This window comes from Nonomuraea sp. NPDC049624, assembly GCF_040675255.1.
Lineage (GTDB): Bacteria > Actinomycetota > Actinomycetes > Streptosporangiales > Streptosporangiaceae > Nonomuraea.
Genome location: NZ_JBFAOR010000001.1, coordinates 990,944 through 1,047,284 on the forward strand (window position 1 = coordinate 990,944; position 56,341 = coordinate 1,047,284).

Consider the following 56,341-nt stretch of genomic DNA (forward strand, 5'->3'; position numbering starts at 1 on the left):
CTCGGCGCCATCGCCTACCGCTTCGACGGCACCAACCTGGTGCTGGTCATCGGCGGCGGGCTCGCGATGGCCGTCGGGATCCTGGCCCTGCGCCACATGGACGACAGGCAGGGCGTCTCGCTGTCGGCCGACCTGCTCGCGGCGGTGCGCGGCGAGCGTTACCCCGCCGAGCCGGCCGAGCACGTGCCGGGGCTGTTCCTGGCGTTCGAGGGCGGCGAGGGCTCGGGCAAGACCACCCAGTCGCGGCTGATCGCCATCTGGCTGCGCGACCAGGGCTACGACGTGGTCCAGACCCGGGAGCCGGGCTCCACCAAGATCGGCATGCGGTTGCGGGCGATCCTGCTCGACGCGGCCGAGCGAGGTCTGTCGGCCCGTTCGGAGGCCCTGCTCTACGCGGCCGACCGGGCCGAGCACGTCGAGAAGGTGATCCGGCCGGCGCTCTACCGGGGCTCGCTGGTGATCAGCGACCGCTACGTCGACTCGTCCCTGGCCTACCAGGGCGCCGGCCGGGCGCTCGATCCCGAGGACGTCTCCAGGATCAACGCCTGGGCGACGGGCGGCCTCGTACCGCATCTGACCGTGCTCATCGACACGCCGCCCGAGGTGGGGCTGACCCGGCTGGGCGGGGCGGCCGACCGCATCGAGTCCGAGCCGCTGGAGTTCCACCAGCGGGTGCGCAAGGAGTTCCGCGCGCTGGCCGCCGCCGATCCCGGCCGCTACCTCGTGGTCGACGGCACGATGCCGCCCGAGGTGCTGACCCGCCAGATCCAGGACCGCATCCGCGAGATCCTGCCCGACCCGGTGCCCCGCGAATCCGAAGACGCCACGGGCACGATGCCCGCCATCCGCGACTAGCCTTACGCCGTGACAGTTTTCGATGACCTCGTCGGGCAGGCCCAGGCGATCTCCGTGCTGTCGCGGGCCGCTGCGGCGGCCGGCGAGGCCGTCAAGGGCGGTCGCGGCGCCGGCATGACGCACGCCTGGCTGTTCACCGGCCCGCCCGGCTCGGGCCGGGAGGAGGCCGCGCGCGCCTTCGCCGCCGCGCTGCTGTGCCCCGACGCCGGTTGCGGCCACTGCGACCAGTGCCACCAGGTGCTCATCGGCTCCCACCCCGACCTGGAGTCCGTACGTCCTGAGGGCCTGTCCTACAGCGTCAAGCAGACCCGCGAGCTCATCCTGCGGGCCGCGGGCGCCCCCACCCAGGGCCGCTGGCGAGTCATCCTGTTCGAAGACGCCGACCGCGCCACGGAGTCGGCGGCCAACGCCCTGCTCAAGGCCATCGAGGAGCCCCCGCCGCGCACGGTCTGGCTGCTGTGCGCGCCCGCTCCCGACGACCTCATGATCACCATCAGGTCGCGCTGCCGCCAGGTCACACTGACCACGCCGTCCACCGAGGCCGTCGCGCACGTGCTGGCCACGCGCGACAGCGTGCCGTGGGAGACCGCCGCGTTCGCCGCCCGGGCCGCGCAGGGGCACATCAGCAGGGCGCGGTCGCTGGCCCTCGACGAGGGCGCCCGTCACCGGCGGGAGGCCGTGCTCGGCATCCCGCGCTCGCTGACCGGGGTGGGCGAGTGCGTGTCCGCCGCCGAACGCCTGGTCAAGACGGCCGAGGAAGAAGCCGCGGCGGCCACGGCGGCGCTCAACGAGAACGAGACGGCCGAGCTGCGCAAGATCTACGGCGAGGGCTCCACGGGCAAGGGGCTCAACCGGGGGCTGGTGCGCGGCGGCGCGGGCGCACTCAAGGAGCTGGAGGACCGGCAGAAGTCCCGGGCCACCCGGATCAAACGCGATTCGCTCGACGCCGCGCTGCTGGAGCTGGTGTCGTTCTACCGCGACGTGCTGGCCATGCAGTTCGGGGCGGGGGTGGAGCTGGCCAACGACGACATCCGGTTCGATCTCGACCAGCTCGCCAGGTCGTCCACGCCGGAGGAGACGCTGCGGCGGATCGACGCGATCATGCGGTGCCGGGAGCGGCTGGGGGCCAACGTCAATCCGCAGATCGCGGTGGAGGCGATGATGTTGTCGCTGCGCGGGGCGGCCTGAGCTGATCCCGGCCGCCGCCTGTGGTGGCTGCGTGGGCTGCTTGAGGCTTCGCCTGCGGTGGCTTGCCTTGGGGGCCGGCTGCGATGGCCTGCGGTTTCCGCCTTCTCGCTGCCGAAGGGCCAGGACTGCCGGACGGGCGGTTGATTCAAGATCGGGCCCGGTGCCCCTCACGCTCACCGGGCGGACACACGTAGTGTGGCAACGGTAGGCCGTAACAACCCCCGAGGCCGTCAGGGAGGCGAGCTCTAGCCCATGGGAATGATCATGGCCGTGAGCTTCACGCGCTACGGGAGGCTCTACTACCTCGATCCGGGCGGGCACACCTTCAAGGTCGGCGACAAGGTGCTGGTGCCGACCGACTCGGGCCCCGAGGTGGCGGAGTGTGTGTGGGCGCCGCAGTACACGAGCGAGGACATCGACGGTCTGCCCGTGTGCGAGGGTCCGGCGGGCGAGGAACACCTCTCGCGTGACGAGTCCAACAAACGCCGCAGGGCCGAGGCCCGCAGCGTGTCCAAGAAGCTGATCAAACGGCACACGCTGCCGATGAAGGTCGTCGGCATCGACTATCTCGACCAGGACAACGTCTACACCGTCTACTTCTCGGCCCCCCACCGGGTCGACTTCCGGGCCTTGGTCCGCGACCTGGCCCGTAACCTGCGGGCCAGGGTCGAGCTGCGGCAGATCGGCCCCAGGGACGAGGCGCGGCTGCAGGGTGGCATCGGTCCCTGCGGCCGTGACCTGTGCTGTGCCACGTTCCTGAAGGATTTCGAGCCCGTGTCCGTGCGCATGGCCAAAGACCAGGACCTGCCGGTCAACCCGTTGCGCATCGCGGGGGCGTGTGGGCGGCTCATGTGCTGCCTGAAGTACGAGCACCCGTTGTACGTCGAGAGCCGGTACAGAATGCCTCGCGCGGGGAGCCGGGTCAGCACGCCGCAGGGCGACGGGGTCGTCACCGGGCACAACGTCCCCGCCGACACGGTGACGGTGCGCCTGGACGACGGTGGCAGGCGCTGCGCGTGCCCTTCGGCGTCGGTGTGTTCCCCCCGCATCCAACACGACACGATGTACGGCAGCCGGGAGGAATCGCCCGACCACACGCCTTCCGGCGGCGAGGACGTCTAGACAACGTTCTGGCCCGGGGGCGCACATGGCCGGTCGGTAACCGGCTGACGGCCTCCCGGAAGGCGACGGGAGGCCGTGGGGGCTACGTTCGGGGGCTGCGGCCAGCGCCCAACCAGCCACACCGGAATTCCAGGCCCACCTGAGGCGTCAGGCGCTGGGTTCCGGAGGTCGTCTGAAGTGGCGAAGCAAGGCGTTAGCCCCGCCCGCGCCCCCTGCCTCGCGTCCCCCCGTCCCGGTGCGGGGTGGTGCGCGAGGCGGTTCGGCAGGAGTGGGTGGTGGTGGACAAGCCGGTCGGGCAGTAGATGCCGGGCTGGAGCGGCTGGTCGTCGTACGTTGGGTGCGTCACTTCCATGTAGGACGCGGATCGGGCCGCCGGCTCCATGGGGCGAACGTGCGGAGGGCTGGTGTCCGTGCGCCTGGGGTGAGGGCCGGACTCGTCGTCTTCTGCGGTCTCGTCGGTCACCGTGGTCGTCGGAGGTGAGATCTAGATCTCTGGAGAGTCATGAACAAGCCGGTGCAGTCGAGCGACGGCGGGCCCGCCGTGCAGGTGATGCTCTCACCTGCCAACGTCTGGCGTGCCGGGCTCGCCATGGCGGCCGTCGTCGCGGTGGCGTTCTTCGTCCGGTTCGTGATCACGGACGCGGGTGCGCTGGTCGCCATGCTGGTGATGGCGTGGTTCCTCTCTCTGGCCATGGAGCCCGCCGTGCGGCGCATGTCGCGGCACATGCGCCGGGGAAGGGCGACGCTGCTGGTGATGACGCTGTTCATCCTGGCTTTCGTGATCTTCATGATCCTGTTCGGCAGCATGTTCGTGCAGCAGGTCGCGGTGCTGCTGAAGGCTCTGCCCGACGTCGTCGCGGCCGTCGTGGAGTGGGTCAACGCCCGGCTCGGCACCCGCTATGAGATCTCCGACATCCTCAAGTCCATCAAGCTCACCCCGCAGCAGGCGGCCGAGTACGCGCAGGGCGCGCTCGGCGGGGTGCTGGGTCTACTGGGCACGGTGACCGGAACGCTGTTCAACCTGTTCACCCTGGCGCTGCTGACGTTCTATTTCTCGGCCGACGGTCCGAGGCTGCGCCGGTGGCTCGCGCAGTTGCTGCCCGGCCGGTTCCAGCAGGTCTTCCTCAGCGTCTGGGACGTCTCCACCATCAAGACCGGTGGATACGTCTCGTCCCGGCTCATCCTGGCCGCCATCAACGGCACGGCGTCGGCCCTGGTGTTCCTGCTGCTGGACATGCCGTCCTGGCTGGCCCTCGGCGCCTGGACGGGGCTGGTCGCCCAGCTCGTGCCCACCATCGGCACCTACATCTCCATCGCTCTGCCGGTGGTGGTGGGACTGGTCTCGTCACGTCCCTGGGTCGGCCTGGCGGCGCTGGCGTGGGGTGTCCTGTACCAGCAGGTGGAGAACCTGACGCTGGAGCCGAAGATCAGCTCACGGGCGGTGGACATCCATCCCGGGGTGTCCTTCGCAGCCGTGATCGCGGGGGCGTCGCTGTTCGGCGCGATGGGCGCGCTGCTGGCCATCCCCATCGTGGCCATGCTGCTGTCGCTGATCGACACGTTCGCCACCCGTCAGGAGCTGCGAGAGGCCATGGCCGCCGAATCCCCGCCGCCGAAGGGCGGAGGCGGGGGAGCGTCTTCGAAGGGGGACGGCCCCGGCTCGCCGCCGCCGAAGTGACGTGGACCCGCGCGGACGGACGATCGTCCCGGCAGCGTGGCGGACGGGGGCGTCGGAGCAGGCCTGGAAGTCGGAGCAGGCCTGGAAGGGGTGCCGGGCGGAGGCCGATGCGGCCCTCCGGCACGGTGGCACGTGGGCGGCGGTACGGACAGTGGCTGCCGGTCAGCCGCGGGGATAGCCGGGGATCTGGCGACGCTGGCTCGCGGTGCCGATCCAGTGGAAGAGGTCCAGCAGGACCGAGACGGCGATCCAGAACCAGTCCGCTCCTCTCAGCCCGACGCCGGGGACGTACAGGATCACGTACATCAACGTGGTGAACGGCAGGAAGATCAGCCCGAGGAGAGGCCAGATCCACGTGTGGAAAGCGGCGCTCACCAGAGCGGGCCGCGCCACCCAGATGATGAAAACGGCAAGTCGCGGAAAGAGGCCCGCGAAGATCGCGAACAGACATCCCATGGCGGCCCACGTCCCTCCATCACGCCTGGCCGGAAGGTCGGCGAAGTGGATGGTCCCCGCAGCCGGGACTGCTCATCCTCGACGTTGTGCATGGAGAGTCCCTGATTTGATTTGCCCGCCGAGTGCTTTCTCGGCGCACTGAGGGCTGTTTTCGAAAAAATGCACAGATCTGCCGAGGGAAATCTTTGCCTTATCGCGGTGGCCGCCCGATCGGGAACAGGGGATCAGAAGCATGGACGGCGGCTTGGCAGGACGATGCCGCCATATGTGCCGCTGTGTGCCGTGATGCGGCCGTTGCGGGTCTCCACTGGGAGTCCCGGGTCGATGCGGGCCCGTCCGGCCGGAAAGCGGCACAACCGCGCGAGATGATGGAGGGGATCGGCGCCCGGTGAACAGAATGCCGCACACCGCCACGGATCCGCGGCGCGCACGGCTGCGCCTCGCCGACGGCGCGGCGGCCATGCGCCCAGCCGCGCCGCGTGAGCGCAGCGCGCCCGCCCCGCCGCGTGAGGGCGCGATGCAGCCCGTCCTGTCGCGTGAGGGCGCGATGCAGCCCGTCCTGTCGCGTGAGGCCGCGATGCACCCGTCTCGTCGCGTGAGCGCGGCGCGTGCGCTTTGTCGTGAATGTGAGGGTTGAGGGCCCTTTGTTCGAGGATGGTGCGGTCGCCACCAAGAGAGGTCGTCATGGGGAAGGTGCCCGATCCGGCCGACGGTCATCGGCCGCCGGCCGATGGCGCCCACAGGGACTACACCGGTGCGGTCTACGGATCACTGCTCGCCGCCTCCGTGGTGGCCGGCGCCGCGTCGCTCGGCAGGTTCCCGCGGCTGGAAATGATCATTCTGCTGCTGGGGACCAGCACGGTGTTCTGGGCCGCTCATGTGCACGCCCGCCTGTTCGGCGCCCGTGCGGTCTTCCAGAGCATGAGCGTGGCCGACATCCGCCGGGCCTGCGCCGAGGAGTGGCCGATCGTCACGGCGGCCGTTCCGCCGGCCGTCGCCGTGGCCGTCGGGCCGCTGCTGGGCCTCGAACCGCAGGGCACCGCCTGGCTGGCCCTCGGTGTCGCGGTGGCCGGGCAGGTCGGCTGGTCGGCTGCGGCGGCCGTGGGGATCGGCGCCTCCTCCCGGATGGTGCTGGTCACGAGCTTGATCAATCTGCTGCTCGGGCTGGTGATCGTGGTGCTGAAGGCCGCGTTCCACCATTGACGGGACGCCCGCCGGGACGGCCGCCGGAACGCCCGCTGCGGCCGCGCAGGCGGCTGGTCATCCGCGGCGGCCGCGGAGGCGGCCGGTCATTCACGGCGGCGGCGGCTTGGCCGAAGGGGACGAACATCATGCCGGTTTCACATCGAGGTGGTCATGCGCAGGTGGATGATGTGCCGCGGCGATCCCGTCCTTGAGCGGGCCGGCGCCGGTCCGTACGGCGAAGGCGCCGACCCCGTGGCCACCGATGGAGCTCGACGAGCGCGACGGCGGGGCGGACCATGACCGGACCCGCAGCCCCGGGGAGCCCGGCCGCCTTCTCGAAGAGCCCGCTGGCCCCGCTGGCCCTCGCCCAGTTCATCTGCAGCTTCGCCGGCTCGAACATGAACGTGATGATCAATGACATCGGCCGGGACCTGAACACCACGGTGCGGGGCGTGCAGAGCACGATCACGCTCTTCCTGTTGATCATGGCCGTGCTGATGATCCCGTGCAGCAAGCTGACCGACCGCTGGGGCCGCAAGAAATGTTTCCTCGCGGGCCTCACCCTGTACGGGATCGGCGCTCTGACCAGCGCGTTCTCGCCCAGCCTCGGGGTGCTGATCCTCGGCAACTCGGTTCTCGAAGGGGTGGGGACCGCGCTGCTGATCCCGCCGGTCTACATTCTCGCGACGATGGCCTTCGACGATCTGCGGTCGCGGGCCCGCGCCTTCGGCCTGATCAGCGGGCTGGGGGGTGTCGGCGCGGCCGCGGGCCCGCTGATCGGCGGTTTCATCGCGACGGCGATCACCTGGCGCGCGGCGTTCGTCTTCCAGGCGGTGGTGGTCGCGGTGATCGTCTTCCTCAGCCGCCGGATCGCCGATCCGGTGCCGCCGGATCCGGCCCGGCCCTTCGACACCGCCGGCGCGGTCCTGTCGGCCGTCGGCATGTTCTGCGTGGTGTTCGGGATTCTCCAGGCCGGCAAGAACGCCGTGCTGATGACGACGTTCCTCGTCGTCGGAGTGGGATTCCTGGTCTGGTTCTTCCTGCACATCCGGTCCAGGGAGCGTGCGGGGAAGGAGCCGTTGCTCACGACGCGTCTGTTCCGGAACCGTACGTCCGATCTCGGCCTCGTCACGCAGAACATGCAGTGGCTGGTCCTCATGGGGACGTCGTTCGTCGTCGCGGTCTTCCTGCAGAAGGTCCGCGGGTACAACGCCATCCAGACGGGCGTTGTCTTCACCGCGGCGACCGCCGGGATCCTGGTGAGCTCCCTGGCGGCGGAGCGGCTCGCCAGGAAGCACTCCCAGAAGAGCCTGATCTCGGCGGGTTTCGCCATGACCGTGGCCGGGATCGCCGTCCTGCTGGCCCTGGTCGAAGCGTCGTCGCGAGTCGTCGCCTTCGTGCCGGGGCTGCTGCTGATCGGGCTGGGCGTGGGCGTGATGCTCACGCCGTCGGTCAACGTCGTGCAGTCCAGCTTTCCCGAGGAACAGCAGGGCGAGATCTCCGGATTGTCGCGCAGCGTGTCCAATCTCGGCTCGTCGTTCGGGACGGCGATCGCCGGCACGATCCTCGTCGCCGGGCTGGCCGAGGGGAACCGGTCCTATGCCCTCGCCATGATCGCGCTGGCCGTCTTCGCCCTGGTGGGCCTGGGCGCGGCGATCCGGCTCCCCGCCGACCCCGGGTGACCCCGGCGCGGGGTCTACCGCCCGTACGGTTCGGCGCGGTCGAGTTGTTCGTCCAGGGCGACGGCCGCGGCGATGAGCGCCAGATGGGTGAACGCCTGCGGGAAGTTGCCGAGCTGCGCGCCTGACGGGCCGATCTCCTCGGCGAACAGGCCGACGTGGTTGGCGTAGGTGAGCATCTTGTCGAAGGCGTAACGGGCCTGCTGCAGCCGTCCGGCGCGGGCCAGGGCCTCGACATAGAGGAAGGTGCACAGGTTGAACGTCCCCTCCGACCCGCGCAGGCCGTCGGGGGACGCGGCGGGGTCGTAGCGGTAGACGAGGCTGTCGCTGACCAGCTCCTCGTCGATGGCGTCCAGGGTGCTCAGCCAGGCCGGGTCGCGGGGGGAGATGAAGCCGACCCGGGGCATGAGCAGCAGCGAGGCGTCCAGCACGTTCGTGCTGTAGTGCTGGACGAAGGCCTGCCGGTCAGGGCTCCAGCCGCGGTCCAGGATCTGGTTGAAGACGGCGTCCCGGACACTCATCCAGCGCACGAGGTCGGCCGGACGCGAGTGGGTGGTGGCCATCCGGATGCCGCGATCGAAGGCGACCCAGGTCATCAGCCGGCTGTAGGTGAACTCCTGACGTCCGCCGCGAGTCTCCCAGATGCCTTCGTCGGGACGGTCCCAGGTGTCGGCCAGCCAGTCGAGCACCTTGGCGAAGGACCGCCAGCCGCGGATGCCGCCGATCTCCTGGGACTGGGCCAGGGCGTCGGCTACTTCACCGTAGATGTCGAGCTGGAGCTGGTCGGAGGCGGCGTTTCCGGCCCGTACCGGCCGGGACTGCCGGTATCCCTCCAGATGGTCGAGCACTTCCTCGGTTAGATGGGGATCCCCGTCGATCCGGTACATGATCTGCAGCGGCTCACCGGAGGCGCGGCCGACGACGAGCCGTTCACGCAGCCACGTACGGAACGCCTGTGCCTCCTCGACGAAGCCGAGGCCGATCAGGGCCCGGACGGACAGGGAGGCGTCGCGGACCCACGTGTAGCGGTAGTCCCAGTTGCGTTCGCCGCCGATCTGCTCCGGCAGCCCCATCGTGGCGGCGGCGATCGGGGCGCCCGTGGGCGCGTACGTGAGGAGCTTGAGAGTGATCGCCGAACGGTTCACCATGTCACGCCAGCGCCCCCGGTACCGGGACGCCCGCAGCCAGCCGTGCCAGAAGGCGCGGCAGGCCTCGAAGCTGTCACGTATCCCTTCGGCGGTCACGGGCGGCACGGCCTGGTCATCGCCGCTGCAACTGGTCAGGACGATCGCGGCGGTCTGGCCCGTCTGGAGGGTGAAGCCCGCGACGATGTCCTCACCGTCCGGGCGCAGGGCGACAGGGCCGACGGCCTGCACGTGGAGGCTCGTGCCGGGGCCCTGGAAGACCGCTGATCCGGCGTCGCCGAGGGCGAGGGTGTGCGGCGCCCGTCCGTAGTCGAAGCGGGGACGGCAGGTGAAGACGAAGGGCAGACTCCCGCGAACCACCCGGACGAACCGCACCAGGCGGTGCCGGCCGGAAGGCGTGGTGGAGGTGTCCGGTTCCATGAAGTCGGCGACCTCGCCGACGCCGCCGGAAGCCATGAAGCGGGTGACGAGGACGGCGGTGTCCGGCAGGTAGAGCTGCCGGACGGCCGCCTCGTCGCTTCCCTCCATGTCGGCGGCCAGCCGGCAGTGGCCCCCGCGCCCGCTGTCGAGGATGGACGCGAAGAGGCTCGGGGAGTCGAACCGGGGCGTGCACCACCAGTCGATGGTGCCGTCGCTGGAGACGAGCGCGGCGGTCTGCAGGTCTCCGATCATGCCGTGGTCCGCGATCTGCGGGTAGCCGTTCATCGATGCCTCCGTTGTTCGCCGGACATACCGGACGACTGCCTCCGGACGTGTCGACTGAGCGACCGTCACCGGGGGGAACGGAGCAGTCTTTTCAGGCTAACTCCTGGTATCGCAGGAAGTCATCCGGGGTGACGACCGTGCGCCTCGGCCCCGGGGTGGTTTGCTGGCGTGGTGAGTGACTACCGCTTGGGAGGAGCCTTCGGCCTGCTGCTGCCCATGCCGGGCGCGTCGCGACGGTGGGGCGCGCAGTGCCGCCGGATCCGGTCGTGGCGCGTCCCGCGGTGGCTGCGCCGCGTCGTGGCCGGGGTCGTGGTGCCGGCGGTGCTTCTCGCCGGTGGGTGTGGCCGTCCGGACGAGCGGGCGGGGCGGGGGCTCGGCTGGTCCGACTGCGGGGACGGCTTCCAGTGCGGGACGTTGCGGGTGCCGCTCGACCACGACCGTCCCGACGGTGAGCGGCTTGAGCTGGCGGTCGTCCGGCTGCCCGCGACGGGCGACCGGATCGGCTCGCTGGTGGTGAACCCGGGTGGGCCGGGGGCGTCCGGGGTCGAGTACGCCAGGGCCGCCCGGCTGGTGGTGGGCGAGAAGGTGCGGGAGCGGTTCGACGTCGTCGGGTTCGACCCGCGCGGGGTCGGCCGGTCGGCGCCGGTCGAGTGCCTCGACCATGCGGCTCTCGACGCCTTCGTCGCCATGGACACCACCCCCGACACCCTTGAGGAGCGGGCTGCGCTGGAGGCCGCTGCGCGGCGGTTCGCGGACGGCTGCCGGAAGCACTCCGGCCGGCTCATGCCCCACCTGGGCACCGTGGACGCGGCCCGCGACCTGGACCTGCTGCGCCAGGCCCTGGGCGACCGGAAACTGACCTATCTCGGCAAGTCGTACGGGACCTTTCTCGGGGCCGTCTATGCCGACCTGTTCCCCGGCAAGGTGCGCGCGCTCGCGCTGGACGGCGCCCTCGACCCGGCCGGTTCGCGGGTGCTGGTGAACACCGAGCAGGCCGTGGGGTTCGAGGAGGCGCTGCGCGCGTACGTCGAGGACTGCCTGGGCGACCGCGACTGCCCGTTCGCCGGCCGGACGGTCGAAGAGGCGATGGACCAGGTCGGGGCCCTGATCCGCCGCGCGGACACCCGGCCACTGGACGGCGGCGGCGGCCGGCGCGTCACCGAGGCGCTGGCCACCCTCGGCACGCTGACGCCGCTCTACGACCGATCCTCCTGGCCGGAGCTCACCGAGACGCTACGCCGGGCGCTGAACGGCGACGGCTCACTCCTGCTGCGCAACGCCGACCAGCTCGCGGGCAGGCAGGACGACGGCACCTACTCCAACCAGCTCGCGGCCAACCTGGCGGTGAACTGCGTCGACGGCCCGTATCCGGCGACGGCTGCGGCCTTCGCGGAGGATGCGGCGCAGGCGTCCAGGAGGGCGCCGCGGTTCGGGCCGTACATCGTGTGGTCGTCCCTGCCGTGTGCGTTCTGGCCGGCCCGGCCCACCTTCTCGCCGCACCGCCTGACCGCCGCCGGGGCTCCTCCGATCCTGGTCGTCGGCACGAGAGGGGACCCGGCGACGCCGTACGGGTGGGCTCGGGCGCTGGCGTCTGAGCTGCGGTCCGGCGTGCTGCTGAGCTACGACGGCGACGGGCACACCGCGTACGGGAACGGCTCCCCATGTGTGGACGACGCCGTGGACCGGTATCTCGTGGAGGGGGCGCCGCCGAAGGGTGGCGCGATCTGTCCGGGCATCCGGTGATCGGGAGGAGCAAGAACCCTTCGATCTCCTGTAGACTCTTGCAAGCCGTACAGGCACGCCGCCTTAGCTCAGTCGGCCAGAGCACTTCACTCGTAATGAAGGGGTCTGGGGTTCGAATCCCCAAGGCGGCTCCAGTTCAGAAGCCCTCCGCGATCTCGTGGAGGGCTTCTGCGTGTGTGACTGGGCGACCAAGGATCCCATCGCAGGACGGTGTCGCGATGTGGGACAGTGAGCGCGTGGAGCTGGTTGATCAGAAGAGGGCGGGGTTCGGTGCCCTGACCGTGCCGCAGCGTGTGATCGTGGTCGCAGTGTCAGGGGTGGGCCTTGTGGGCGGGACGGCGCTGTTGCTGGCGGATCCCCCGAGCGATGTTGCCGTGTTCTTCCTGATCTCTGCTTATGTCATCTCGGCGGTGGCGGTTCTGCAGAGTATTCCCTGGGTTCGGGCGCGGCTTGGGAGCGGGACTCAGCTCTGCCTGGGGTTCGTCTTGGCCTTCAACTCTCTGTCCGGTGAATACACGACGCCTGTGTTTCAGGGCGTAGGACTGATCGTGGGGATCGGCCTGTTGACTCACGTCCTTGTGCTTGCGGTGATCAGGGATCGGAGAGTGAGGAAGGGGCGTCAGCGCACCACGGCACAGGTTCACTGATCACGGAGGTGCGGCGCCCAGCCCGGGTCTACGTCCGCTCGGCGAAGACGTGGGTCAGAGCGGCGACGCGTCGGTAAGGGTCTGTGGCGCCGGCTTGTTCCTCGCAGTTCAGGAGCGCGGTCAGAGCCTGGGCGTCGGGGAGTTCCGCGTCGGCCGGTGCGGTGTCGGTGAACACGCGTACGCCGTACCAGGCGCGCACCTTCAGCCGCCGGTCGGTGAGCGCGGCGGTCAAGGCATCCAAGCGGTCGGCGCGAGCCGTGACACCGATGCGGTTGTCGTACGTCAGTTCCTGGAAGGCTCGCTGCGCTGTGGCCCAGTCGCCGAGCAGGCCGGGCCGCATCGCCAGGGCGTCGCCGTTGCGGACCAGCAGGGACAGCAGGCCCCCGGTGGTCAGCAGTCGCGACAGATCGTCCAGCAGCGGCCCGGGGGCGGGGAAGTACATGAGAACGCCGTGGCACAGCACGACGTCGAAGCTCTCGGACCGGAACAAGGTCGCGATGTCCCGTACGTCGCCTTGGAGTAGCCGCACGCGCCCCCGGACGTCCTCCGGCTCGTCCGTCAGGGCGCGCTGGAGATCGGCAAGGAGGGTCGCCGAGGAGTCCAGCCCTGTCACATCGTGTCCGCGTCGTGCCAGCCGCAGCAGTTGGGTTCCCTGGCCGCAGCCCACGTCCAGAACCCGCTGCGGCACCGCATCGGGCAGGTGAGCCGCCAACTGCCGGGCTACCAGCTCCTGGCGGACGACCTGCTGGAGTGTCCCCAGACGAGCCCGCCACTCTTGCTCACCTGCCGCGAAGCCAGAAGTCATCGCGCCTCTCTCCGCATGCCGTCAGACCAGCAGAGAGCCTACGCGTTCGTTCTTCCGCCCACTGTGACGTCCCCGAGGCGGCTGCCGAGTGCGGAAAGGCCGGTCAGATGCGGGAGCGGCGCTCCTGAGGCGCGGGTTCGGGGGTGGTGAGTTCGGTGAGCAGGGCGTTGAGCACGTGCATGGCGCGCCATGCCTTGGTCATGCCGAACTGCGCGCTGAACCGCACGACGGCACGGGCCTCCTCCGGTGTGGCGCCGGCGCCGAGGGCGCGGGTCAGGTGGGCGCGGAAGCTCTCCTCCAGGGTCTGGTAGAGCACGTCGACGGTCATCGTGATGAACGCCCGCTCCCGGGGCGACACCCGCTGCATGCCGGCGCGCATGCGGGACTGCAGGTCCATGTAGGTGCTGAACGGCCGGTCCAGGGCGGCCACGGCCTGGCGCATCGCCTCCGGGAGCGGGCTGCCCGTGCCGTCGGCGTTCACCTCGTGACCCTGGCCGGTGGGGGTGGGCAGGGCGTGCGTCCGTTCCAGTTCGGTCAGGCGGGCGAGGGCGGTCAGTGCGGCGGGGTATCCGCTGTCGTAGGCGACGAAGCACAGCATCTCGCGCAGGTCGTCGGCCGACAGGCCGCAGTCGGCGGCCATCGTCACGTGTTGTTCGAAGGGCAGGCCGAGAGTCTGCTGGCAGACGTCGGCGGTGAGGCACAGCAGGACCTTCTCGCGCCGGGTGAGCTCAGGGACCTCGTCCCAGAGCAGGCGGTCGGTGGCGGCGCTCATCTCGGCGAACACCGGGTCCAGCGCCTTCACCTGGATTTCCATGGATCTCCTCCATATGTGAACGACTGTAGCGCTACGACTGTAGTGCAACGAGCGTCCGCCTACAATGGGCCCTCATGGACGAGACCACCTCCGCCCCGGCCGGCCCTCGCGGCGGCAGGCAGGGACGCAATCCGCGAGGTCAGGGCGAACGCCTGCGGGACGACGTCATCGCCGCCGCTCTGCGCCTGCTGAACGAACTCGGCGACGACCAGGCCCTGTCCATGCGCGCGGTGGCACGGGAGGTCGGCGTCGCGGCGACCTCGGTGTACATCCACTTCGCCGACCGGGACGCGCTCGTGCTGGCCGCCTTGGAGAGGTTCCACGGCGAGCTCGTGGCGGCCGTCGATCAGGCCGAGGCCGGGGCCGCCGATCCGGCGGGGCGGCTGCGGGCCCGCGTCCTGCTGCTGGGCAGGTGGGTCCAGCAGCACCCCGGCCTGTACAAGGTGCTGCACGAGAGCACGCTCAACCAGCGGGTGGCCATGTCGTTCAAGCAGGAGCTGGCCGAGCGCACCACCGCCGCGGTGCAGCGATGCATCGACGCCGGGCTCGCCCCGGCCGACGACGCCGCCGCGGTCTCACTGGATCTGCGGGCGGCGGTGCACGGGGCCGTGTCGATGCGGGTCAACCAGCCCGACCTGCCGTGGCCGCCGCTGGAGGAGCAGGTCGATCGTTTCCTCGCCAAGCTCGTCGGACTCGCCGCCGGGGGCCGGACGGAGTGACCGCCTCGGGCGGGTGGGTTCACTGTGAGTGTCAGGAGGAGGGAAGGGGATTGTAAACGGAAGGTGATTGATCGAACACCATGAGTTGCGCCATGGTGCATGAGCCCTGTTCAACGCACCCTCGGAGGGACTCATGCTGGTTCGTCGCCTTCTGTCTGGAGCCGTCCTCGTCGTCACCGTCAGTGCGGGTCTGGTGCTGCCCGCCGCGGCTTCCGCTCCGAACCCGATGTGCATCGACGTCACCAACGACCGTGGCAACGGGGTCCGGATCTACCAGTGGGAGTGTCAGAGCAACAACAACAATCAGAAGTTCGTGATCGACGCGGGTCAGATCAAGATCAAGGACACTCTGGGGACGTCGCGGCCGATGTGTGTCGATGTCACCAATGACCGTGGCAACGGGGTCCGGATCTATCAGTGGGAGTGTCAGGCCAACAACGACAATCAGAAGTTCGTGATCGACGCGGGTCAGATCAAGATCAAGGACACTCTGGGGACGTCGCGGCCGATGTGTGTGGACGTCACCAATGACCGTGGCAACGGGGTCCGGATCTATCAGTGGGAGTGTCAGGCCAACAACGACAATCAGAAGTTCGTGATCGACGCGGGTCAGATAAAGATCAAGGACACTCTGGTCTGAGTCGGCGGGGTCGCTGGCGGGGGCTGGTCCGCGGTGACGGACCGGCCCCCGCCGTCCTTGTGCCGGACGCCGGTGCGGCGAGGGTCAGGCGGTGAAGTCGCGGACGAGGGCCACGAAGTCGTCGGGGCGTTCGACGCTGGAGACGTGGCCGGTGTCGAGTTCGAGGTAGGAGCTGCCGGGGATGGCGGCGTGGAGCTCGCGGGAGTTCTCCACCGGGATCAGGCCGTCGCGGGCCGCGCCGACCACCAGCGTGGGGGCCTGGATGCCGGGCAGCAGGCGGCGGAGGTCGACGCGGCGGCCGAGGTCGATCTGGCGCAGGCGGTTGGGGTGCGGCCGGAAGTACGTCGCCCGGCTCTCCAGGTCCTCGGCGTCGAGGGAATTGAGGTAGCGGCGGCTGAAGCCGGTCAGCATGGCGAAGCGGGCGAAGGCGTCCGGGGTGCCGGCCAGGCCGAGCCAGGTCTGCAGGGCGGTGCGCAGGTAGGCGTCCTCGGTGTGGGCCCAGCCGCCGACCGGGATCAGGCGGCGGACGAGGTCCGGGCGGGTGGCGGCGAGGGACAGCGCGATCACCGCGCCCAGGGAGAAGCCGAGCAGGTCCACGGGGGCCTTGCCGGAGTCCTCGATGACGGCCGCGAGCTGCTCGGTCAGGCCCTCGACGGTCAGGGGGGCGCCGTCGTCCTCGACGAGGTCGCTGCCGCCGAGGTCGGGCAGGATCACGGTGTTGCGGTCGGCGAAGCGCTCGGCGACGCCGTCCCAGGTCGACGAACCCGGGCCGGTGCCGTGCAGGAGCACCAGGCCGGGGCCGTCGCCGACGGTGCGGTAGGCGAGGCGGGTCCCGGAGACGGTCAGGTGTCGGGTCATGGACGCCACCGTGCCAGTCGGCGTCGCGGATGAGGAGCGGACCGGATTCCCTAGGACAGACAGTCCTGGACTGCGATATTTCGCGGTATTGCAGGATGGGCTCATGGATCGTGCGGAGCTTGCTGACTTCCTTCGCCGCTCGCGGGAGCGGCTGCTGCCCGGCGAGGTGGGGCTGCCTTCGGGGCCGCGTCGCCGTACGCCGGGGCTGAGGCGGGAGGAGGTGGCGCTGCTCGCGGGCATGTCGGCCGACTACCTGATGCGGTTGGAGCAGGCGCGCAGCCCGCAGCCGTCCACCCAGCTGCTGGCCGCGCTGGCGCGGGCGCTGCGGCTGACGAGCGACGAACGCGACCACCTCTACCTGCTGGCCGGGCACCGGCCGCCGGCCGGGCCGCGGGCGGGCGAGCACGTCAAGCCGAGCCTGCTCTACCTGCTCGACCGTCTCGTCGGGACGCCCGCGCAGGTGCTGAGCGACTTGGGCGACGTGCTGGCGCAGAACGCCATGGCCGAGTCCCTGTTCGGGTGCAGCTGCACCGTCGAGGAGCCCGATCGCAACATCGTGTGGCGCTGGTTCACCGACCCGTTCAGGCGCGAGGCCTACCCGGAGGAGGAGCACGCCGAGCGCTCCCGCGCGCACGTGGCCGACCTGCGCGCGGCGGTGGTCCGCCGCGGCAACGACGAGCCGGCGCAGGCCCTGGTCGAGCGCCTGCGCCGGGCCAGCCCGGAGTTCGTCTCGCTCTGGGAACGGCACGAGGTCGCGGTACGCCGCAGCAGCCGTCTACGGGTCAGGCATCCGGCCATCGGCGCGATGGAGTTCGACTACGAGGTGCTGCTGGCCCCGGCCGAGGACCAGCGGCTGCTGATCTTCACGCCGCCGCCCGGGTCGAAGACGTTCGAGGCGCTGGAGCTGCTGCGGGTGGTGGGGCCGGAGACCGTGCACCGGAGCCATCGGTAGCCGTACGGGACGCCGCGTCAGCGGGCGCGTCAGGACGGCGACGGTCCGGTGTCAGCGCGGCCGGGGATGGTTGAACCATCACCGGTCCGGGGAGTCGGCCCGAAGGCTTGAAAGGCGTACGAACATGACGAACGACAGCGTTTCCGTGAACAACGTGGCCGAGCGCCCGGAGCTGCAGAAGATCCTCCAGGAGATCGTGGACGCCGGTTTCGTCGGCGTGCAGCTGCGGGTGAACGACGAGCGGGGTGAGTGGGTCGGCACCGCCGGGTTGCGCGAGCTGGGCGGCCTCGCCGAGCCGCCGGCGGACGGGCGTTTCCGGGTCGGCAGCGTCACCAAGACCTTCACCGCGGCCCTCGCCCTGAGCCTGGTGGCCGACGGCGTGCTCGGCCTGGACGACGTCGTGGACGACCACCTGCCCGAGTTCGGGCTGGACCGGCGGATCACCGTCCGGATGTTGCTGCAGCACACCAGCGGCGTGTTCAACTTCACCGGCGAGTACTACGAGGACGGCACCGTCGTGCCGGGGATCGTCTGGTCGGGCAAGGAGTGGGTGGAGAACCGCTTCAAGACCTACCAGCCGCAGGAGCTGGTACGGCTCGCGCTGTCCAAGCCCGCCCGCTTCGAGCCGGGGGCGGACTGGAGCTACTCCAACACCAACTACGTCCTGGTCAGGCTGCTGATCGAGAAGGTCACCGGCCGTTCGCTGGCCGAGGAGATGCGGCTGCGCGTCCTTGACCCGCTCGGGCTGCCGGACACCGTCGTGCCGGACACCGACACCGAGATCGCCGGGCCGCACGCCCACGCCTACTACCGCTACGAGGAGGACGGCCAGGACAAGACGGTCGACGTCACCCGTCAGAACCCCTCCTGGATCTCCACCGGCGGCGACATGATCTCGACCACCCGCGACCTGCACACGTTCATCTCCGGGCTGATGGGCGGGCGGCTCCTGCCGCCCTCGCTGCTGGCCGCGATGCGCGACGCGCATCCCAAGGTCGGCTACGGGCTGGGGGTGTTCGTGCAGGACGCCGACCCCGACACCGGCACCCTCATCACCCACAACGGCGGCATCTCGGGCTCGGCGGCGCTGCTGTACAGCACGCCCGACGGCCGCAGGACCCTGACCGCCTCGGTGACCTACGTGGACGACGCCGCGATGTCCCAGGCCGCGGCGTTCCAGGAGGTCGTGCAGCGGCTGATCAAGGAGGTCTTCGGCGGCGCCGCCGGCGGGGACGGGACGGCGTCCTAGGGACCCGGGCCGGACGGCGGGCGTCGGCCCGATGCCCGCCCGCCCCGCCGACGGGCGTCGGCCCGATGCCGGCCCGCCGCGCCGACGGCCGGCGGCCGTCGGCCTTGACAGGGGCCCTTGCGCGCTCAGGGGAAATCGTCTAACTCTTAGGAAGGTTTCCTTTTTAATGGAAGGCGCGCAGAGTGGCCGCTACCCCCCGATCCGGCGCCCTGAAGCTCGTCCTGGCGGCCCTGTGCCTCCTGCTGGCCACCGCCTGCGGGGCGGCCGGGGCCCAGGCCCCGCCGGTGAACGCCCAGGACGTGATGTTCGTGCAGATGATGGTGCAGCACCACCGGCAGGGCATCGAGATCGCCAAGCTCGGCAGTCAACGGGCCACCAACGACCAGCTCCGGATCCTGGTGGCCGCCGTGGCCAGCACGCAGCAGGACGAGGTCGAGATGATGCTGCGCTGGCTGTACGCCTGGGAACAGCCGCTCACCGCCGCGTCCGGCTCCCATGACCACCACGGCGGCATGCCGGAGACCGACCGCAGGCAGATCAGGGCGCTGAAGAAGTCGAAGTCCTTCGAGCACGACCTGATGACCCTGCTGATCGCGCACCAGGGCGACGCGATCAAGATGGCGGACACCGAGGTGGCCTCCGGCGCGGACCCGGAGGTCAAGGAGTGGGCGGGGCAGGTGCAGGCGTCCCGCAAGGCGCAGATCGACCTGATGAAGGACCTGCTCAAGCGCTGATCGGGGGAGATCCCCGGTCGGCGTAGACGTGCGTCGGAATAAGTGATTATATCACTTGATATGTCCGAGGTTGCGCGGCCGACGCTTTCCGACGCTCTGACCGAGCGCATGCTGGAGCTCATCCGTAGTGGAGGGCACCGGCCGGGCGACAGGCTGCCCTCCACCAGGGAGCTCTCCCAGCGTTTCGCCGTCACCACCCCGACGCTGCGCGAAGCGTTGCGCAGGCTGGAGGCCACCGGAGCCATCGAGCTGCGGCACGGCTCGGGCATCTACGTCGGCGCCGACATCGAGCGGCTCGTGCTGCCCAACCCCAACATGCGCGAGATGCACGCCGCCCAGCTCCTCGAACTGCTCGGCGCGCGCATCGTGATCGAGCCGCCGCTGGCCGCCATGGCCGCCGAGCACGCCGAGGGCGCGGAGCTGGCCGCGCTCAAGCGGGTGCTCGACCAGGCCGGCCGGCACCTGCGCGGCGAGGACGCCGAGCTGCACGAGGCCAACATGTCCTTCCACCGGGCGACCGCGCGGATGGCGGGCAACAGCGTGCTGCACGAGGTCGTCGACTCACTGCTCACCGTCCACGGGCCGGAGCAGCGGGAGATCCTGCAGATCTTCGACGACCGGCGCCGCGACTACGAGGAGCACCTGGCCATCCTGGAGGCCATCGAAGCGCGCGACGCCGCCGAGGCGCAGGCGCGCATGCGGGCCCATCTGGTCGACGTCCGGACCGTCGTCGAGCAGAGGTTGCCGCCCAGATAGAGCAAGTCCCCCCGAAAGAGCAAGGAGGCCGGCCATGTTCCGGTCACGTGTGGCCACGCTCGGCGTGGCGGCGCTGGTCCTGACCGCCTGCGGCGGCAACAGCGCCGAGGCGCCGAAGAAGAAGACCGAACTGACGCTCTACAACGACAAGGGCGCCTGGACGAAATACTTCGACGAGATGGGCGCGCTGTCCAAGCAGCAGATCGGCCTGGGCATGAAGCCGACGGGATACACCGACTCCGCGCAGTACCAGGCCTTCATCAAGGCGTCGTTCCGCACGGACGTGAAGCCCGACCTGTTCACCTGGCAGACCGGGGGGATGCTGGCGGAGATCGTCAAGCAGAAGCAGGTGGCCGACACCACGGCCGTCTGGCAGGAGGCGATCAAGGCGGGCGACCTGTCGCAGGATCTCGCCCCGTACTACACCATCGGCGGCAAGCAGTACTGCGTGCCGATGAACGTCGCCTACTGGGGCATGTTCTACAACAAGAAGATCTTCGACAAGTACCGCCTGAAGCCCCCGCAGACGTGGGACGAGCTGGTCCAGGCCGCCGAGACCCTGAAGAAGAACGGCGTCAAGGCCTTCTACCACACCAGCGTGCTGTTCTCCTTCGTCTGGTTCGAGCAGCTTCTCGCCGGCTCCGACCCCGACCTGTACGACCGGCTGTCCACGGGCCAGGCGAAGTACACCGACCCGGGTGTGGTGCAGGTGATGGAGAAGTGGAAGTCGCTCATCGACGCCGGATATTTCATGAACCCGGGTGACAAGACCGACCCTGGGGACGTCATGAAGACCGGCAAGGCGGCGATGGTCTCCTTCGGCACCTGGTTCAGCACCAGCATGACCCAGCGCGACCTGAAGTCCGGCACCGACTACGGGTTCTTCGTCATCCCCAACGTCAACCCCGCGCTGCCGAAGACCTCGATGATCTTCGAGAGCGGGCCGCTGTGCTCGCTCACCAAGGGGGCCGACCCCGACTCCAGCATGAAGTACCTCAAGTGGTGGACCACCGCCGACGCCCAGAAGAAGTGGGCCACCACCAGGGGCGACGTGAGCGCCAACCCGAAGGTCGAGATCGCCGACGAAGCGCTCGGCGCGGTCACCAAGGACGCGGGCGGTGGCAAGTACCGCCTGGTCAACCGCTACTTCGAGGCCACGCCGCCGCCGGTGCTGACCGCCGCGCTCGACGGCTTCGGCAAGTTCGTCACCGAGCCGGGCTCGTACAAGGAAGTGCTGGACACCATCCAGAAGGCCGCCGACGAGTACTGGGCCACGCATCAGTGATGGGCGCCCGGACCCCGATGCTGGGCCGGTTCAGGCACGGTTACGTGGCGCCCGCGGCCGTGCTGGTCGCGGGGCTGCTCTACGCGCCGTTCCTGTGGACGGCCTACCTGAGCCTCACCCGCTACGACGGCCTGGAGCCCCCGGCGTGGGTCGGCGTGCACAACTTCGTCAAGCTGCTGGACGACCCCGCGCTGCTCACCTCGACCCGCAACACGCTCATCTGGGTGGCCGGCACGATGGTGCTGCCGGTCGGGCTCGGCCTGCTGGTCGCGGTGCTGTCCTACGACATCAAGGGCGGCGCCTGGTACCGGGTGCCGTTCATGTTGCCGTACGCGCTGAGCGGCGCGGGCCTGGCCATGGTGTGGAGCCCGGTGTTGTCCCACGACGGCATCGCCAACCGGCTGCTCGGCGTGGACACCGCGTTCCTGCAGGTCGCGCCGGACAACACGCTGGCCATGCTGCTGGTGTGGACCTGGCAGCAGCTCGGCGTGAACACGCTGCTGTTCGTCGTGGGCCTGCAGTCCATCCCCAAGGAGCCGATCGAGGCCGCCCGCCTGGACGGCGCCTCCGGCTGGCGGCTGTTCCGGCACGTGATCTGGCCGCTGATGCGCCCGCTGACCGCGGTCGTGGTCGGGCTGGCCCTGGTGGCGAGCCTGAAGACGTTCGACATCGTGTGGGTGCTGACGCAGGGCGGCCCGGGACGCAACTCCGAGACGCTGGCGGTGACCATGTACCGCGACACGTTCGTGGCCAGTGACTACGGCTACGGCTCGGCGGTCGCGGTGCTGCTCACCGTGGTCACCGGGCTGGCCTCCTACCTCTACCTGAGGAGGCAGGTGCGATGATCCGGCGGATCGTGCTCATCGTGCTCGGGCTGATCTGGCTCGGCCCGACCTACCTGCTCATCGTCAACGCCTCCAGGCCGGCCGCGTCGTACGACCCGGGCAGCGCGTGGGCGCCGTCCGGCGACTTCGCGCTGCTGGACAACTTCGGCCGCGCCCTGGACAGCGCCGACCTGACCGGCAGCCTGGCCAGCACCGCGCTCTACGCGGTCGTCTCGCCGCTGCTCGGCGTGGTGATCGGGGCGCTGGCCGGCTACACGATCGTGGTGCTGCGGCTGCGCCACGGGTTCTGGTGGTTCCTGCTGATCTTCGGCGGCACGGTGTTCCCGTCGCAGATGCTGCTGGTGCCGCTGTTCGTCGGCTACAGCGACGCCGGCCTGTACGACAGCAGGCTCGGCATGATCCTGATCTACACCGCGATCAACGTGCCGCTGGCCGCGTTCGTGCTGCGCAACTTCTACACGGGGGTGGCGTTCTCGATCTTCGAGGCGGCCCGCATGGACGGCGCGTCCACGTGGCGCATCTTCTGGCGCATCTACCTGCCGATCTCGCTCAGCGCGCTGACGGCGGTGTTCATCCTGGAGTTCACCTTCATCTGGAACGACCTCATCTTCGGCCTGACGCTGACGCAGACGCAGAGCGTCCGGCCGGTCATGACCGCCCTGGCCGGGCTGATGACCGACGTCTACGCCGGCACCCCGGTCCCCGTCGGCCTGGCGGCGGGCCTGGTGGTCTCGCTGCCGACGGTCGTGCTGTTCCTGGCCACCCAGCGCCTCTTCGCACGGGGCCTGTCCCTAGGGAGTGTTTAGATGACGAGCCGGTTGCTGCAGCGGAGCCTGGGTAGCCCCGACTACGACGGGATCAGGCAGGCGCTGCGCAACGACACCTCCACACCGGTGATCAGCGCCCGCGGGCTGGAGGTGCGGGTCGCGGTGCTGCCGCTGTTCACGCACGACGGCCGCCAGGCGGTCCGGGTGTCGAGCACGCAACCCCTGACCCACGTGCTGGTGGGCGTCGACAGCGCCTCCGGCACGGACGTGACGCTGCTGGTGCCCGAGGTGGACGCGCCGCGCACGCTCACCCTGGAGTGCCGCGACGACGCCGGCGTGGTCGGCAGCGCGCAGGTCACGGTAACCCCGCAGCGCAAGTGGAGCGTGTTCGTCGTGCACCACTCGCACCTGGACATCGGCTACACCGACCCCCAGGGCACGGTGCTCCGCCACCACCTCGACTACCTCGACGCGGCCCTGCGGCTGGCCGAGGAGACCGCCTCCTGGCCGGACGACGCCAAGTTCCGCTGGACGGTCGAGTCGTCGATGCCCGCGCTCAAATGGCTCGGCGCCCGGCCGGCCGGGCAGGTCGAGTCGTTCGCCGCGCTGGCCAGGGCGGGCGTGATCGAGGTGACCGCGCTGCCGTTCCAGCTGCACACCGAGGCGTGCTCGACCGAGGAGCTCTACCGCCAGCTCCGCTTCACCGCCCAGCTCCAGGACCGGTACGGCTTCGCCACCAGGTCCGCCATGCACACCGACGTGCCGGGCGCGGTCGTCGGCCTGGTGGACGCGCTCAACGCCTCAGGCGTGCGCTACCTGGCCGCCGCGCACAACTGGGCCGGGCGGTCGGTGCCGTACCTGCACGGCGGCGACAAGCTGACCAGGCCGTTCCGGTGGCGGGCGCCGAGCGGGAACGAGCTGCTCGTGTGGTTCACCGACACGCCGCACGGGATGGCGTACATGGAGGGCAACACGGTCGGGCTGACCGACTCCTACGAGCTGGCCGACGACCTGCTGCCGCGCTACCTGTCGGCGCTGGCCACGCGGGGCTACCCGTACGGGCCGGGGACGTTCGGCTGGCAGGGGCCGGACGCGCCGCGCGAGCCGTACGAGCTGGACGTGCTGCACCTGCGGGTGCAGGGCGCGCACGCCGACAACGCCGGGCCGTCGATCGTGCCCGCCTCCATCGCCCGCCGGTGGAACGAGACGTGGGCCTGGCCGCGCCTGCGCTCGGCGGTCAACAGCGACTTCTTCGAGCACGTCGAGGAGCGCTACCACGACCGCCTGGCCGTGCACGAGGGCGACTGGACCGACTGGTGGGCCGACGGGCTCGGCTCGGGCGCCCGCCCGCTCGGCTACGTGCGCCGCGCCCAGTCGGCCCTGCGCGTGGCCGAGACGCTGCACACGATCGCCGGCGCGGACGCCACGGACGAGATCGACGCGGCCTACGACAAGGTCGCCCTGTTCAACGAGCACACCTGGGGAGCGGCCAACCCGTGGGAGGACGCCGAGGAGGCGGGCGACTCCGGCGGCCTGCAGTGGACCCGCAAGTCGTCGGGCGCCTACCAGGCCCAGGACGACGCCTCCGACCTGCTGCACGCCGCCACCCGCCGCTTCGCCGCCGCCCTCTCCTCCCCGGACGCGAAAGGCCCGGACGCGGAGGGCGCGGCGCTGGCCGCCTTCGCCGTCTTCAACCCCGGCACCAGGGCACGGACCGACGTGGTGCGCGCGTTCCTGCCGCGCGACGTGGTGGCCGTGGACGTGCCGATCGTGCTGGTCGACGCCCGGACCGGCGAGACCGTGCCGCACCACGAGGAGTACGTCGACCCCGACGACTGGCCGACCCGCCCGATCGGCCGGCACGTGCACGCCGTGGTGCCGGACGTCCCCGGCTTCGGCTACGCGCGGCTGGACGTCGTCCGCGGGCCGGGCCAGGCCCCCGAGCCGGTCGAGCCGGACCTGGACGGCGTGATCGAGAACGAGTTCTACCGGGTCGCCTACGACGTGCGCGAAGGCTACATCAGCTCGATCTTCGACAAGTCCGCCGGCCGTGAGCTGGTCAACGGCGACGCCGCCGCCGGCTTCGGCCAGTACGTCTACGACCGCTACGCCACCGCCCCGCACTTCAACCACCTGTCCGGCCACGTCGGGGCGCACGACAGGACGCTCCTCGGAGACCGGGCGATCGCCCGCAACGCGACGATCGTCAGGGCCGTGCGCACGGCGGTCGGCGAGAAGCTGGTCGTCGAGCTCCAGGGCAAGGGCGTCGACTGGCTGCGCACCACGATCGAGCTGCACCGGGGCGTCCCCCGGCTCGACCTGACCTACCAGCTCGCCAAGCAGGGCACCCCGGCCAAGGAGGCGGTGTTCCTGGCGTTCCCGTTCGCGACCGGCCCGGCCACGGCCTGGGAGCTGACCGGCGGGGTCGGCGGCCCCGGCGTGCCGCGCGTGCCGGGATCGGCCGAGTACATGTTGCCGATCAGGCACTGGATCGCCTTCGAGGACCCCGAGCTGACCGTCGCCTGGGCCACCCTGGAAGCGCCGCTGGTGCAGCTCGGCACCATCCACATGCCGTACGCGCCGTTCCCGCCCACGCTCGACCAGGAGGACGGCACGGTCTACTCCTGGGCGCTCAACAACATCTGGGACACCAACTTCCCCGCCCAGCAGCAGGGCGAGACCACCTTCCGGTACGCCGTCACGTCGGCGGCCGGCGTCAAGGGCAGCAGGCTGGGCGCGGCGGCGGCCTCGGGGCTGACCGAGCCGTTCGTCGGCGCGCTGATCACCGGCGGTCCCGGGGCCACCGAGACCTACGCCTCGGTGGACCACCCCGACGTGCTGATCACCTCGATCGGCCGGGTGGACGGCGAGCAGGTGGTCCGGCTGCAGTCGCTGGCCGCCGAGCCGGTGACGGCGACGGTCACGATCGCCGGACGGGATCCGGTCGAGGTCCGGCTGCCCGCCTGCGGGGTCGCCGTCGTCGGAGGGAAGCGCGCGTGAAGATCGTTGACATCCGGGCCACGACGGTCGCCGTCCCGCTGGAGGCGCCGCTGCGGCACAGCAACGGCGCCCACTGGGGCCGGTTCGTGCGCACGATCGTCGAGGTCGAGGCCGACAACGGGCTGGTCGGCCTGGGGGAGATGGGCGGCGGGGGCGAGAGCGCGGAGTCGGCCTTCCGGGCGCTCGTCCCGTACCTGAAGGGGCACAACCCGTTCGAGCTGGAGGCGCTGCGCTTCAAGATCGCCAATCCGACCGCCTCGCTCTACAACAACCGCACCCAGCTCCTGGCCGCCGTCGAGTTCGCCTGCCTCGACCTCGTCGGGCAGCACCTCGGCGTGCCCGTCCACGACCTGCTGGGCGGGCGGCTGCGGGACAGGGTCCCGTTCGCCTCCTACCTGTTCTTCCGCTACGCCGCCGACGGCCACCCGGAGATCCGCACCCCCGGCCAGCTCGTCGAGCACGCCGCCCGGCTCAAGCAGGCGCACGGGTTCACCGTGCACAAGCTCAAGGGCGGCGTCTTCCCGCCGGACTACGAGCTGGAGTGCTACCGGGCCCTGGCCGAGGCGTTCCCGGCCGACCGGCTCAGGTACGACCCCAACGCCGTCCTGTCGGTGGCCGAGGGCCTGCGGTTCGGCCGGGCCATCGAGGGGCTGAACAACGACTACCTGGAGGACCCGGTCTGGGGGATGGAAGGGCTCAGGGCAGTCCGGGAGCAGGTCAGGGTGCCCCTCGCCACGAACACGGTGGTCGTCAACTTCGAGCAGCTCGCCTCCAACGTGCTGCGCAGGTCCGCCGACGTGGTGCTGCTGGACACGACGTTCTGGGGTGGGGTCCGGCCGTGCGTGAAGGCGGCGGGGGTGTGCGACACGTTCCAGGTGGGGGTGGCCGTGCACTCCTCGGGCGAGCTCGGCATCCAGCTCGCGACCATGCTGCACCTCGGCGCGGTGCTGCCGAACCTCACCTACGCCGCCGACGCCCACTACCACCAGCTGCGCGACGACGTGATCGAGGGCGGCCGGCTGCCGTACGCGGACGGCGCCATCGCCGTGCCCTCCGGGCCGGGGCTCGGGGTGCGTCTCGACCCCGATCGCGTGGCCCGCTACGCCGAGTTCTACCGGGAGACCGGCGGCTATCCCTACGACCGCGACCCGGGGCGTCCCGGCTGGTACGCCACCGTCCCGAACGAGCGCTTCGCCGACCCCGCGATCTCGGTGGACGTTGCCCCATAATTGGCCGCTATGTCCGACGAAGTACAGACAAAGAAGCCCGCCGACAACCTCGTCACCACCCGGCACACCCTGCCCACCGGCCAGGGATACACCGCCACCACCGGAACCATGGTGGTGCGCGAGGAGGTGTTCACGGACGGCACGTTCGACGGCCACCGCCCGAAGGCCGAGGTGTTCCTCACCTCCTACACCCTCGACGACGCCGACCCGCTGACCAGGCCGGTCACGTTCGCCTTCAACGGCGGGCCGGGGTCGTCGAGCGTGTGGCTGCACCTCGGCATCCTCGGCCCGCGCCGGGTCGTGATGGGGGACGCGGGCGCGCTCCTGCCGCCGCCGTACGCGCTGGCCGACAACGACGAGACCCTGCTCAAGGTGAGCGACCTCGTCGTCATCGACCCGATGTCCACCGGCTACTCGCGGGCGGCCGAGGGCGAGAAGGCCGGCCCGTACCACGGGTTCACCGGCGACGTGGAGTCGGTCGGCGAGGTGATCCGGCTCTGGACGACCAGGAACGCGCGGTGGATGTCGCCGAAGTTCCTGGCCGGCGAGTCGTACGGCACGGTCAGGGCGGCCGGGCTGGCCGACCACCTCCAGTCGCGCTACGGCATGTACCTCAACGGCGTGATGCTGATCTCCTCGGTGCTCGACTACGCGACCGTGGAGTTCAACGAGGGCAACGACGTGGCCTACGCCCTCTATCTCCCGACCTATGCCGCCATCGCGCACTACCACGGGCTGCACGGCGACCGCCCGCTGGCCGACGTGCTGCGCGAGGCCGAGGAGTACGCCTCCCGCGACTACCCGTGGGCCCTGGCTCGCGGCAACCGCCTCACGGCCGAAGAGCGCGCCGCCGCGGTCTCCAGGGTCGCCGCCCTGTCCGGCCTGTCGGAGGACTACGTCGACCGCGTGGACCTGCGCATCGAGCACATCCGCTTCTTCACCGAGCTGCTGCGCGAGCGCCGGCTGACCGTCGGCAGGCTCGACGGCCGCTTCACCGGCTGGGACCCCGACGGCGGGCGCGAGCACTTCGTCTCCGACCCGAGCATGAACGCCATCACCGGCCCCTACAGCGCCGCGCTCAACCACTACCTGCGGACCGAGCTGGAGTACGCCAACGACCTGCCCTACGAGATCCTCAGCTCGCGGGTGCACCCGTGGTCGTACAAGGAGTTCGAGGGCGTGCACGTCAGCGTGACCGACCGGCTCGGCGCCGCCATGCGCACCAACCCGCACCTGCGCGTGCACGTGGCCTGCGGCTACCACGACGGCGCCACGCCGTACTACGCGGCCGAGCACGCCTTCGCCCACCTGCCCGTGCCCGCCGAGCTGGCCGCCAACGTCGAGTTCAAGTACTACGAGGCCGGCCACATGATGTACGCGCACGAGCCCAGCAGGCTGCGCCAGTCAGCCGACCTGGCGGCCTTCGTGCTCGGACAGCAGGCGTGAGGCGCGCTCCAGCCGCTGCCGCAGGCTGGCCGCGAGCGCGGCGAAACGTTCCCGGTTGTCCCGGATGACCGCGCGCTGAAGCTCGGCGTCGGCCGTGAACCAGGCGGCGACCAGGCCCGAGGCCCACTTGCAGGTCGTGTCGGCGACGGCCGTCAGCTTCTCCTCCTCGCTCACGTCCGGCTTCTCCAGGTTCCAGCGGGAGTCGGCGATGGCCGACTCCGGGTCCGGGTAGGGGTGTCCCGCCTGGGTCATGCACGACTGCCAGCGCCTGGTCGCCGCGGCCACGCTGCCGTGCTTGGCGGCCTGTTCCAGGGTGAGCGAGTCCTGCAGGCCCAGCCAGGGCCAGTCCGCCTGACGGGTGCCGCCCTCCAGCTCGGCGGAGGCGCGGTCGAGGCAGCCGCGGTCGGCGGCGGTGCCGTACAGGCGGTGACGGGTGTGCTTGGGCAGCTTGTTGACCCAGGAGCCGGTGGTGTCCGGGGACGGGGGCCTGGCCAGGTGGTAGCCGTACCGCTGGGCGGCCGAGGTGTCCACGACGCCGTAGCGGCGGGAGTTGCCCGGGTCGATCGCCGCCAGCTCGGCGGCGTCCTCCGCGGGTGGGGTGACGGTGAGGCCGCGGCGGCTCATGCACCGCGCGACCAGGTGGTTGTGGGCATTGCCCAGGACGGCCCGCTGCTCGGGAGTCGGCTTGTAGGCGTCGAACGGCAACACGAGCTGCGACACCGAGGTCACGCCCGCGGGGGGCCGTTCGCGTACGGGCTCGCCGGCGGCGCAGGCCGCGACGGACAGCAGCAGCGCGCCCGCGAGGAGGCCGCGACAGCCGGTTTCCGGCGGCCAAGCCCGGAAACCGGCACTCCCGTTATTTCTCAGCGGCACCAGATGTCGATCGAGCTGGTGCGGTTGTTGCCGATGGCGTTGTTCGACAGGTAACCGTCGTTGGAGTTGTGGGTGAAGGTGCTGTGGGCGCCGGTGTAGTCGGCGTGCTGCCAGAGGGTGGCGCTGCAGCCGATCCGGTTCCTGACGGAGCTGGTCTCGTTGTCCATGCTGTGCCAGGTGTTGCTGAAGTCCCAGTTCAGCCAGTTGTTGTCGGCCAGGTCGGAGTCGTCGGCCGTGAAGTCGCGCCAGTGGTCGCTCTGGCCCCGGTTGTAGTCGAAACCGGCGTACAGGCAGACGCGGCCGCCGTAGCACGTCGAGCGTGGGCTGGCCTCAGCCGCGGCAGCCGGGACGACCACGGTGAACAGCGCGGCCGCGGCGATGAAGCCGGCGGCCTTCTTGGTGAGCCTCACAGGTCTCTCCTAGATCGGTGAGTCGTTTCGGAACCCGTACCAAGCGTGCTGTGAGGGGGCTCGGGACCCACCCTCGAATACACGCAGAGACCTTGGTTACCAGGCTCACCACCTGGCACTTCGCCGCATTGACGCAACGATTGCCAGGTTCGGGAGGCGACTGGGGACTTACTCGACCTAGTCGGGGAGCGCCGCCGGGTTCCGGGCCAGCAGGCCGCCGTCCACGCGGTGCTCGGCCCCGGTGATGAACGACGAACGCGGCCCCGCCAGGAACGCCACCAGCTCGGCCACCTCTTCCGCGCGGCCCACGCGGCCCAGCGGATGGGCCTTGCCCCACTGCTCGACCTGCTCCTCCTGCGACAGGTCGCCCCGCCACAGGTCGGCCGCCCAGCGCAGCATGGGCGTGTCCACCGAGCCGGGGCAGACCACGTTGACCCGGATGCCGTCGGCCGCGTGGTCGAGCGCCATGGCCCTGGTCAGGCCGTTCAGGGCGGCCTTGCTCGCGGTGTAGGCGGCCACCTGCGCCTGCGACGAGAACGCCTGCACCGACGACATGACCACGATCGAGCCGCCGCCGCGTTCCCTGAGCCTCGGCACGGCGGCCTTGCAGGTGAGGTAGACGCCCTTGAGGTTGACGTCCATGACCTCGTCCCACACCTCCTCCGGGGTGTCCTCGACCGTGCCGTACCGCTGGACGCCGGCGCAGGTGACGACGACGTCGAGGCCGCCGTACCTGGTCACGGCCAGGTCCACGAGGTCGCGCATGTCGCCGGCCCGGCGCACGTCGGCGACGACGCCGGTGACGTGCTCGCGGTCGAGCGCCGCGGCCTCGTCCACGCCGCAGAACACCACGTTCGCGCCGCCGTCGGCCAGCCGGTCGACCACCGCCCGCCCGATGCCCATCGACCCGCCGGTGACCAGCGCCACCTTGCCGGAAAACTCACTCACGCCAGCACCTCCGCGCGCCATCTCGACACCTTGGTCTCCTGCGGTCCGAGCGACAGGGCGCTGCCGTTGGCCACGGCGGCGGCCAGGCCGTCGGTCGGCATGCCGGCGAACGGCTCCAGCCCCAGCGTGTAGGCCCGCCCCCACCAGGGGTAGCCGGTGGACGCGCCGAGCTCCTGCCACATCCACAGGTAGGGGAGGAGTGCCGCATCCCACTCCACCCGGATACCGATATCCCCTGAAATTTCGTACCAACCCTCCGGGAAACCCGTGAGGTAGACGATGTCGCTCGGCCCGCCCCGCTCCGGCACCAGGCTCAGGTCCGTCTCCCCGCCCCCGTCGGCGGGCACCACCGGCCACCGCCACGGCCCGCCGGCCCGCACCCGGCGCCCGGCCGGGCCGATCGGCCCCGCGTGCGGGATCACCCGCACGCCCTCGGGCAGCCGGATGCGCGCGCCCGCCCGCAGGAACGGCGCCCCGAAGACGATGTGCTGGCCCCACATCGCGTGCAGCGCGAGGTCCGCCTCGTTGGTCACCCGCCCCTCGACCTCCAGCGCGGCCGTCCCTGCCCGGAGCCGGAACACCTTCTCCACCCGGTACGGCAGCCGCCGGGTGCGCACGCCGAGCCGCACCGCGACCTCCCCCTCGCGGTCGGCCACCACCTCGCACGACCACGGCAGCCCGGCGACCTCGCCGTGCTGGGCCAGGCGCGCGCCCCGGTACTCGCTCGGCGCGCCGCCGTTGGGGAAGACCTCCTGCCAGCCGCCCTGGTAGTGGTCGACGAACTGGGCGACGTCGTCGGCCGCGCCGTGACGGTGGTCGCGCGGGTCGCGCAGGCCCTGCGGAGAGAGCCAGACGAAGTCCGTGTCGGTGGGTTTGTGCAGGAACTCCACCACGTCGCCGCCCTTGTCGGGCAGGACGGTCACGCGCAGCCGTTCGTTCTCCAGCGTGACCGCCCGCAGCCCGTCGAGGGTGAGGTGGCGCAGGCGCGCCGCCCAGTTGCGCCTCACCCGAACGTCACATCCAGGAATCTGGGCCGGTAGATGGACACGTCCCGGTAGTGGTCGGTGTTGACGAAGCTGTTGACGTTGTAGGAGACCACCAGGCCGTTCCCGGCGACGTCGGGATGGGCGTGGGCGTTGTAGGTGAAGACGTTCCCGCTGGTCTCGGGGGTGGTGTAGACGTGCTGCTTGCCGGTGAAGGGGCCGGTGGGCGAGCAGGAGGAGTAGGCCACGATGTTGGGGCTGAGCACCTCGGTGGTGTCATGCGTGATCAGGACATATCCGGATCCGACCTTGGTGACGCTGTACTCGTTCGCCACCCCGCCCATGATCCGCGCCGAGTCGGTCTCGTCCGGTGACCACGAGCCGTCGGCCGTGCGGAACTCCCACGCGCCCAGCAGGCTCTGGCCCCTGACCCGGGCGAGGTGCATGTACTTGGCCGAGCCGAGGTCCTCGACGCCGTACACGTAGGTGTAGCCGCCGTCCTTCAGCAGGCCGGAGGCCCAGGAGACGCCGTGGCCCGAGGGCAGGTCGTGCACGCTGACCGGCTGGTCGAGCCGGCCGGGCGCGAACCTGGCCACCACGTTGCGGTGCCAGCGCCAGTCCCACGCGCCGGGGCCGAACCGCTCGTACTCCTGGTAGGTGACCTCGACCAGGCCGCCCGCCAGGGTGGCGTCCCCGGCCCAGAACCAGTGCTTGTCGTCGCGCGGCGGCATCACGGCTTCGGGCTTCGCGGCCGTGCCGTCGTGCACGGTGGACAGCCGCCCGTCCCGCTCGACGGCGAAGGAGTTGTTCAGGAAGACGGTGCTGCCGCCCTCCTCGACGACGGGCGGCCGGGAGCCGTCGGCGTTGACCCGGCCGAGGAAGGTGTCGGAGAACACCCACAGCTCACGGCCGTTCGGCAGCTTGAGCGAGTAGGTGCCGTCGGCTCCCGTCCAGTCGTCCAGGCGGCTGTTGTCGTTGCCGTACGAGGTGAACAGGCTGGTCAGCCGGGCGTCCACGGATGCGCCGCGCACGGTGGGCGCGCACGCCGAGACCGGCCCGGACGGTTCCCGCGCCACGCCGGCCGACGGGGGCACCGGCTTGGGCGGCGCGGCCCACGCCTGCTGCGGGACGGCGACCAGGCCGAGCAGGGCGACGGCGAGGGGGAGGAGGGAGGAGCGGAATCGCGTCATCACCGGTTCCTAGGGGCTGGGGGAGTCCCGTACAGTTCTAGTCATTAGATCACTTGCTGTCCAGGGCCCCCTGACCACCGGCCGAAAACCGGGTGCCGGTGGTCGCGGGCGGCCGGTAGCCTGCCCGGATGGGCCACGTTGAAGTAGGACATCTGACGTACGTGCTGCCCGACGGCAGGCCCCTGCTCAACGACGTCTCCTTCCGGATCGGCGACGGTGTCAAGGCGGCGCTCGTCGGGCCCAACGGCGCGGGCAAGACCACCCTCATGCGCCTGGTCGCGGGCGACCTGGAGCCCGTCGAGGGCAGCGTCACCAGCTCCGGCGGGCTGGGCGTGATGCGCCAGTTCATCGGCAACGTGCGCGACGGGAGCAACGTGCGCGACCTGCTGCTCGGCGTCGCCCCGCCGGCCGTGCGCCAGGCGGCCGAGCGGCTCGACGCGGCCGAGCTGGTCATGATGGAGCGCGACGACGAGAAGGCGCAGATGCGCTACGCGCAGGCCATCAGCGACTACACCGACGCCGGCGGCTACGAGATCGAGGTGCTCTGGGACACCTGCACGGTCTCGGCCCTCGGCGTGCCGTTCGACCGGGTGAAGTACCGCGACGTGGCCACGCTGTCCGGCGGCGAGCAGAAGCGGCTCGTCCTGGAGGCGCTGCTGCGCGGCCCCGACCAGACCCTGCTGCTCGACGAGCCCGACAACTACCTCGACGTGCCCGGCAAGGAGTGGCTGGAGCAGCAGCTGCGCGAGACGTCCAAGACCGTGCTGCTGGTCAGCCACGACCGCCAGCTCCTCGCCAACGCCGCCGACCGCATCGTCACGGTCGAGTCGGGCAACATCTGGATCCACGGCGGCGGCTTCGCCGGTTACGCCGAGGCCCGCGAGGCCCGCAACGAGCGGCTCGACGAGCTGCGCAGGCGCTGGGACGAAGAGCACGCCAAGCTCAAGGCCCTGGTCAACATGCTGAAGAACAAGGCCAGGTACAACGACGGCATGGCCGCCCCCTACCACGCGGCCCAGACCCGGCTGCGCAGGTTCGTCGAGGCGGGCCCGCCCGAGCAGGCCCCCGCCGACCAGAACATCAAGATGCGCCTGCGCGGCGGCCGCACCGGCAAGCGCGCGGTCATCTGCGAGGGCCTGGAGCTGACCGGCCTGATGCGCCCGTTCGACCTGGAGATCTGGTACGGCGAGCGGGTCGCCGTCCTCGGCTCCAACGGCTCGGGCAAGTCCCACTTCCTGCGCCTGGTGGCCGGCGAGCCCGTCGCGCACACCGGCGTGGCCAGGCTCGGCGCGCGGGTCGTCCCGGGGCACTTCGCCCAGACCCACTCCAGGCCCGACCTGCTCGGCCGCACCCCGGTCGAGATCGTGATGACCGAGCACGCCAAGCTCAAGAACGAGGCCATGAAGACGCTGGCCCGCTACGAGCTGGCCGGGCTGATCGCCGAGCAGCGCTTCGACACGCTGTCCGGAGGCCAGCAGGCGCGGCTGCAGATCCTGCTGCTGGAGCTGTCGGGCGCCACGCTGCTGCTGCTCGACGAGCCGACCGACAACCTCGACCTGGCCAGCGCCGAGGCGCTCCAGGTGGGCCTCGACGCGTTCGACGGCACGGTCATGGCGGTCACCCACGACCGCTGGTTCGCCGCCGACTTCGACCGTTTCCTGGTCTTCGGCTCCGACGGCACGGTCTACGAGTCCGCCGAGCCGGTGTGGGACGAGACGAGGGTCGTCCGGAGGCGTTAAAGAGTTGGTACGCCCGGCGCGTGTCATCTGCCAGCCGTGCCCATGCACGGGTTATCACGGCAAAGTGATCCCGCGTAGCCGAACCGTCAGCCTCCTCGCACTCGGGGCGATCTGCCTCGCCGGTTGTTCAAGTGAGGACCAGCCAGCCCAATCGCTCAAGCCGCTCGTTCTCAAGGAGCAGGTCTCGAACATCGCCAAGTCCGCCGACGGTTACGCCGTCAACTGGGCCGGCGTGCTCAGCAACGCCAACCCGTGGCACTTCGGCGAGCACGTCGTGGCCACCATCGTGGGCCGCGACGCCGCCGGCACCGAGGTGGTGCGCATGGACCAGCCGCTCGACGCCGTGCCGCCGGGCGGCTCCCTGGCCTTCACCGGCCAGGCGTCCGCCGCCGAGAAGCCGGTGAAGGTGACCATCCAGTACCGTCCGGCGCAGTGGCGGTCGGCCGCGCGCATCCCGTCGGCGTTCCAGTCGTTCCCGATCACGCGCGTCCAGACAATGCGCCAAAAAGACGGCTCTTACCTTATTACCGGCTATGTCGGAAATCCGTATCAATTGCCGGCGAGCAGCCTGGTGGTGAACGCGTTGCTGCGTGACGCGACCGGCAAACTGCTCGGCGGCGGCAGCACGTTCGTGGACGACGTGAAGGCCGGCAGCCCGCCCAGGTTCATCCTGACCGTGGCCGGACTGCCCAAGGACAGCAAGGTCGCCAAGACCGACGTCACCGCCCGGACCTGGGGCTCGACCGGCCGTCCCTACGAGGACCTGGCGATGGGCGGCGCGCTTCCTGTGCACACGGTCAAGCCCACCTCCGAGCCGTTCGCAGTGGACCGGGGGAGCCAGGCCATGGGGCAGGTAAAGCAATAATCGGTATTAGTCCGAACAAATAGGTTGGGAAATCCGCGGGGTCGCGGTAGACAAGCGGCGGAACCGGTAGAACTACTAGTTACCGATCCATTACCTTCGGTCACATGAATGACCGCGTCCTGGTGGAGGCACTCCGCACCCGCGACCCGGGAGCCCTCGCCGCGCTCTACGACACGCACGCGGAGAGCGTCTACCGCTACTGCTGGTCCCTCCTCCTCGACACCGACAGCGCCCAGGTGGCCCTGCGCGACACGCTGATCGCCGCCGAGGCGCACGCGGGTGCGCTGGCCCAGCCCGACAGGTTCCGGGTCTGGCTGCTCGCCCTGGCCCGGCAGGAGTGCCTGCGCCGCCGGATGGCCGCGCCGCCCGGCGCCGACGAGGCCCTGGCCGAGGCTCCGCCGCTGGACGACCCCGCCGACGCCGACCTGCGGCTCATGGCCTGGAACGCGGTCGTGAGCCTGCCCGTCGCCGACCGCGAGGTGCTGGAGCTGGCGACCAGGCACGCCCTGGACACCGCCGAGCTGTCCCAGGTGCTCGCGATCCCGCCGCGCCAGGTCGAGCAGGCCAGGGAGCGGGCGCGCGATCGTCTCACCGACGCCGTCACCGCCGAGATCCTGGCGCGCAAGGGCCCCTACGACTGCCCGCGCCGGGCCCGGATCCTGGCCGGCTTCACCGGCGACCTCACCAGGGAGATGCGCGAGCACCTGGTCGGGCACGTCGCCCGTTGCGAGGTCTGCGCCCCCCACCGCGCCCGCCAGGCCTCGGCCGCCAAGGTCTTCGGCCTGCTGCCCGCCGCCGCGCTCCCCGAGGCCCTGCGCATCAGGGTCATGAGCTGCTTCGCCGACCCCGAGCTGCTGCCCTACCGCCGCTACGTCGCCCGGCGCACGGCCTCCCTGGACGCCGCCGGGTTTCCCGTTCCCACGCAGACGGCGGCTCGAAGGTGGCCTCAGGCGGTGGCGGGCGCGCTGGCGGCGGTCGCGACCGTGGTGGCGATAGCAGTGATCTTCAACCAGTTCGGCAAGGACAACGGCGGTCTCGCCGGGGTGGCGACGGCCGCGTTCCCCGCCACCGGCGAGCCGCCCGGCATCAGACTGCCCTGGCAACCCGACCCGCAGGACGCCCAGTTGACCGTAGAGCCCATCCTCGACAGCGCCGCGCCCGAGCCGTTCGGCATGCTCGGCTCGACCACACCGGTGCCGCCGGCCGTGCTCGTGCCCACGTACGCGACCGCGCCGCCCGCCGAATCACCGCCCGGCGAGCCGCGGCCGACGCCCGACGGCCCGCCGCAGCCCGAGCCGCCGGGCGAGAACCCGGGCGACCCTACGTACGGCCAGCCGGGTCAGCCCGGCCTGCCCGGCCGTACCGGCCACCCGGGTCATCCGCCGCACGGTGAGCCGGGCCGTCCACCGCACGGCGAACCCGGCACGCGTCCGCCCACCCGGACCCCGCCGGCGCCGACCCCCACCCCCGCCCCCACGCCCACCGAGACCCCCTCGCCCACCACCACGCCCTCGGAGACGGCGACGCCCGCCCCGACGCACACCCCCACCGAGGAGCCCGTCACCCCCGTCGAGAGCGGCTGAACCCCCCGTGGAGGCGTTCGAGGTGCGCCAGGATCCGCATCTGGGGCGCCGGGTCTGCCCGTCGCCCGTCCCGGGGCGGATGGCCGAGCTGGTGCCGCGGGGGCACCGCGTCGACTGGCCGACCTGGCTCGACCGCGGCCCCCGCATGCTGCGCCACGTGCTCGACCTGTGCCGGCTGCGCACCGCGCGCGGGCTGGCGGTGCTGTCCTGGCTGGCCGGCGGCGCGCAGCCGGACGAACTCGACTGGTTGTGGGACCCCCGACGCCTGACCGGCCCCCGCCAGGACCGCATGTACGGCGCCGCCGCCGACGTCCCCGAGCCCGTGCTCGGGCTGGTGACGGCCAACTGGACCTGGGTGCTCGACACCTGTCACGGCGGCCGGGTCACCGCCCCCTACCTGGCCGGTACCGCCTACCCGGGCGACGGTCACGCCGCCGCCGACGCCGCGATGACCCTCTTCCAGACCTACGACCGCCATCCGGAGGCCAGACCGGCCATCGCGGCGGCCTGGGCCGCGGCCCGCGTGACCGCCGACTGGTGCAAGGCCGCCGAACTGCACGCCGCGTACGGCGTCCAGACCCCCGTCTTCACCTACCCGCGGGCCGCCCGGCCGGTGGTCACCGGGATCCGCCCTTGGATAGAACGGCTCTTCCGCCTGCGGTGATGACGTTACGTGCATGAAAGCGCTGGGAACTGTGTGCATAGAGTAACCATCTGTTTCCGGGGGGACCTATGCGCGCATTTCGGGCTGGGCTCCTGGTGTGCGTCCTGCTGGCCGGTCTGTGTCCGCTCAATGCGGGCGCGCCGGTGCTGGCCGACCCCATGCCGTCGGCCAAGGACGTGAAGAAGGCGCGCGAGACCGCCCGCGCCCGCTCGAAGGAGCTGGGCGTCGCCAGTGCCGGGCTGGCCGTGGCCCAGTCCAGGCTCGACGAGCTGGCCGCGGCCGTGGAACGGCAGGTGGAGGCGTACAACGGCGAGCTGGTCCGGCTGCGGCAGGCCGAGCAGTCGTACGCGCAGGCCCAGGCGCGTCAGGCGGCGGCCGACGCCGAGGCCGAGCGCGCCCGGCAGGCCGTCGCGCTGCTCGCCGCGCAGAGCTACGGCGGGATGACGGCGATGGGCCCGCTCGTCGGCATGCTCATCGACGAGGGCGGCGTCGACGGCTTCCTGCACCGGGCGAGCGTGCTCGGCCAGCTCGGCGCCGAGCGGGCCCAGATTCTGCGCAGGATGCGCGACGCCCAGGAGGTCGCCGCCATCCTCCGGACGCAGGCGCAGAACGCCTACGACGCCCGGCAGGCCGCCTCGGAGCGCGCCCGGCAGGCGAAGCTGGCCGCGGAGGCCGCCGTCGCCCGGCAGCGCCGCGAGACGCGCACCCTCCGGGTGGAGCGGCGGGAGCTCCAGCACCGGGTGAACGCCGCCCGCAGCCACGCCGAGCTGCTGGCCAGACGGCGGGCCCTGGCCCTGTCGGCGGCCGGCCTGGCGGCGGGGTCGGCGGGCGGCAACCTGGCCGCCAACTGGGCGCTGACCCAGCTCGGCAAGCCGTACGTGTGGGCCGCCGCGGGCCCCGACACCTACGACTGCTCCGGCCTGGTCATGCGCGCCTGGGAGCAGGTCGGCGTGCGCCTGGACCACTGGACCGGAACCCAGTGGACGTCCGGCCCGCACGTGCCGCTGGACCAGCTCCGCCGCGGCGACCTGCTGTTCTTCGGCCGCATCACCGACGACCCCGGCACGATCCACCACGTGGGCATCTACGTCGGCCAGGGCCAGATGGTGCACGCGCCCCAGACCGGCGACGTGGTGCGGGTCGCCCCGATCTGGAGAGGGGACCTGGTGGGCGCCACCAGGCCCCGGTGAGGATCAGTGGTGACCCGCGTCCTTGGCCCGGTGGAACGAGCGCTCGATCTCGGCCTCGGCCTCGATGCGCCCGACCCAGTTGGCGCCCTCGACGGACTTGCCGGGCTCAAGGTCCTTGTAGACCTCGAAGAAGTGCTGGATCTCCAGCCGGTCGAACTCCGACACGTGGTGGATGTCCTGGATGTGGTGCATCCGGGGGTCGGTCGAGGGCACGCACAGGACCTTGTCGTCGCCGCCCTTCTCGTCGGTCATCCGGAACATGCCGACCGCGCGGCAGGTGATGTAGCACCCCGGGAACGTCGGCTCCTGGAGCAGCACCAGCGCGTCGAGCGGGTCGCCGTCCTCGCCGAGGGTGTTCTCGATGAAGCCGTAGTCGGCGGGGTACTGCGTGGAGGTGAACAGGAGCCGGTCAAGCCTGATCTTTCCGGTCTCGTGGTCCACTTCGTACTTGTTCCGTTGCCCCTTGGGAATCTCAACGACAACGTCGAACTCCACCGCGGTTCCTCCGCTCAAGGCCCCCGGGAAGTCCCGGCTGGGCGTTAATGTCTCGTAGGCGAACACCAGGAGAGAGGTCAGGCGACGTGGCGCGGCACGAGCGTTCGATGATGCTGGCCACTCTCGCCGTGCTCCAGATCGTCACGATCGTCATCGGCGTCTACGCCATGACCAGCGACTTCAACCTGAGCGCGCTGACGAGGCAGCCGTCACCGATCGGGCCGACGGCGTCTCCCCGGGGAATCCCCCCCGCCCCCGTGGTCACCTCGGGGCCTGTGCTGGCCCAGCTTTCGGCGACGTCAGGAGACGGACCTCTCCCGACTAAGAGTACTTTGACCCGCCAGCTCACCGACGCGCTGGGTGACAAAGCACTCGGCGGCCGGGTGGGCGCGGTCGTGCTCGACGCCGCCACCGGCGCCCGGATCTTCGCCGCCAACCCCGACACGGGCATCACCCCGGCCTCCACGAACAAGGTCGTCACGACCACGGCGGCGCTCGCCTCGCTGGGCCCCGACACCCGCTTCTCCACCCGCGTCGTCCAGGGCCGCGCGCCCGGCGCGATCGTCCTGGTGGGCGGCGGCGACCCGCTGCTCGCCGGGCCGTCGGCCAAACCCGGCTACCCCAAGCAGGCCTCCCTCGCCACCCTGGCCGCCCGGACGGCCGCCACGCTGAAGGCCAAGGGCGTCAGGAAGGTCACGCTCTCCTACGACGACAGCCTGTTCACCGGCCCGGCCGTCGCGCCCGGCTGGAAGCCCAACTACGTGCCCGACGGCGAGGCGGCCCCCGTCCACGCCCTGGCCATGGACGAGGGACGCCAGCGCCCCGGCGCCCGGCCCCGCGTGCCCGACCCGGCCGCGTACACAGCCGCCGCCTTCGCCCGGCTGCTGCCCAGGTACGGCGTCACCGTCTCCAAGGACATCCGCCAGGAACGGGCCGCGGCGGGCGCCGCCGAGCTGGGCAAGGTCGACTCCGCCCCCCTGTACGCCCTGGTCGAGCACACCCTGACCCACAGCGACAACGACATGGCCGAGGCCATGGCCAGGCACGTCGCCATCAAGGAGGGCAAGGAGGCGTCGTACGCGGGGGCCGCAGAGGCGGTGACCGGGGTCATGCGGCGGCTCGGCGTGACCAAGGGCGTCAGCGTCGCCGACGGCAGCGGCCTGTCGATCCGCAACCGGGTCAGCGCCGACGCCATGGCCAGGATCATCGCCATCGCCGGCTCGGCCGCGCATCCCGAGCTGCGGGCCGTCGACTCGGGCATGCCGATCGCCGGTTTCTCCGGCACGCTGGGCAACGGCAGGCGCTTCACCCGCGCCGACAGCAAGGGCCAGGTCGGCCTCGTCCGCGCCAAGACCGGCACGCTCAACAACGTCAACACCCTGGCGGGCCTGGCCACCACCAAGGACGGGCGGCTGGTCACCTTCGCCTTCCTCGCCGACGACGTGCCGGTGAACGCCGAGCCGGTGCTCGACAGGCTCGCCGCGATCGTCGCGCGATCCTGACCGCCGCTTCTTCGCAGGCGTGACGAGAACAACGTACGGTGGACGTCATGCAGGTGATCGACTGGGATCTGGCCGTCACGACCGGCACGCGCCTGGTGCGCCCCGGTCCTCAGGTGAGCAAGGAGGAGGCCAGGCAGGCCGTCGCCGAGCTCCGCACGCTGTCACGTGAGGCCGAGGGCCACGTGCGCGAGTTCACGAAGATCCACACCGAGACCGCGCCGCAGCCCGCGACCATCGTCGACCGGCCGGGCTGGATCAAGGCCAACGTCGAGGGCTTCCGCGTGGTCCTCGAACCGCTGACCCAGCGCATGGGCGGCGGGGACAACCCGCCGCCCGCCATCGTCACCGCGGTGGGCTCGCGCATCACCGGCGTCGAGGTCGGGGCCGTCCTCGCCTTCCTCGCCTCCCGGGTGCTCGGCCAGTACGAGCTGTTCCTGCCGCCCGACCCGACCGGCCAGGAGCCGACCGGCCGCCTGACGCTCGTCGCGCCCAACATCGTGCACGCCGAGCGCGAGATGAACGTCGTGCCCCGCGACTTCCGCCTGTGGGTGTGCCTGCACGAGGAGACCCACCGCGTGCAGTTCACCGGCGTCACCTGGCTGCGCGAGTACGTCAGGTCGCAGATGACCGAGTTCCTGCTCGCCTCCGACCTCGACCTGCCCACGCTCCTCGACCGCCTGCGCAACGCCGCCGACACGGTGGCCGACGTGGTCAGGGGCGGCGAGGGCAACCTGATCGACGCCATCCAGTCGCCCGCCCAGAAGGAGATCCTCGACCGCCTGACGGCCGTGATGACCCTGGTGGAAGGCCATGGCGACTTCGTCATGGACGCCGTGGGCCCCTCGGTGGTCCCGTCGGTCTCGGAGATCCGCGCCAAGTTCGCCCAGCGCCGCGAGGGCGGCTCCCGGCTCGACCGCACGGTGCGGCGCCTGCTGGGCATCGAGGTCAAGATGAAGCAGTACGCCGAGGGCTCCGCGTTCGTCCGCAAGGTGGTCGACCGGGTCGGCATGGACGGCTTCAACAAGGTCTGGACCTCGCCGGAGACCCTGCCCACGACCCCTGAGATCGCCGACCCCGACGCCTGGATCCACCGCGTCATCGGCACCCCGGCCCTTCCCGCCTGACGTCCCTTCCCGGCCGTCGTGACGTGCGGCCGGGTCCCTCAGCCGGGACAATGGCTGCTGTGGGTCCCCGTCCAGCCGTCGCCGACGTGCGCCGGGCCGTCCGCGAGTCGCTGACCGACCTCGCCGGCACCGGCGCGCTGGTCCTGGCCGCGTGCAGCGGCGGCGCCGACTCGCTGGCCCTGGCGGCGGCGCTGGCCTTCGTCGCGCCCCGAGCCGGCCTGCGCGCGGGGCTGGTCACGGTGGACCACCAGCTCCAGCCGGGCTCCGCCGACCGCGCCCGGCAGGTCGCCGGCGTCGCCGCCGGTCTCGGCCTGAGCCCGGCCGAGGTGCTCACCGTCACCGTCGGCACCGAGGGCGGGCCCGAGGCCGCCGCCCGCGAGGCCAGGTACACCGCGCTGGCCGCGGCGGCCGACCGTCTGGGGGCCGCCGCCGTCCTGCTCGGCCACACCCGCGACGACCAGGCCGAGACCGTCCTGCTGGGCCTGGCCAGGGGGAGCGGCCTGCGCTCGATCTCCGGCATGGCCGCCCGCGCCGGCCGCTACCGCCGGCCCTTCCTCGGCCTGCCCAGGGCCACGACGGTCGCCGCCTGCGCGGCCATGTCCCTCCTCCCCTGGGACGACCCGCACAACGACGACCCCCGCTACACCCGCGTCCGGGTCAGGAAGCGGCTCCTGCCGATGCTCGACGAGGAGCTCGGCCCGGGGGTGGCCGAGGCGCTCGCGCGGACCGCCGGAATGGCGCGGGAGGACGCCGACGCCCTCGACCAGTGGGCCGAATCGGCGTTCCCGAATTGCGCTCTTAGCGATATCGGCGAGTCCGTCGTCCTGTCCGTACCCGAGTTGGAGAAACTGCCCGACGCCGTGCGCCGCAGAGTGCTGCGGCGCGCGGCCATCGCGGCGGGCACGCCCTCCGGCGCGCTTTCCGCCACCCACGTGCTGGCGGTCGATCGGCTGGTCACGCAATGGCACGGGCAGAAGGCGGTGGATCTACCCGGAGGTCTGTCCGCAGTTCGGCGGTATGGCACCCTGATACTCGCCATCAGTCCCATCGTTTAAGGAACCACAGGTGGACGCTGCCGACATGGGCAAAGACCTGGAGAAGGTCCTCATCCCCGAGGACGACCTCCAGGCCAAGATCAAAGAGCTTGCCGGGCGCATCGACGAGGACTACGCGGGCAAGGACGTCCTGCTCGTGGGCGTGCTGAAGGGCGCGGTCATGGTGATGGCCGACCTGGCCAGAGCCCTGCACGTGCCGGTGCAGATGGACTGGATGGCGGTGTCGTCCTACGGCGCGGGCACCAAGTCCTCCGGCGTCGTGCGGGTGCTGAAGGACCTCGACACCGACATCTTGAACCGCCACGTCCTGATCGTCGAGGACATCATCGACTCGGGCCTGACCCTCCACTGGCTGCTGGAAAACCTGAAGTCGCGCAATCCGGCGTCGTTGGAGATCTGCGCCGCGCTGCGCAAGCCGGACGCGGTGAAGGTGCCGATCGACGTGAAATACGTCGGCTTCGACATTCCCAACGAGTTCGTCATCGGCTACGGGCTCGACTACGCGGAGCGCTACCGCAATTTGCCGTTCATCGGAACGCTCGCGCCGCACGTTTATAAGTAGTAATCCCGGCCATGGCCGGGAACATCGCGCAACGTGACGTACGTTGATAGGGCAAGACCGGTGTAGCGGGCGGGTCCCTCCGTGCGCCGTGCCGGTGTACCTTCAGACTCCGGAAGGGTGACCGCAAGTCCCCTTCGGGTAGTCAGAAGTCGCGGTGTCGGATGCCGCGGCCCCGGGCCAGCCCGGGGTTCCAGGCCATGGTCAGGAAGGGACGGGCCCGCAAGGGGTTCCGCATCGGATGGATCTCAAGCGATTTACACGTGGGCCACTGCTGTGGATCCTGGGCATCGTCGTGCTGCTCCTGCTCGTCACCCAGCTCTGGAGCGGCGGGGGCAATTTCAAGCAGGCCGACACGTCCACGGTCCTCCAGCAGATTCGCGCCGGCAATTTCACCAGCGCCAAGGTCGTCGACAAGGACAATCGGGTCGAGCTCACCCTCATCAAGCCGATCGTCGTCCGGCCGGGTGACGCCCCGGCGAAGCTGATCCAGTCCAACTGGGTCAGCGGTTACGGCGCGAAGCTGACCGACGAGCTGCAGGCCCAGGTCGACGCCAACAAGACGAAGAGCTTCACCACCGAGGTGCCCCAGGAGAACTTCCTGCTCAGCATCCTGGTGAGCTTCCTGCCGATCGTCATCATCGTGCTGATCTTCCTGTTCATCATGAACCAGATGCAGGGCGGCGGCTCCCGGGTGATGAACTTCGGCAAGTCGAAGGCCAAGCTCATCACCAAAGACACCCCCAAGACCACGTTCGCCGACGTCGCCGGAGCCGACGAGGCCATCGAGGAGCTCCAGGAGATCAAGGAGTTCCTGCAGGCCCCGGCCAAGTTCCAGGCGATCGGCGCGAAGATCCCCAAGGGCGTGCTGCTCTACGGCCCGCCCGGCACCGGCAAGACCCTGCTGGCCCGCGCGGTCGCGGGCGAGGCCGGCGTGCCCTTCTACTCGATCTCCGGCTCCGACTTCGTCGAGATGTTCGTCGGCGTCGGCGCCTCCCGGGTGCGCGACCTGTTCGAGCAGGCCAAGGCCAACGCCCCCGCGATCATCTTCATCGACGAGATCGACGCCGTCGGCCGCCACCGCGGCGCCGGCCTGGGCGGCGGTCACGACGAGCGCGAGCAGACCCTCAACCAGCTGCTCGTCGAGATGGACGGCTTCGACGTCAAGGGCGGCGTGATCCTCATCGCCGCGACCAACCGGCCCGACATCCTCGACCCGGCGCTGCTGCGTCCGGGCCGTTTCGACCGGCAGGTCACGGTCGACCGTCCCGACCTGGAGGGCCGCAAGGGCATCCTCAAGGTCCACGGTCGCGGCAAGCCGTTCGCGCCCGACGTCGACCTCGACGTCATCGCGCGCCGCACCCCCGGGTTCACCGGCGCCGACCTGGCCAACGTGATCAACGAGGCGGCCCTGCTCACCGCGCGGGCCGACCAGAAGCTGATCACGATGGAGGTCCTCGAGGAGTCGATCGACCGTGTCATGGCAGGGCCCGAGCGCAAGTCGCGGGTCATGTCCGACAAGGAGAAGAAGATGATCGCCTACCACGAAGGCGGTCACGCGCTGGTGGCGCACGCGCTGCCCAACTCCGACCCGGTCCACAAGATCACCATCCTGTCCCGCGGCCGCGCGCTCGGTTACACGATGACGCTGCCGATGGAGGACAAGTTCCTGGCCACCAGGTCCGAGATGATGGACCAGCTCGCGATGCTGCTCGGCGGCCGCGCGGCGGAGGAGCTCGTCTTCCACGAGCCCACCACCGGCGCCTCCAACGACATCGAGAAGGCCACGGCGGTCGCCCGCCGCATGGTGACCGAGTACGGCATGAGCGAGCAGCTCGGCGCCCGTAAGTTCGGCACCGGCCAGGCCGAGGTCTTCCTCGGCCGCGAGATGGGCCACGAGCGCGACTACTCCGAGAAGATCGCCTCCTCCATCGACGAGGAGGTCCGCCGGATGATCGAGACGGCGCACGACCAGGCCTGGGACATCCTGGTCGAATACCGCGACGTGCTCGACAACCTGGTGCTGGAGCTCATGGAGAAGGAGACCCTCTCCCGCGAGCAGGTCCTGCAGATCTTCGCCCCGGTGGTCGTCAAGGAGCACCGGCCCTCCTACGCGGGCTACGGCAAGCGGCTGCCCTCCGACCGCCCGCCGATCCTGACCCCGAAGGAGCAGTCGGCCAACGGTTCGCACGCCCCCGGTCACCAGGACGCCTTCCAGTCCGGGGACAGTGCGTGACCCAGCATGAGGTAGACCTGGGGCGGATCGAGAAGGCCGTACGCGAGATCCTCTACGGCATCGGCGAGGATCCCGACCGCGACGGCCTGCTCGAGACGCCCGCCAGGGTCGCCCGCGCGATGGCCGAGCAGTTCTCCGGGCTCGGCCAGACCCCTGAGGACGTGCTCAACAAGGTCTTCGACGTCGACCACGACGAGATGGTGCTGGTCAGGGACATCGAGGTCTACTCGACCTGCGAGCACCATCTGGTCCCGTTCCACGGCGTGGCCCACGTGGGCTACATCCCCAACGAGCGCGGCCAGGTGACCGGGCTGTCCAAGCTGGCCCGGCTGGTCGACGTCTTCGCCCGCCGGCCGCAGGTGCAGGAGCGCATGACCTCGCAGATCGCCGACGCCCTCATGCGGGTGCTGGAGCCGCGCGGGGTCATCGTGGTGGTCGAGGCCGAACACCTGTGCATGACGATGCGCGGCGTGCGCAAGCCGGGGGCCAAGACGGTCACGTCGGCGGTCCGCGGCGACTTCCGTACCAGCGACAAGACCCGCTCCGAGGCGATGGCGCTGATTCTCGGCAGGTGACGATCGTTATCCACAACTGGGGACCCGAGATGTCGGCAGGTGTGGGGGAACGCCTAGGCTTGCCCCATGACTAGCGTGCCCATCAACGTGCCGGGCGGTACGGAGCGGTGCCTCGTCATGGGCGTGGTCAACGTGACCCCCGACTCCTTCTCCGACGGCGGCCTGTGGTTCGACGAGGAGGCCGCCGTCCGGCACGGGCTCGACCTGGTGCGCGAGGGGGCCGACATCGTCGACGTGGGCGGTGAGTCCACCCGTCCCGGCGCCGCGCGGGTGTCGCTGGAGGAGGAGCTGGCCAGGGTCGTCCCGGTGATCCGGGCGCTCGCCGCCGAGGGCGTGGCCGTCAGCGTCGACACGATGCGCGCCGAGGTCGCCAGGGCCGCGGTCGAGGCGGGCGCCAGGCTCGTCAACGACGTCAGCGGCGGCCTGGCCGACCCCGAGATGCCGCGCGTGGTCGCCGCGACCGGAGCGCCCTACGTGGTGATGCACTGGCGCGGCCACAGCCATGACATGGACAGCCGGGCCGTCTACGCCGACGTCGTGACAGAGGTGCGCGAGGAGCTCAGCAAGCGGGTCGATCTCGTGCTGGCCGAAGGGGTGTCCCCCGAGCAGATCGTGCTCGACCCCGGCCTCGGCTTCGCCAAGAACGCCGAGCACAACTGGGCGTTGCTGGCCGGCATCCCGCAGCTCGCCGAGCTGGGCTACCCGCTGCTGATCGGGGCCTCGCGCAAGCGCTTCCTCGGCCGGCTGCTGGCCGGCCCCGACGGCGCGCCCCGCCCGTTCAGCAGGAGCGACGACGCAACGCTGGCGGTCACCGCGCTGGCGGCTCAGGCGGGGGCCTGGTGCGTGCGCGTGCACGAGGTAGGTCCCAATGCCGATGCCGTGCGCGTGGCGGCCGCATGGAAGAGAGCCGGAGCAGGCACATGAGCGTCGACACCGCCGCCATCGAGACGGTCAACCAGGAGTTCTACACCGCGATCGAGAGCGCCGATCTCGACAAGATGACCGAGATCTGGGCCGAGGACACCGCCGACGACCAGGTGAGCTGCGTCCATCCCGGCTGGACGTTGCTGACCGGCCGGTCGGAGGTGCTGCGGTCGTGGGCGCTGATCATGGCCAACACGACCTACATCCAGTTCGTGCTGACCGACGTCAACACCACCGTGCTGGGCGACGTGGCCGTGCTCACCTGCGTGGAGAACATCCTGACGGCGGGCGAGGAGGGTGAGTCCAGCTTCGCCGCGGGCAAGGTGGTGGCGAGCAACGTCTACATCCGCACCTCGCAGGGCTGGCGGTTGTGGATGCACCACGGCTCCCCGGTGCTCCAGGGAGACGACGACGAGGACGAGGAGGGCGAGCTTGAGGTCTGACCGCATCGCTCTCAAGGGCCTGCGGGCCAGGGGCAGGCACGGCGTGCTGCCCGCCGAGCGGGAGCTCGGCCAGGAGTTCGTGATCGACGCGACGTTGTTCCTCGACACCGCCCCGGCGGCGGCCGGCGACGATCTCACCAAGACCGTCCACTACGGCGAGCTGGCCCAGGCGCTGGTCGAGGTGGTCGAGGGCGAGCCGGTCGAGCTGATCGAGACGCTGGCCCAGCGGCTGGCCGACGTCTGCCTGGCCAGCGAGCTGGTGCACAAGGCCGAGGTGAGTGTGCACAAACCGGCGGCGCCGATCCCGCTGCCGTTCGACGATGTGATCGTGACGATCGAGCGGAGCCGCGCATGAAGGCCGTCCTCGCTCTCGGCAGCAACCTGGGCGAGCGGTTCCAGACGTTGCAGGGAGCCATCGACACGCTGTTCGACGCCCCTGGCCTGGAGTTCGTCAAGGCGTCCCCGGTCTACGAGACCGACCCGGTCGGGGGGCCGGGAGGCCAGGAGCCGTATCTCAACGCGGTCGTCGTCGCCGAGACCGCGCTGCCGCCGCGGACGTTGCTGGAGCGGGCGCTGGGCGTGGAGAACGCCTTCGGCCGGGTGCGCGCGGAGCGGTGGGGCCCGCGTACGCTCGACATCGACCTGATCGTCGTGGGCGAGACCGTCTCCGACGACCCCGAGCTGACGTTGCCGCATCCCCGGGCCCACGAGCGGGCGTTCGTGCTGGTGCCCTGGTCGGTGATCGACCCCGAGGCCACGGTGCCGGGCAGGGGCCGGGTGGCCGACCTGCTGGCCGAGCTCGACCGGCACGGCGTGCGGCTGCGTGACGACCTGAAGCTGCAGAGGCCCGATTGAAGCCGACGCATCCCGGCCACCTGGCCGCTCTCCTCGTCGTCGTCGCCCTGATCTTCTGGGCGGCGGTCCGGCACTTCTACGGCGCGTTCCTGCTGCCCTGGACGGCCATCCCCACCGTGCTGTTGCTCGCCCTCGGCGAGGGTTACAGCGGATGGGTGACCAAGGCCAGGATCGCCAGGAAGCCCGACACCAAGCCGGTCGAGCCGCTGGCGGTGGCCCGGCTGGCGGCGCTGGCCAAGGCGTCGGCGTACGCGGGGGCGGTGTTCGCGGGGTTGTTCGCCGGGTTCGCCGCGTACACGCTGGAACTGTTCGACCGGGAGACGCCGCGCTCGGAGTTCTTCGTGGCGGCCGGGTCGTTCGTGGCCTGCGTGGTGCTCGTCTGCGCGGCCCTGTACCTCGAACACTGCTGCCGGATCCCCAAGGACACCGACGAGCGCAAACCCGACTAGCGGCGGCGGCCGAAGAGGTAGATGACCGGCAGCGTGCAGATCAGCGGCCCGACGATGGCGATCGGCCGTTCCAGCCACCACTTCAGGTCGGGCGGGATCTTCGTGCCGAGGTTGCCGAACAACCACCACGACAGCCCTAAGGCGATCGCCATGCCGGTCGTGTGGAACAGGAACAGCGGCAGGGCGTAGCGGTTGATGAAGGAGTTGGCGCGGGCCCAGCGGGGGCGTTCGAGCACGCGTTCCATGGCCGGTCGCAGCACCTCGACCAGGCCGATCTGGAAGATCAGCAGGGCGACGATGACGAACGTGGGCGGCGCCATGTTCGACCACTTGTCGCCCGGCACGCCCACCATCGAGCCCGGGTAGATGCCCGAGTAGACCAGGCCGATCAGCGCGAACAGGCCGGTCCACAGGATGCCGACGTCGTACCGCCGGGGCAGGACGACGATCCGGTCGTAGAAGAAGCCCGCCTGGTGGGCCAGCCCCCAGACGATGATCATGTTGAGCCAGCCGGCCCACTCGAAGCCGTAGCGGAAGCGCACGACGTCGACGACCAGGGCCGAGCCGCCGAGCCAGATGAGGGCCAGCACGTCGTAGCGCCTGTGCAGCCACAGGGCCACCGGCAGCAGCGCGATCAGCACCAGGTAGACGCCGAGGAACCACAGCGGGCTGAGCACGAGCAGCACCACCCGCCACATCCACTCCACGTGGAAGGCCCAGGTGACGATCGCCCCGACGGAGATCCACACGCCGCACAGGAACAGCGCGGGCAGGGACAGCGCGCGGATGCGCCGCCAGACGAACGCCCCGATGCCGACGCCGCGCGCCTGGGCCCGGTTCCAGGACAGCAGGTGCACGTGGCCGCCGACGTAGAAGAACAGCGGCAGCACCTGGAGCAGCCAGGTCAGGATCCACAAACCCGAGGTGAAGCCGAGCGGGCTGGTGGGCTCGGGCCCGCTGGGCTTCCACTCCAGGATCGTGAACGCCCAGTGCCAGACCACCACGACGACGAGGCTGAGGGCGCGCAGCCAGTCGACGTACTTGTCGCGTTCGGGGGTGCTCACTTGTCGATGTCACCCACGACGAAGAACATCGAGCCCAGAATGGCGATCATGTCGGCCACCAGGTTCCCCGGCAGCAGCTCGCGCAGCGCCTGGACGTTGGCGAACGACGCCGAGCGCAGCTTGAGCCGCCACGGCGTCTTGTCGCCCTTGGAGACCAGGTAGTAGCCGTTGATGCCGAGCGGGTTCTCGGTCCACGCGTACGTGTGGCCCTCGGGCACCTTGAGCACCTTCGGCAGGCGCTGGTTGACGGGCCCGGGAGGCAGCTCGCGCAGCCGGGCGACGCACGCGTCGGCCAGGTCGAGGGAGACCTTGAGCTGCTCGAACAGCACCTCGAACCGGGCATGGCAGTCGCCGTCGCGCCGGGTGACGACCGTGACCGGCAGTTCCCCGTAGGCCAGGTACGGGTCGTCGCGCCGCAGGTCGAAGTCCACGCCGGAGGCGCGCGCGATGGGCCCGCTGACGCCGTACTGGAGGATCTGCTCGCGGGTCAGCACGCCGACGCCCTTGGTGCGGGCGAGGAAGATCTCGTTGTTCAGGATGAGGCCCTCGATGTCGGGCACCCGGCGGCGGGTCTCGGCGACGGCCGCGGCGACCCGGTCGAGCCAGCCGAGCGGCAGGTCCTCCTTCAGGCCGCCGACCCGGTTGAACATGTAGTGCATGCGCCCGCCGGAGATCTCCTCCATGACGGCCTGGATGCGTTCGCGCTCGTCGAAGGCGTAGAAGACGGGGGTGATCGCGCCCAGTTCGAGGGGGTAGGAGCCGAGGAACATCAGGTGGTTGAGCACCCGGTTGAGCTCGGCCAGCAGCGTACGCGCCCATACGGCCCTGACCGGCGTCTCCATGCCGAGCAGCCGTTCGGCGGCCAGCACGACGCCGAGTTCGTTGGCGAACCCCGACAGCCAGTCGTGCCGGTTGGCGAGCATGATGATCTGGCGGTAGTCGCGGACCTCGAACAGCTTCTCCGCGCCCCTGTGCATGTAGCCGATGATCGGCTCGGCCGTCTCGATGCGCTCGCCGTCGAGGGTGAGCCGGAGCCTGAGCACGCCGTGCGTGGAGGGATGCTGGGGGCCGATGTTGAGGATCATGTCCTCGGTCGCCAGCTCCTTCGCGCCGGCGCCGATCCCGACCACGCGTTCCGTCATAGGGCCCATGCTGCCACCGTCCCACGGGGTGATCCAGCGTGGGGGATGGTCAAGGAATCGTATGGCAACGCATCCCGAAGCCAGACATGGGGATCAATACCGGGAACGGGGGGAGAAAGCACTGTGAAGAGAGTCCTGTTTGATGTGGCGGCCCTGATCTCCCGGGTGGTACTCGGGGTGATCTTCGTGGCGCACGGCTGGCAGAAGTGGCAGGGCGGGCTCGGTGCCGCGGCGGGGCAGTTCCGGGAGATGGGCGTGCCCATGCCCGAGTTGTCGGCCGGATTCGCCGCCATCGTCGAACTGGTCGGCGGCGCCCTGCTGATCCTCGGCCTGCTGGTCCGGCCGGTGGCGTTGCTGCTGCTCATCGACATGATCGGCGCGATCGTGTTCGTGCACGCGGGCCACGGGGTGTTGTCGCAGGGCGGGGGATGGGAACTGCCGGGCGCGCTTGGTGCGCTGTCCTTGATGCTCGCCGCGCTGGGCGGCGGCCGCATCGGCCTCGACGGCATCTTCCACTCGACGTACCGCCGCCGCAGGGAACGCCAGATCGCCGAGGACGACCTCGCCGCGCACCGGCCGGTCCGCCGCGCCGAGCCGACGACGGTCGTCACGGAGGGGCCGGTCACGCAGACCGGGCCCGAGGGCGGCCCGACGACGCCGGCCCGGCCCGAGGGGGAGGCCGAGCAGCCCAACGTGCCGCGGCAGCCCAACGCGCCGCGCCCCGGGCACCTCAACGACGAGGACATGCGGGACATCGACGCCCTGGTGTCCGACGAGCCGCACCAGCAGAAGCCGCCCAACCGCTGAGCGTCAGCGGCTGACCAGGTCGCGCAGGGCCTCGATCAGGCGGTCGACGTGCTCCTGCGTGCTGCCGATGCCGATGGAGGCGCGCACCGCCGAGGCGGTGCCATCCTCGCAGCCGCCGTCCGAGGTGCCCAGCAGGTGCCGGACGAACGGGTGCGCGCAGAACTTCCCGTCCCGCACGCCGATGCCGTACTCGCCGGACAGCGCCTCGGCCACCTCCCGGGCCGAGTAGCCGTCCACGACGAACGACACGATCCCCACCCGCGGGTGGTCCTCGCCCCACAGCGACAGCTCGCGCACCCCGTCGATCGAGGCCAGACCGGTGCGCAGCCGGGCGATCAGGCGCTCCTCCTCGCGCACCAGCTCCGTCCACCCCGTGGCGGTGAGCGCGTCGCAGGCGGCGGCCAGGGCGATGGCGCCGAGCACGTTGGGGGTGCCGGCCTCGTGGCGGGGCTCGGGGTCGTCGTGCCACTCGGTGGTCTCGCCCACCGAGCGCACCGCGCCGCCGCCCTTCAGGTACGGCTCGCCCGCCGCCAGCCAGTCCCGGCGTCCGACCAGTACGCCGGCGCCGAAGGGCGCGTACAGCTTGTGCCCGGAGAAGGCCACGTAGTCCAGGTCGAGCGCGGTCAGGTTGAGCCTGCGGTGCGGGACGAGCTGGGCGGCGTCCACCAGGATCCGGGCGCCGTGCCGGTGGGCGATGTGGGCGAGGGCGGCGATGGGCCACAGCTCGCCGGTGACGTTGGACGCGGCGGTGACCACGAGCAGCTTGGGGCCCTCGATCCCGGCCAGCGCCTCGTCGGCGGCGCGGACGGCCTCGCCGGGGAAGGCGGGCGGCGCCAGCCGTACGGACCGCTCCCAGGGCAGCAGCGAGGCGTGGTGCTCGGAGTCGAAGACGACGACGGTCGTGCCCTCGGGCAGGCAGCCGGCCAGCAGGTTGGTGGCGTCGGTGGTGTTGCGGGTGAAGATGACGGCGTCGTCCGGGCGGGCGCCGACGAAGGCCCGGACCGTGTGGCGGGCCTGCTCGTAGCGGGCGGTGGTGAGCTGGGAGGCGTAGCCCGCGCCGCGGTGGACGCTGGAGTAGGCCGGGAGCGCGGCGGCGACGGCGGCGCTGACCGGCTCAAGACAGGGCGCGCTGGCCGCGTAGTCGAGGTTGGCGTAGCTGACCAGCCGGCCGCCCTTGACCGGCACCTCGAGGTCGGCGCCGAGCACGGCGGGGATCGCCCGTCCGGAGGCGGGGACGGCGGGGGCCTCGGCGGCGGCCTGGGCGGGAACGGAGTTGAAGATCGTCAGCGTGGACACGGCACAGCTCCTCACGGGTCGGTCGGACCCCTGGGAGCAGCCACGGAGCCCGCGCTTGCCCGCCACACCTCGTGACGGACCAGGTCTTCACCCGGGGCACCCCGCCGCGGACGCGAGGGTTGCCGGCCAGCTAGCCGGGGCTTGTCGCTGGCACTCATGACCTACGACGGCACTATAACCGACACCCGGGCATGATTCGCAAGCTCAGCAGGTCAACCCGTCTCATAAGATGAAATGGTGCGCTTTGATCCCTGGAATCCGGATTTCGTCGTCGACCCCTATCCGGCGTACGACGAGCTGAGGCGCGAGGCGCCCGTCCGCTACTTCGAGCCGTCCAACCAGTGGCTGATCTCCCGGCACGCGGACGTGAACGCGCTGCTCAGGGACCGGCGGCTGGGCCGCGACTACACCCACGTCGCCACGCACGAGGAGTTCGGCCGGCAGCCCGCGCCGGAGTTCCAGGAAGCCTTCTGGCGGGTCAGCAGGAACGGCATGCTGGAGGTCGAGCCGCCGGACCACACGAGGCTGCGCCGGCTGGTGTCCAAGGCGTTCACGCCGCGCATGGTCGAGTCGCTGCGCCCGCGCGTCCGGGCCATCGCCGAGAGCCTGATCGACGCCTACGTCGAAAAGGGCGGCGGCGACCTGATCGCCGAGGTGGCCGAGCCGCTGCCGGTCACCGTCATCGCCGAGATGCTCGGCGTCCCCGAGCAGGACCGTCACCTGCTGCGCCCGTGGTCGGCCGACATGTGCGGCATGTACGAGCTCAACCCCAGCCTGGAGACCCAGCACCAGGCGGTACGCGCGGCCGAGGAGTTCGAGTCCTACCTCAAGGACCTGGCCCGCGACCGGCTGGCCAACCCCGGCGACGACCTCGTCAGCGCCCTGGCCGCGATCCCCGAGCTGACCCTCGACGAGCTGGCCGGCACCTGCGTGCTGCTGCTCAACGCGGGCCACGAGGCCACGGTCAACGTCACCGGCAACGGCTGGCGGGCCCTGCTGAAGAACCCCGGCGAGCTGGCCCGGCTGCGCGCCGACCGTTCGCTGCTGCCGACCGCGATCGAGGAGCTGCTGCGCTACGACACCCCGCTGCAGCTGTTCGAGCGCTGGGTGCTGGAGGACATCGAGGTGCGCGGCGTGCGGATCCCGCGCGGCTCGGAGGTCGCCTGCCTGTTCGGCTCGGCCAACAGGGACCCCGAGGTGTTCGAGGACCCCGACCGGCTCGACCTGGGCCGTCCGGACAACCCGCACATCTCCTTCGGCGCCGGCATCCACTTCTGCCTGGGCGCGCCGCTGGCCAGGATCGAGCTGACGGAGTCGTTCACCGCCCTGCTGGACCGGGTCGGGACGATCGAGCTGCGCGCGGAGCCGGTCTACAAGCCGGGCTTCGTCATCCGCGGCCTGCGCTCGCTCGACCTCGACGTCACCGGCTCTGGCTGAGCCAGCCGAACCCGCCGAGCCCGGCCGGATCGATCAGCTCGCCCTCCTCCGACGCCCTCGACAACGCGCGTACGTAGGCGCGCGGATCGGTGCGGGCGAGGTCGACCGGCGGCCGGGCGCCGGTGAGGCCGAGCGCCCGCAACATGTCACGCTGTGTGGACAAGGTTGTGGATATCGCGCCGGCCCGCCGCCCGGCCTCGGCACACGCGTCGAGCGCGACGTGGGCGGTGATGTCGCAGGTCCCGTCGGGGATGGGCGTGACGACGGCGCCGTCGCGGTAACCGGTCAGCGTGCCACAGAGCGGTCGGTTATCCACAGGGTGTGCATAATCCACGGCTATCGCCCGGCCGCGGGCGAGGCGTACCAGAACGGAGGCCCAGGCGTCGTCACGGGGACGGCCGATCTCGGCGCGCGTGCCCACGTGCGGCAGCGGCCACCAGCGGTCGAGCCACTCGCGGTCGGCGGGCCGCAGCGGGCCGCCGAGGCGCTCCTCCCCGGTCCGGGTGTTGACCATGACCAGCCGCGGGCCGCCGGAGGTCTGCTCGGCCACGTCGAGCGGGATGTTGTCGAGCCACTCGTTGGCGACGGCCAGGCCGGTGATGCTGGAGGGCAGGCAGCGGCGCCACTCGACCTCGTCGGGCAGGCCCGGGGGCCTGGACGACAGGTCGACGCACGTGACCCGCAGCCGGTCGCGCAGAGCGGGCTCGGCCAGCTCGAGGACGCGGCGGACCAGCAGGCCCTCGCCGGAGCCGATGTCGACCAGGTCGAGCCGCTCGGGGGAGCCGAGATCGCAGTCGACCTCCGCAAGAAGCGCCAGGACCGCCTCCGCGAACACGGCCGAGGCCCCGACCGAGGTGCGGAAGTGGCCCGACGGGCGTTCGCGGAGGTAGAAACCCTCCTCGCCGTAGAGCGCGCGCTCGGTCGCGGCGCGCCAGGTGAGCCACATGACGCTGACTATCTCATGACTCCGGTCATCGACACGCTAAGTCATTGATTGACTACACTTGGTCGCTACATTGCGCTAACGTTTACGTACTGTCACCGAGCGACTGCGTTTCGCCCATCCGCGGTAAGCGGCGAGCCGGATCGCTCCACCAAAGCATTGCGGCCTCCACGGCCGCATACTGAGAGGAGCCCCCCGTGAAGAAGACTCTGGTCATGGCAGGTGCCATTGCCCTGCTGGCGCTGGCGGCCCCCGCGTACGCCGACGACGTCACCCACGGCAACAACGGCATCCTGACCGGCAGCCCGATCCACCTCCCCATCACCGCCGTCGTGCCCGTCTGCGGCAACAACATCGGCATCCAGGCCGTGCCGATCAACGGCTGCCAGGGGAGCCCGAACACCGCGGTCTACAGCCGCTGAGTCAGGGAGAGCCCGGACCGCTCGCGCGCGGTCCGGGCTCTGATCCCGGCCGGTCAGTCGGCGGAT

54 protein-coding genes, 1 tRNA gene and 1 riboswitch (1 of these 56 only partly in view) are annotated in these 56,341 nt (G+C 70.8%); of the genes, 40 read left to right on the forward strand and 15 right to left on the reverse strand.

Features of this window, described 5'->3' with window-relative positions:
- The 4 genes from tmk to AB0J76_RS05240 form a co-directional block, all read left to right on the forward strand.
- Nucleotides 1–855, forward strand: partial view of a dTMP kinase gene (tmk, locus tag AB0J76_RS05225; RefSeq protein WP_352318532.1) — the 3' portion only. It extends 1,182 nt beyond the left edge of the window; the window shows 855 of its 2,037 coding nt (coding positions 1,183–2,037); its start codon lies off the left edge, out of view; the stop codon is at nt 853–855.
- 9 nt (nt 856–864) lie between these two features.
- On the forward strand, nt 865–2,043 hold the full coding sequence (locus AB0J76_RS05230) for a DNA polymerase III subunit delta' (protein ID WP_352318533.1): 1,179 nt from the start codon (nt 865–867) through the stop codon (nt 2,041–2,043).
- Nucleotides 2,044–2,307: 264 nt separating this feature from the next.
- Entirely contained in the window at nt 2,308–3,165 is an 858-nt protein-coding gene (gene ricT / locus AB0J76_RS05235) for a regulatory iron-sulfur-containing complex subunit RicT (RefSeq protein WP_352318534.1), read from the forward strand.
- A 502-nt stretch (nt 3,166–3,667) separates the two neighbouring features.
- Nucleotides 3,668–4,843, forward strand: coding sequence for an AI-2E family transporter (locus tag AB0J76_RS05240; RefSeq protein ID WP_352318536.1), 1,176 nt, complete (start codon nt 3,668–3,670; stop codon nt 4,841–4,843).
- A 162-nt stretch (nt 4,844–5,005) separates the two neighbouring features.
- Here the strand turns inward: AB0J76_RS05240 and AB0J76_RS05245 are convergent, their stop codons facing one another.
- A complete protein-coding gene (locus tag AB0J76_RS05245; protein ID WP_352318538.1) occupies nt 5,006–5,236 on the reverse strand; it encodes a hypothetical protein in 231 nt (76 codons plus the stop codon).
- A 747-nt stretch (nt 5,237–5,983) separates the two neighbouring features.
- Here AB0J76_RS05245 and AB0J76_RS05250 point away from each other — a divergent pair.
- Entirely contained in the window at nt 5,984–6,502 is a 519-nt protein-coding gene (locus AB0J76_RS05250; protein WP_352318540.1) for a hypothetical protein, read from the forward strand.
- 278 nt (nt 6,503–6,780) lie between these two features.
- The gene (locus AB0J76_RS05255) at nt 6,781–8,166 is read left to right on the forward strand and encodes an MFS transporter (protein ID WP_352318542.1); all 1,386 of its coding nucleotides are present in this window, start codon (nt 6,781–6,783) and stop codon (nt 8,164–8,166) included.
- A 14-nt stretch (nt 8,167–8,180) separates the two neighbouring features.
- Here AB0J76_RS05255 and AB0J76_RS05260 read toward each other — a convergent pair whose 3' ends face one another.
- Complete coding sequence (locus tag AB0J76_RS05260) at nt 8,181–10,013, reverse strand: glycoside hydrolase family 15 protein (protein ID WP_352318543.1); 1,833 nt, start codon at nt 10,011–10,013, stop codon at nt 8,181–8,183.
- 171 nt (nt 10,014–10,184) lie between these two features.
- Between AB0J76_RS05260 and AB0J76_RS05265 the strand changes: the two genes are divergently transcribed.
- From AB0J76_RS05265 to AB0J76_RS05275, 3 genes are all read left to right on the forward strand, one after another.
- Entirely contained in the window at nt 10,185–11,756 is a 1,572-nt protein-coding gene (locus AB0J76_RS05265; RefSeq protein WP_352318545.1) for an alpha/beta hydrolase, read from the forward strand.
- A 57-nt stretch (nt 11,757–11,813) separates the two neighbouring features.
- Nucleotides 11,814–11,890, forward strand: a tRNA-Thr gene (locus AB0J76_RS05270).
- Nucleotides 11,891–11,992: 102 nt separating this feature from the next.
- Nucleotides 11,993–12,403: a hypothetical protein gene (locus AB0J76_RS05275; protein WP_352318547.1), complete on the forward strand. Its 411-nt coding sequence runs from the start codon at nt 11,993–11,995 to the stop codon at nt 12,401–12,403.
- A 28-nt stretch (nt 12,404–12,431) separates the two neighbouring features.
- Here AB0J76_RS05275 and AB0J76_RS05280 read toward each other — a convergent pair whose 3' ends face one another.
- Nucleotides 12,432–13,208, reverse strand: a complete 777-nt coding sequence (locus AB0J76_RS05280) for a methyltransferase domain-containing protein (RefSeq protein WP_352318549.1) — start codon at nt 13,206–13,208, stop codon at nt 12,432–12,434.
- Nucleotides 13,209–13,311: 103 nt separating this feature from the next.
- Complete coding sequence (locus AB0J76_RS05285) at nt 13,312–14,022, reverse strand: carboxymuconolactone decarboxylase family protein (RefSeq protein WP_352318551.1); 711 nt, start codon at nt 14,020–14,022, stop codon at nt 13,312–13,314.
- Between the two features lie 74 nt (nt 14,023–14,096).
- On the opposite strand from AB0J76_RS05285, the gene AB0J76_RS05290 reads away from it, so the two are divergent.
- Both AB0J76_RS05290 and AB0J76_RS05295 read left to right on the forward strand, forming a co-directional pair.
- Nucleotides 14,097–14,741, forward strand: a complete 645-nt coding sequence (locus AB0J76_RS05290; protein ID WP_352318553.1) for a TetR/AcrR family transcriptional regulator — start codon at nt 14,097–14,099, stop codon at nt 14,739–14,741.
- A gap of 133 nt (nt 14,742–14,874) precedes the next feature.
- A complete protein-coding gene (locus AB0J76_RS05295; protein ID WP_364388830.1) occupies nt 14,875–15,381 on the forward strand; it encodes an RICIN domain-containing protein in 507 nt (168 codons plus the stop codon).
- 84 nt (nt 15,382–15,465) lie between these two features.
- Here AB0J76_RS05295 and AB0J76_RS05300 read toward each other — a convergent pair whose 3' ends face one another.
- The gene (locus AB0J76_RS05300; RefSeq protein WP_352318557.1) at nt 15,466–16,239 is read right to left on the reverse strand and encodes an alpha/beta hydrolase; all 774 of its coding nucleotides are present in this window, start codon (nt 16,237–16,239) and stop codon (nt 15,466–15,468) included.
- Nucleotides 16,240–16,342: 103 nt separating this feature from the next.
- Here AB0J76_RS05300 and AB0J76_RS05305 point away from each other — a divergent pair, with 103 nt between their 5' ends.
- From AB0J76_RS05305 to AB0J76_RS05350, 10 genes are all read left to right on the forward strand, one after another.
- On the forward strand, nt 16,343–17,191 hold the full coding sequence (locus AB0J76_RS05305) for a helix-turn-helix transcriptional regulator (protein WP_352318559.1): 849 nt from the start codon (nt 16,343–16,345) through the stop codon (nt 17,189–17,191).
- A 124-nt stretch (nt 17,192–17,315) separates the two neighbouring features.
- Nucleotides 17,316–18,440: a serine hydrolase domain-containing protein gene (locus AB0J76_RS05310; RefSeq protein WP_352318561.1), complete on the forward strand. Its 1,125-nt coding sequence runs from the start codon at nt 17,316–17,318 to the stop codon at nt 18,438–18,440.
- A 182-nt stretch (nt 18,441–18,622) separates the two neighbouring features.
- Nucleotides 18,623–19,174 (forward strand): DUF305 domain-containing protein, encoded by a 552-nt coding sequence (locus AB0J76_RS05315; RefSeq protein ID WP_352318563.1) that lies wholly within the window; start codon nt 18,623–18,625, stop codon nt 19,172–19,174.
- A 60-nt stretch (nt 19,175–19,234) separates the two neighbouring features.
- Nucleotides 19,235–19,930, forward strand: a complete 696-nt coding sequence (locus tag AB0J76_RS05320) for a FadR/GntR family transcriptional regulator (protein ID WP_352318565.1) — start codon at nt 19,235–19,237, stop codon at nt 19,928–19,930.
- Nucleotides 19,931–19,964: 34 nt separating this feature from the next.
- Nucleotides 19,965–21,215 carry an extracellular solute-binding protein gene (locus AB0J76_RS05325; RefSeq protein WP_352318566.1) on the forward strand — a complete coding sequence of 417 codons (1,251 nt, stop codon included), beginning with the start codon at nt 19,965–19,967 and terminating at the stop codon, nt 21,213–21,215.
- Nucleotides 21,215–22,060 carry a sugar ABC transporter permease gene (locus AB0J76_RS05330; RefSeq protein ID WP_352318568.1) on the forward strand — a complete coding sequence of 282 codons (846 nt, stop codon included), beginning with the start codon at nt 21,215–21,217 and terminating at the stop codon, nt 22,058–22,060. The genes AB0J76_RS05325 and AB0J76_RS05330 overlap by 1 nt, the downstream gene beginning before the upstream one ends.
- On the forward strand, nt 22,057–22,866 hold the full coding sequence (locus tag AB0J76_RS05335; protein ID WP_352318570.1) for a carbohydrate ABC transporter permease: 810 nt from the start codon (nt 22,057–22,059) through the stop codon (nt 22,864–22,866). Before AB0J76_RS05330 ends, AB0J76_RS05335 begins: the two co-directional genes overlap by 4 nt.
- A complete protein-coding gene (locus AB0J76_RS05340) occupies nt 22,867–25,827 on the forward strand; it encodes a glycoside hydrolase family 38 C-terminal domain-containing protein (RefSeq protein WP_352318572.1) in 2,961 nt (986 codons plus the stop codon).
- A complete protein-coding gene (locus tag AB0J76_RS05345) occupies nt 25,824–27,056 on the forward strand; it encodes an enolase C-terminal domain-like protein (RefSeq protein WP_352318574.1) in 1,233 nt (410 codons plus the stop codon). The genes AB0J76_RS05340 and AB0J76_RS05345 overlap by 4 nt, the downstream gene beginning before the upstream one ends.
- Before the next feature lie 9 nt (nt 27,057–27,065).
- Complete coding sequence (locus tag AB0J76_RS05350) at nt 27,066–28,502, forward strand: peptidase S10 (protein WP_352318576.1); 1,437 nt, start codon at nt 27,066–27,068, stop codon at nt 28,500–28,502.
- Here the strand turns inward: AB0J76_RS05350 and AB0J76_RS05355 are convergent.
- From AB0J76_RS05355 to AB0J76_RS05375, 5 genes are all read right to left on the reverse strand, one after another.
- Nucleotides 28,461–29,375 carry a hypothetical protein gene (locus AB0J76_RS05355; protein WP_352318578.1) on the reverse strand — a complete coding sequence of 305 codons (915 nt, stop codon included), beginning with the start codon at nt 29,373–29,375 and terminating at the stop codon, nt 28,461–28,463. The two genes, AB0J76_RS05350 and AB0J76_RS05355, sit on opposite strands and share 42 nt — an antisense overlap.
- The gene (locus tag AB0J76_RS05360; protein WP_352318580.1) at nt 29,366–29,785 is read right to left on the reverse strand and encodes a peptidase inhibitor family I36 protein; all 420 of its coding nucleotides are present in this window, start codon (nt 29,783–29,785) and stop codon (nt 29,366–29,368) included. Before AB0J76_RS05360 ends, AB0J76_RS05355 begins: the two co-directional genes overlap by 10 nt.
- A gap of 177 nt (nt 29,786–29,962) precedes the next feature.
- Nucleotides 29,963–30,733, reverse strand: a complete 771-nt coding sequence (locus AB0J76_RS05365; protein WP_352318582.1) for an SDR family oxidoreductase — start codon at nt 30,731–30,733, stop codon at nt 29,963–29,965.
- On the reverse strand, nt 30,730–31,740 hold the full coding sequence (locus tag AB0J76_RS05370; RefSeq protein ID WP_352318584.1) for a DUF4432 family protein: 1,011 nt from the start codon (nt 31,738–31,740) through the stop codon (nt 30,730–30,732). Before AB0J76_RS05370 ends, AB0J76_RS05365 begins: the two co-directional genes overlap by 4 nt.
- Complete coding sequence (locus AB0J76_RS05375) at nt 31,737–32,906, reverse strand: DUF4185 domain-containing protein (protein WP_352318586.1); 1,170 nt, start codon at nt 32,904–32,906, stop codon at nt 31,737–31,739. The genes AB0J76_RS05370 and AB0J76_RS05375 overlap by 4 nt, the downstream gene beginning before the upstream one ends.
- A 128-nt stretch (nt 32,907–33,034) precedes the next feature.
- Between AB0J76_RS05375 and AB0J76_RS05380 the strand changes: the two genes are divergently transcribed.
- The 5 genes from AB0J76_RS05380 to AB0J76_RS05400 all read left to right on the forward strand — a co-directional run bounded on the left by AB0J76_RS05380 (nt 33,035) and on the right by AB0J76_RS05400 (nt 38,947).
- Nucleotides 33,035–34,645 carry an ATP-binding cassette domain-containing protein gene (locus AB0J76_RS05380; RefSeq protein ID WP_352318588.1) on the forward strand — a complete coding sequence of 537 codons (1,611 nt, stop codon included), beginning with the start codon at nt 33,035–33,037 and terminating at the stop codon, nt 34,643–34,645.
- Nucleotides 34,646–34,709: 64 nt separating this feature from the next.
- The gene (locus tag AB0J76_RS05385; RefSeq protein ID WP_352318590.1) at nt 34,710–35,510 is read left to right on the forward strand and encodes a hypothetical protein; all 801 of its coding nucleotides are present in this window, start codon (nt 34,710–34,712) and stop codon (nt 35,508–35,510) included.
- A gap of 104 nt (nt 35,511–35,614) precedes the next feature.
- A complete protein-coding gene (locus AB0J76_RS05390) occupies nt 35,615–37,093 on the forward strand; it encodes a sigma-70 family RNA polymerase sigma factor (protein ID WP_352318592.1) in 1,479 nt (492 codons plus the stop codon).
- A 7-nt stretch (nt 37,094–37,100) separates the two neighbouring features.
- Nucleotides 37,101–37,757: a hypothetical protein gene (locus tag AB0J76_RS05395; RefSeq protein ID WP_352318594.1), complete on the forward strand. Its 657-nt coding sequence runs from the start codon at nt 37,101–37,103 to the stop codon at nt 37,755–37,757.
- A gap of 68 nt (nt 37,758–37,825) precedes the next feature.
- A complete protein-coding gene (locus tag AB0J76_RS05400) occupies nt 37,826–38,947 on the forward strand; it encodes a C40 family peptidase (RefSeq protein WP_352318596.1) in 1,122 nt (373 codons plus the stop codon).
- Nucleotides 38,948–38,950: 3 nt separating this feature from the next.
- On the opposite strand, the gene AB0J76_RS05405 is transcribed toward AB0J76_RS05400, so the two are convergent.
- A complete protein-coding gene (locus tag AB0J76_RS05405) occupies nt 38,951–39,442 on the reverse strand; it encodes an inorganic diphosphatase (RefSeq protein WP_352318598.1) in 492 nt (163 codons plus the stop codon).
- Nucleotides 39,443–39,528: 86 nt separating this feature from the next.
- On the opposite strand from AB0J76_RS05405, the gene dacB reads away from it, so the two are divergent.
- The 11 genes from dacB (at nt 39,529) to AB0J76_RS05460 (ending at nt 49,164) form a co-directional block, all read left to right on the forward strand.
- The gene (gene dacB / locus AB0J76_RS05410; RefSeq protein ID WP_352318600.1) at nt 39,529–40,944 is read left to right on the forward strand and encodes a D-alanyl-D-alanine carboxypeptidase/D-alanyl-D-alanine-endopeptidase; all 1,416 of its coding nucleotides are present in this window, start codon (nt 39,529–39,531) and stop codon (nt 40,942–40,944) included.
- Nucleotides 40,945–40,991: 47 nt separating this feature from the next.
- Nucleotides 40,992–42,068: a zinc-dependent metalloprotease gene (locus AB0J76_RS05415; protein WP_352318602.1), complete on the forward strand. Its 1,077-nt coding sequence runs from the start codon at nt 40,992–40,994 to the stop codon at nt 42,066–42,068.
- A 50-nt stretch (nt 42,069–42,118) separates the two neighbouring features.
- The gene (gene tilS / locus AB0J76_RS05420; protein ID WP_352318604.1) at nt 42,119–43,123 is read left to right on the forward strand and encodes a tRNA lysidine(34) synthetase TilS; all 1,005 of its coding nucleotides are present in this window, start codon (nt 42,119–42,121) and stop codon (nt 43,121–43,123) included.
- Nucleotides 43,124–43,133: 10 nt separating this feature from the next.
- On the forward strand, nt 43,134–43,685 hold the full coding sequence (hpt, locus tag AB0J76_RS05425; RefSeq protein ID WP_352318606.1) for a hypoxanthine phosphoribosyltransferase: 552 nt from the start codon (nt 43,134–43,136) through the stop codon (nt 43,683–43,685).
- Between the two features lie 238 nt (nt 43,686–43,923).
- Nucleotides 43,924–45,918 (forward strand): ATP-dependent zinc metalloprotease FtsH, encoded by a 1,995-nt coding sequence (gene ftsH / locus AB0J76_RS05430; protein ID WP_352318607.1) that lies wholly within the window; start codon nt 43,924–43,926, stop codon nt 45,916–45,918.
- Complete coding sequence (folE, locus tag AB0J76_RS05435) at nt 45,915–46,493, forward strand: GTP cyclohydrolase I FolE (RefSeq protein WP_352318609.1); 579 nt, start codon at nt 45,915–45,917, stop codon at nt 46,491–46,493. Before ftsH ends, folE begins: the two co-directional genes overlap by 4 nt.
- A gap of 117 nt (nt 46,494–46,610) precedes the next feature.
- Nucleotides 46,611–47,417, forward strand: a complete 807-nt coding sequence (gene folP, locus AB0J76_RS05440; RefSeq protein ID WP_352318647.1) for a dihydropteroate synthase — start codon at nt 46,611–46,613, stop codon at nt 47,415–47,417.
- Nucleotides 47,414–47,860 carry a nuclear transport factor 2 family protein gene (locus AB0J76_RS05445; RefSeq protein WP_352318611.1) on the forward strand — a complete coding sequence of 149 codons (447 nt, stop codon included), beginning with the start codon at nt 47,414–47,416 and terminating at the stop codon, nt 47,858–47,860. Before folP ends, AB0J76_RS05445 begins: the two co-directional genes overlap by 4 nt.
- Nucleotides 47,850–48,215 carry a dihydroneopterin aldolase gene (folB, locus tag AB0J76_RS05450; protein ID WP_352318613.1) on the forward strand — a complete coding sequence of 122 codons (366 nt, stop codon included), beginning with the start codon at nt 47,850–47,852 and terminating at the stop codon, nt 48,213–48,215. Before AB0J76_RS05445 ends, folB begins: the two co-directional genes overlap by 11 nt.
- Nucleotides 48,212–48,715 (forward strand): 2-amino-4-hydroxy-6-hydroxymethyldihydropteridine diphosphokinase, encoded by a 504-nt coding sequence (gene folK / locus AB0J76_RS05455; RefSeq protein ID WP_352318615.1) that lies wholly within the window; start codon nt 48,212–48,214, stop codon nt 48,713–48,715. Before folB ends, folK begins: the two co-directional genes overlap by 4 nt.
- Complete coding sequence (locus AB0J76_RS05460; RefSeq protein WP_352318617.1) at nt 48,712–49,164, forward strand: DUF3180 domain-containing protein; 453 nt, start codon at nt 48,712–48,714, stop codon at nt 49,162–49,164. Before folK ends, AB0J76_RS05460 begins: the two co-directional genes overlap by 4 nt.
- Here the strand turns inward: AB0J76_RS05460 and AB0J76_RS05465 are convergent.
- Nucleotides 49,161–50,228 carry an acyltransferase gene (locus AB0J76_RS05465; protein WP_352318619.1) on the reverse strand — a complete coding sequence of 356 codons (1,068 nt, stop codon included), beginning with the start codon at nt 50,226–50,228 and terminating at the stop codon, nt 49,161–49,163. The genes AB0J76_RS05460 and AB0J76_RS05465 overlap by 4 nt on opposite strands.
- Entirely contained in the window at nt 50,225–51,370 is a 1,146-nt protein-coding gene (locus tag AB0J76_RS05470; RefSeq protein WP_352318621.1) for an NADH-quinone oxidoreductase subunit D, read from the reverse strand. Before AB0J76_RS05470 ends, AB0J76_RS05465 begins: the two co-directional genes overlap by 4 nt.
- A gap of 123 nt (nt 51,371–51,493) precedes the next feature.
- On the opposite strand from AB0J76_RS05470, the gene AB0J76_RS05475 reads away from it, so the two are divergent.
- Complete coding sequence (locus AB0J76_RS05475) at nt 51,494–52,177, forward strand: DoxX family protein (RefSeq protein WP_352318622.1); 684 nt, start codon at nt 51,494–51,496, stop codon at nt 52,175–52,177.
- A gap of 3 nt (nt 52,178–52,180) precedes the next feature.
- Here the strand turns inward: AB0J76_RS05475 and AB0J76_RS05480 are convergent, their stop codons facing one another.
- On the reverse strand, nt 52,181–53,473 hold the full coding sequence (locus AB0J76_RS05480; RefSeq protein ID WP_352318624.1) for an aminotransferase class V-fold PLP-dependent enzyme: 1,293 nt from the start codon (nt 53,471–53,473) through the stop codon (nt 52,181–52,183).
- 46 nt (nt 53,474–53,519) lie between these two features.
- Nucleotides 53,520–53,635: riboswitch (SAM riboswitch) on the reverse strand.
- Nucleotides 53,636–53,707: 72 nt separating this feature from the next.
- On the opposite strand from AB0J76_RS05480, the gene AB0J76_RS05485 reads away from it, so the two are divergent.
- Complete coding sequence (locus tag AB0J76_RS05485; protein WP_352318626.1) at nt 53,708–54,910, forward strand: cytochrome P450; 1,203 nt, start codon at nt 53,708–53,710, stop codon at nt 54,908–54,910.
- Here the strand turns inward: AB0J76_RS05485 and AB0J76_RS05490 are convergent.
- On the reverse strand, nt 54,894–55,856 hold the full coding sequence (locus AB0J76_RS05490; protein WP_352318628.1) for an SAM-dependent methyltransferase: 963 nt from the start codon (nt 55,854–55,856) through the stop codon (nt 54,894–54,896). The two genes, AB0J76_RS05485 and AB0J76_RS05490, sit on opposite strands and share 17 nt — an antisense overlap.
- Before the next feature lie 194 nt (nt 55,857–56,050).
- On the opposite strand from AB0J76_RS05490, the gene AB0J76_RS05495 reads away from it, so the two are divergent.
- Entirely contained in the window at nt 56,051–56,275 is a 225-nt protein-coding gene (locus tag AB0J76_RS05495) for a chaplin family protein (RefSeq protein WP_125641709.1), read from the forward strand.
- Nucleotides 56,276–56,341: the final 66 nt, after the last annotated feature.

Excerpts from the sequence above, each read along its gene's own strand:
- AB0J76_RS05305 (WP_352318559.1), top strand. The coding sequence starts at position 16,343 with ATGGATCGTGCGGAGCTTGCTGACTTCCTTCGCCGCTCGCGGGAGCGG.
- AB0J76_RS05445 (WP_352318611.1), top strand. The coding sequence starts at position 47,414 with ATGAGCGTCGACACCGCCGCCATCGAGACGGTCAACCAGGAGTTCTAC.
- AB0J76_RS05325 (WP_352318566.1), top strand. The coding sequence starts at position 19,965 with ATGTTCCGGTCACGTGTGGCCACGCTCGGCGTGGCGGCGCTGGTCCTG.
- AB0J76_RS05300 (WP_352318557.1), bottom strand. The coding sequence starts at position 16,239 with ATGACCCGACACCTGACCGTCTCCGGGACCCGCCTCGCCTACCGCACC.
- ricT (WP_352318534.1), top strand. The coding sequence starts at position 2,308 with ATGGCCGTGAGCTTCACGCGCTACGGGAGGCTCTACTACCTCGATCCG.
- AB0J76_RS05255 (WP_352318542.1), top strand. The coding sequence starts at position 6,781 with ATGACCGGACCCGCAGCCCCGGGGAGCCCGGCCGCCTTCTCGAAGAGC.
- tilS (WP_352318604.1), top strand. The coding sequence starts at position 42,119 with ATGGCTGCTGTGGGTCCCCGTCCAGCCGTCGCCGACGTGCGCCGGGCC.
- ftsH (WP_352318607.1), top strand. The coding sequence starts at position 43,924 with ATGGATCTCAAGCGATTTACACGTGGGCCACTGCTGTGGATCCTGGGC.
- AB0J76_RS05260 (WP_352318543.1), bottom strand. The coding sequence starts at position 10,013 with ATGAACGGCTACCCGCAGATCGCGGACCACGGCATGATCGGAGACCTG.
- AB0J76_RS05485 (WP_352318626.1), top strand. The coding sequence starts at position 53,708 with ATGGTGCGCTTTGATCCCTGGAATCCGGATTTCGTCGTCGACCCCTAT.
- AB0J76_RS05330 (WP_352318568.1), top strand. The coding sequence starts at position 21,215 with ATGGGCGCCCGGACCCCGATGCTGGGCCGGTTCAGGCACGGTTACGTG.
- AB0J76_RS05375 (WP_352318586.1), bottom strand. The coding sequence starts at position 32,906 with ATGACGCGATTCCGCTCCTCCCTCCTCCCCCTCGCCGTCGCCCTGCTC.
- AB0J76_RS05415 (WP_352318602.1), top strand. The coding sequence starts at position 40,992 with ATGCAGGTGATCGACTGGGATCTGGCCGTCACGACCGGCACGCGCCTG.
- AB0J76_RS05340 (WP_352318572.1), top strand. The coding sequence starts at position 22,867 with ATGACGAGCCGGTTGCTGCAGCGGAGCCTGGGTAGCCCCGACTACGAC.
- AB0J76_RS05310 (WP_352318561.1), top strand. The coding sequence starts at position 17,316 with ATGACGAACGACAGCGTTTCCGTGAACAACGTGGCCGAGCGCCCGGAG.
- AB0J76_RS05290 (WP_352318553.1), top strand. The coding sequence starts at position 14,097 with ATGGACGAGACCACCTCCGCCCCGGCCGGCCCTCGCGGCGGCAGGCAG.
- folP (WP_352318647.1), top strand. The coding sequence starts at position 46,611 with ATGGGCGTGGTCAACGTGACCCCCGACTCCTTCTCCGACGGCGGCCTG.
- AB0J76_RS05490 (WP_352318628.1), bottom strand. The coding sequence starts at position 55,856 with ATGTGGCTCACCTGGCGCGCCGCGACCGAGCGCGCGCTCTACGGCGAG.
- AB0J76_RS05295 (WP_364388830.1), top strand. The coding sequence starts at position 14,875 with ATGCTGGTTCGTCGCCTTCTGTCTGGAGCCGTCCTCGTCGTCACCGTC.
- AB0J76_RS05400 (WP_352318596.1), top strand. The coding sequence starts at position 37,826 with ATGCGCGCATTTCGGGCTGGGCTCCTGGTGTGCGTCCTGCTGGCCGGT.
- AB0J76_RS05390 (WP_352318592.1), top strand. The coding sequence starts at position 35,615 with ATGAATGACCGCGTCCTGGTGGAGGCACTCCGCACCCGCGACCCGGGA.
- AB0J76_RS05285 (WP_352318551.1), bottom strand. The coding sequence starts at position 14,022 with ATGGAAATCCAGGTGAAGGCGCTGGACCCGGTGTTCGCCGAGATGAGC.
- AB0J76_RS05470 (WP_352318621.1), bottom strand. The coding sequence starts at position 51,370 with ATGACGGAACGCGTGGTCGGGATCGGCGCCGGCGCGAAGGAGCTGGCG.
- AB0J76_RS05240 (WP_352318536.1), top strand. The coding sequence starts at position 3,668 with ATGAACAAGCCGGTGCAGTCGAGCGACGGCGGGCCCGCCGTGCAGGTG.
- AB0J76_RS05350 (WP_352318576.1), top strand. The coding sequence starts at position 27,066 with ATGTCCGACGAAGTACAGACAAAGAAGCCCGCCGACAACCTCGTCACC.
- folK (WP_352318615.1), top strand. The coding sequence starts at position 48,212 with ATGAAGGCCGTCCTCGCTCTCGGCAGCAACCTGGGCGAGCGGTTCCAG.
- AB0J76_RS05380 (WP_352318588.1), top strand. The coding sequence starts at position 33,035 with ATGGGCCACGTTGAAGTAGGACATCTGACGTACGTGCTGCCCGACGGC.
- AB0J76_RS05250 (WP_352318540.1), top strand. The coding sequence starts at position 5,984 with ATGGGGAAGGTGCCCGATCCGGCCGACGGTCATCGGCCGCCGGCCGAT.
- AB0J76_RS05280 (WP_352318549.1), bottom strand. The coding sequence starts at position 13,208 with ATGACTTCTGGCTTCGCGGCAGGTGAGCAAGAGTGGCGGGCTCGTCTG.
- AB0J76_RS05320 (WP_352318565.1), top strand. The coding sequence starts at position 19,235 with ATGTCCGAGGTTGCGCGGCCGACGCTTTCCGACGCTCTGACCGAGCGC.
- AB0J76_RS05335 (WP_352318570.1), top strand. The coding sequence starts at position 22,057 with ATGATCCGGCGGATCGTGCTCATCGTGCTCGGGCTGATCTGGCTCGGC.